This window comes from Flavobacterium sp. PL12 (assembly GCF_039123485.1).
Lineage (GTDB): Bacteria > Bacteroidota > Bacteroidia > Flavobacteriales > Flavobacteriaceae > Flavobacterium > Flavobacterium weaverense.
Genome location: NZ_JBANDI010000025.1, coordinates 1 through 57,671, shown reverse-complemented (window position 1 = coordinate 57,671; position 57,671 = coordinate 1). Strand labels below are relative to the sequence as shown.

Below are 57,671 nucleotides of genomic sequence, written 5' to 3'. Positions count from 1 at the left end.
TTCTCTTTACCAAATACTAAAAACAACAGTGATCTAAAACCGGAAAGTACTGTTAGTAAAGAAATAGGATTAGAAATGTCCTTTTTCAATAATAGATTAGGCTTTGATGCATCGTATTATCACACGAATACTGTTGATCAAATTATTCCTGTAGCTACCTCAACTGCAATAGGATATTCAAGCAAATTTATAAATGCTGGTGATATCGAAAACAAAGGTGTTGAGTTATCATTATTTGCTACGCCAATAAAATTAGATAATTTTTCGTGGAATGTGAATTTAAACTTCACTAGAAATAGAAATAAAGTAATATCACTTTACAACGATAGTAAAAACCTTCAATTAGGAACTTTTCAAGGTGGAGTTAGTTTGAATGCTTCGATTGGTAAGCCTTATGGAGAGTTACAATCTGTAACGTATGAAATGTTAAATGGCGAAAGATTAATCAATGCAAACGGATTATATGCTTTTACATCGACAACTTCTAACGTTATCGGAAACGTAAATCCTGATTGGATAGGCGGTTTAAGTAATAGTTTCAAGTACAAAAATCTTACTTTAAGTTTCTTGATAGATGTTAAAAAAGGTGGTCAATTATTTTCTTTAGATACGTACTACGGAACAACTTCTGGTATTTTACCTGAGACAGTTGGATTAAACGATCTTGGAAATCCAAAACGTGATCCAGTTGCAAGTGGTGGTGGAATTATCTTGGCAGGAGTTACAGCAGATGGAAAACCTAATACTAAAAGAGTAACAATTGTATCAGGTACAAGTCAATATCGTCCACAGTCTGCTTTTGTTTATGATGCAAGTTTTGTAAAACTTAGAGAGTTGTCAATTTCTTATTCTCTGCCTAAAACTTTAGTTGCAAAAATGAAATCTATCAATGATATCGAATTTTCATTAACGGGTAGAAACCTATGGTTGATTCATAAAAATGTGCCTTATGCTGATCCAGAAGAAAATTTATCCTCAGGAAATATTTCAGGATATCAAAGTGGTTCGTACCCTACTGTACGTACTATTGGCTTAAATGTTAAAATCAAATTATAAACCAAGAATCATGAAAAAAAGATCCATAATTATAGTTCTTATAGGTATTCTAACAATAAGTGCCTGTACAGATGATATTACTCGTTTTAATGAGGAGACAAAACTTGCTAGCAATGTTCCCGCCGGAAGTTTATTTTCAAATGCTGTCAAATCATTATCAGACGGCTTAGCTTCGGCAAGTGTGAATGTAAATATTTTTAGACATTTCGTGAATCATTGGGCGCAAGCCGTTATTCAAGAAGAAGCTAATTTCAATTACATCACGCGATCTATTAACGATGCCTGGTGGACTCGCTTGTACCGAGATGTTCTAAATGACTTAAAAGAAAGTTCGAGAATTATAAATGCTGACGCCGCATTGAATGTAGCGCAAAAGGCAAATCAGTTAGCAATAATTGACATTATGCAGGTTTATACTTTTAATATTTTAGTAAATACCTACGGTGATGTTCCTTATACGCAATCGCTGGATGACCAACAGTTATTTCCAGTATATGATGATGCAAAAACAATCAACGCAGATTTAATGCAAAGATTAGACGCTGACATTGCTAAATTAAGCACTGCTGCACCTGGATTTAGTGCAACAGAAGACATCCTTTTTCAAGGCTCTATTGCTAAGTGGATTTCTTTTGCAAACTCTCTTCAAGTGCGTATGGCAATGACTATAGCTGATACTGACCTTGCAAAAGCTAAAGCTGCTTTTGAAAAAGCGGAGCCAAACGCTATTAACTCAACAGCTAATGACGCATTTATTAAATACTACAGCGCTACGCCTAATAATAATCCTTTATACGATCAATTGGTGTTAGCAAATCGTACTGATTACATTGCTGCAAAAGATTTAATGGATGTTCTTAACACTTTTTCAGATCCTAGAAAGCCTGGATTTTTTGGTGTAAATAATGTGGGAATGTACGTGGGTGGAATTATGGGTGCACCAAGTGATTACCCAAAAATGTCCAAACCAAGTGCACGCATAGCGGCGCCTAGCGCACCAAATACATTAATTGATTATGTAGAAATGGAGTTTTATAGAGCGGAAGCTAAAGAGCGTGGTTTTACAGTATCAGGAACTGCTGAGTTGCATTACAACAACGCCATTAAAACATCAGTAATTTATTGGGGTGGTACAAGTGTAGAGGCAGATACTTATTTGGCTAGAACTGATGTAGCTTATACTACTGCAACTGGCGGATGGAAGCAAAAAATAGGTTTTCAAAAATGGATTGCTTTATACAATCGCCCTTTTGAAGGTTGGTTAGAAGTGCGTAGATTAGATTTCCCTAAACTAACACTTCCTGTAAATCCTATTTCTGGATTTCCTAACCGATTGAAATATCCGTCAAATGAGCAACAACTAAATGGTTTAAATTACACTAGTGCTTCATCTAAAATTGGTGGAGACAAGAGTGAAACTAAATTATTCTGGGACATCTTTTAAAGAAAATTAATCTGTTAAGTCTATTTAATTTATAATAATTAGACTTAACAGATTTATTAAATAAAAAAACTATGAGAAAGTCGATACTTACATTATTCTTACTATCAACTACACTTTTGATTGCTCAAGACCGTTTAACAGGCAGAAATTTTGCTACACGATCTGAAGTAATTGGTCAACACGGTATGGTGGCATCCAGTCAACCACTAGCAACTCAAATAGGAATAGATATTCTAAAAAAGGGAGGTTCAGCAGTTGATGCAGCGATCGCTGTTAACGCTGCGTTAGGTTTAATGGAACCAACAGGTAGCGGAATAGGTGGTGATTTATTTGCAATTGTTTGGGATGCAAAAACTAAAAAACTGTACGGATTAAATGCTAGTGGACGTTCTCCAAAAGCACTTACCTTAGATTATTTCACTAAAAATAATATCACACACATTCCAGCTAGCGGACCTTTACCGGTATCGGTTCCAGGATGCGTTGACGGGTGGTTTGAATTGCATAAAAAATTTGGCAAAATTGCCATGAAGGATATTTTAAGTCCAACTATAAAATATGCAGAAGAAGGTTTTCCCACTACGGAGCTAATCGCTTATTATTTACAAGGTTCTATCAAAAGATATATGGGAATGTATCCAAATGTTAAGGAAACTTACACCGTTGATGGAAAGTTACCTCGAAAGGGAGATATAATTAAAAACCCATTTCTAGCCAATACTTATAAAAAAATTGCAGCAGGTGGAAGAGATGCATTTTATAAAGGAGACATCGCTAGAGAGAGTGCAAAGTTTATCCAAGAACAAGGTGGTTTTTTAGCTTATGAAGATTTTGCGGCTCATAAATCAGATTGGATTGAACCGGTTTCAACAAATTATAGAGGATATGATGTTTGGGAATTACCACCAAATGGTCAAGGGATAGCAACTTTGCAAATGTTGAATATTATTGAAGGATATGATTTTAGCAAAATTTCTTTCGGTAGTGCTGAACATTTACATATTGTAAATGAAGCTAAGAAACTAGTTTTTGAAGACAGAGCAAAATATTATGCAGATGCTGATTTCATGAAAGTTTCGGTCGCTGATTTATTATCAAAAGAGTACGCAAAAGAAAGAAGAGCTTTAATAAATCCAGATAAAGCTGGTGTATTCAAAGCTGGAAAAGAAAGTGATGGTGGTACCGTTTATTTAACCGTAGCGGATAAAGACGGCAATATGGTCTCTTTAATTCAAAGTAATTATAGAGGAATGGGATCTGGAATGGTTCCTCCTAAATTAGGATACATGTTGCAAAATAGAGGAGAGTGTTTTAACCTGACTACAGGGAATCCAAATTCTTACGCACCACAAAAAAGACCATTCCATACTATTATTCCAGGATTTGTTACAAAACAAGGAGTTCCATTTATGAGTTTTGGTGTGATGGGTGGTGATTTTCAACCACAAGGTCATCTGCAAGTATTGATGAATGTAATTGATTTTGGAATGAACCTTCAAGAAGCTGGAGATGCTCCTCGATTTGAACATGTCGGTTCCACTGACTTCACTGGCGAATTAGCTTTAGGAAAAGGAGAGATTTTAATTGAAAGTGGCTTTGATTTCGAATCTATAAAAACCTTGATTGGAAAAGGTCATAAAGTTGGATTTGGAGGATATTACGGAGGTTACCAAGCAATTATGTACGATCCTGTAAGGAAAGTATTTTTTGGAGCTTCGGAAAGTAGAAAGGATGGAGCTGCAGCTGGATATTAATTATCTGCATCATAATCATAGCAATACATGAAAGATTAAAACTCAAATAATATAAATGATGACCGATAAAAATATAGTAAAAGTACTCCTTTTCTTTTTTCTTGTTTTTGCTAGTAGCAACGCGCAAGAAAAATATCCTACACCAAAAGAAGGAGACTATAGAATTCAAAATTTCGAATTTAAAAGCGGAGAAAAAATGGAGAATTTAAAACTCCATTACACAACCTTAGGCAGTCCCACTAAAGACAAGAAAGGAAAGATAAATAATGCGGTATTAATCATGCACGGTACAACTGGAAGCGGAGCTAATTTTTTAAGTGATCAATTTGGAGGAAATTTATTTGGTAACGGCCAACTTCTTGATGCCACTAAATATTTTATTATCCTTACTGATGATATTGGTCATGGTAAGTCATCTAAACCGAGTGATGGTTTGAAAATGAAATTTCCAAAATACAATTACGATGATATGGTACTAGCTAATTATAAGCTGTTAACAGAACATTTAAAAGTAGACCACCTTCGATTAGTAATGGGAACATCTATGGGCGGAATGCACAGCTGGGTTTGGGGGTATACGTACCCAGATTTCATGGATGCAATAATGCCTTTAGCTAGTCTACCTGTTGAAATAGCTGGGAGAAATCGAATCCAGAGAAAAATGGCCATAAAGCTGATTGAAATGGATCCAGAATGGAAAGATGGTAATTATTTAGAACAACCTAAACAAGGTATGTCTGGCGCTATTCTCTCTCTAATGTTTATGACTAGTAGTCCATTGCAATGGCAAAAAAATGCTCCTACGCGAGAAACTGCAGAAGCAATGATGGAGAAAACATTAAATAGATACGCATCGATGCTTGATGCAAATGATTTAATTTATGCGTTCGATTCTTCTAGAGATTACAATCCGCAACCTCATCTATCGAAGATTAAAGCACCATTAGTTGCGATAAATTCAGCTGACGATCAAGTAAATCCACCAGAATTAGGATTGATGGAAAGAGAAATTAAAAATGTTAAGAATGGTACTTTTATATTATTACCTATCACAGACAAAACCTCTGGACATGGAACGCACTCTAATCCAAAAATTTGGGGAGCTTATTTAGAGCAGTTGCTTCAAGAATCAAAATAGTGAAGATCCTTTCTTTATTAAATATCAGAGTTTAGAAATTAAACTAAGAGGAACTTACTTTTCATGACTTTAAAGAGTTTTGAATTAGTAAAAAAAATACTGCAAAGTCAAAAAATGCAATAAAGTAAAGCCTTTCGCTTATTGACTTAACTCATGATTTTTTATTGAGGGAACTTTTACTAAAAGACTATCAGAAATGATAGTCTTTTTTTTTGCAGCAAAGGATTAGAAATCTGATTGCAACTCATCCTTATGTTATTTCAATAAACACAATTCTTTATTAATGGTTTATTCTAAAAAGACGTAAAGTAATTTTTACGTAATCTAAATTCTAAAAAGCTGAAGAAAAACCTAATACGCTAGCTCTCAAATAAATTTAGTTTTATTAATGGGTTTCGCCATAATTTCATTTACCTTAATTTAACTTCTTAACTGTAGCATCACCTCTACTTAACAAAATGGTCACAATTTGAATAATCTCCTTTAACTTGCTTACCATTTCTTCACTGTTTCTTTGTCAAAATAATTAAAAACAAGAAGCATGAAAATTAACTACCTGAAACAACTCGGAATTTTATCTATCGCTAGTTTAGCTGTTGTAAGTTGTCAAAATGATAACGACGAGAAAAAATCCAACTCTTTAATTGATTTTAACACCTCATCAATGCCCGCTTTAGTAGTTGCTAAAGAAGGGTTTGAAAATCTAAAAATAAGTTCATTAATTAGTAGTACAGATGTATTGTCTGAATCTCCTTCTTTCGTGTACGGAGCACAACCTGATGGCGCTGGATTTATGAAAGATCCTAATGGAGATGGATACATGATGATTACTAATCACGAAATACTGAAATCTGTTTCCAGAGTTTATTTCGATAAAACTTTAAAACCAATAAAAGGAGATTATATCGTTGATGGAATTGGTGGAATGACCAGATTATGTTCGGCTACTTTAGCTACTCCAGCAATCCACGGATTTGGACCTATATTTTTAACTGCAGGAGAAAGCGGTGAGGAAAGCATGGTTCATGGAATCGACCCTTTTAGCTTAAGCAGTCAAAAAAGTAGAAAGGACCGTGTTTTACCTGCTTTAGGAAAAGCTAGTATGGAAAATGCTGTACCGCTAACTAAAGCAGCTTACGCTGGAAAAACAGTAATTATTATTGGCGAAGACCAAGGATATTCGACAGGACACAATAGTGCTGGACAAGTAATAATGTATGTAAGTGAAGTTGTAGGAGATCTTAATAATGGAAAATTGTATGCATTAAAAAGAAATGACGGTGTACAAACCGAAACTACAATGACGGTAGGAAATTCATTTGATGTTTCTTTTGTGGAGATTCCAAATGCTAAAAACTTAACTGGAGCAGCAATAAATACAACAGTAAATAATTTAGGAGCGATTCGTTTTTCAAGAGTGGAAGATGTCGATTATAGAAAAGGTTCTGCTAAAAATAACCGTGAAATCTATTTCACAGCTACTGGTCAATCTAGCGGAAACAATCCTGTAGCAGGTTATACTATGTGGGGAAGAGTGTATAGATTAGTTCTAGACGACAAAAATCCTTTAATAGGAAAAATAGAATTAGTTGTTGAAGGCGATTCTACGCCAGGAACTGGTATCATAAACCCAGATAACATTTGTGTAACTGAGAATTATGTTTACATACAAGAAGATGGTGATTCTTACTATGCAGATGCAAAACACGATTCGTACATCTGGCAATATAACATTGCTACAAAAGCAAACAAACCTTGGATGACAATGAATCATAAAAGAGATGATGCTGTCTGGAACGCAACTTACAATCAATCTGGCACAACTAAATTAGGTAGTTGGGAATATGGTGCAATGGAAGATATCTCTGATGTGATAGGTGTTCCAAATACATTTATCTTAAACATTCACCCACATACTTGGCAAAAAGATGCTTTTAAAAATCCTGATGGAAGCGGTGTCAACACTAACAAAGAAGGTGGACAAACCGTACTTATTAGAAATGTTCAAAAATAATTTTAGAATTAATTTATTCCAAAGCAACCTACTACAGGTTGTTTTGGTTTATATAATAGCCTCATAATGAAATCTCTGTGTAACCACACCAAAAACATAATTCTTACTATTCTACTTGCTCTTGCTGTAACTATAGTAGGTTGTAAAAAAGAATATAAATCATTGACTGTACAACAATCATTGCTAACTGATGTTGAAAAATTAGAGCAAAAAATAAATGATTTTCAGGCAGTTGCAGAGCAAGAAACAGAACAAGAAAAACTACATCAAGCTTTTACTAATGCTCGAATGGCCTACAAAAAAATGGAATGGGCTGTAGAATATTTCTGTCCAGATCCCGCTCGCTTTATAAACGGACCAGCGCTTGACGAACTAGAAGTAGCTGAAAATAAATTTCTTCCTCCTAATGGATTCCAAGTAATTGAAGAACTGATTTATCCAAAATATGATCTACAAAACAAAGCTGATTTAGTTAGGGAAATAAAGATGATAAAGGCGAATCTGAATCAAGTGAGACAAACTTTTACCGTCATCACCATTTCTGATGATTATGTTTTAGATGCTTTAAAAATGCAAGTCAATAGAATACTGGCACTTGGAATTACTGGTTTTGATTCTCCTATTGCATTACAATCCATTCCAGAAACGGAGACGAGCTTAATTGCTTTAGGTAATTCAATTAGCATTTTGGAATACAAAGATGAAGTAAGTAAAAAATTAGTTGAATTATGTTCTGAAGCGGCGAAATACTGCCGAAGCAACTATGATTTTAATGCTTTTGAAAGAGTTCACTTTATCAAGAATTTTCTAAATCCTATTAGCAGTAATTTAATTGCTTTTCAACAAAAAAACAAAATTAAAGCTATTGATAAAAACAGCGTGGTCAATCCAAATGTTATAACAATTTTCGAAAAAGATGCTTTTGATGTCAATGCTTTTACTCCTTCAAAAGAATATAAATATACTCCCGAAAAAGTAGCTTTAGGTAAACAACTTTTTAATGATAATTCCTTTTCGAAAGAAAAGAGTAGAAGTTGCGCTTCCTGCCACAATCCAGAAATGGCATTTACAGATAATCTAAAAACAAACACCTCTTTAAAAGGTGGGAACTTGTCTCGCAACACACCAACTTTGACTTACGCATCTTTACAAAATGCTCAATTTTGGGATATGCGACAACTGGATTTAGAAAAACAAAGTAGCGATGTAATCCAGAATAAAGAAGAAATGCATGGCAATCTCTCTAGTATCGCTGCATTTTTAAGCAAAGACGAAGCGTACAACAAGTTATTTATGAACGCATTTCCAAAATCAAAAAAAGTTGAAGAGTGGCACGTGCAAAATGCTCTTGCAAGTTACGTTCGATCTTTAAACGCTTTCGATAGTAAATTTGATACTTACATGCGTGGCGAATCGAATGATTTTACAACTCAAGAAAAACTAGGTTTTAATGTTTTTGCAGGTAAAGGAAAATGCGCAACCTGTCATTTCATTCCGCTTTTTAATGGTACAGTTCCGCCAAAATTTAATAAAACAGAACATGAGATTATTGGAACTCCAGAGCATAAAAACAATTTAAAAATAAGTTCTGATATGGGAAGGTATGTACAACATGAAATGCCGCAGCTCAAAAACGCTTTCAAAACACCAACTCTAAGAAATGTAGCGTTAACAGCGCCTTACATGCACAATGGAGTTTTTTCTACCTTAGAGGAAGTTATTGATTTTTACAACAAAGGTGGAGGAGTTGGATCTGGAATAACCGTTGAAAACCAAACTTTACCATCAGATGAATTGAATCTTTCTCAAAAAGAGATAAAAGCACTTATTGCCTTTATGAATACCTTAACGGATCAGAAATACCTTGATTAATATATAAGTGAAATTTTTTGTTTTGATTAGTGGTTGCTTCTCTTATTCATTTGAGAAGTTTTTTTAGAGACTGTCCAAAATGGATAGTCTCTTTTTTTTGTATAAAAAGCTTAATTTTCACCTTAACTTTTTAAATTCTATCACATAAAGTTTTAAAAAAATCTTTACTCAATCCAATTCGTTAATTCGAACTAAAAATTGCAAGAGAATCTTCTTTTTAATTTGTCTTTTACTATCTTTAAAACTGTTTTATATTCTAAATATTAGTAAAAGCACCATTATGAAAAAAATTATAATCCCTTACCTTTTTCTTTTTTCTGCACTTTCTATAAGTTGTGAAGCACAGGTAAAACAAAATGATGTACCATTAAAAGAAGATTCAAAAAACTACAAATTAGAAACCGTAGCTGGGTCAGGAGATATTTCAATTCCTTGGGGAATGGTGTGGTTACCGGACGGAACAATGGTGGTAACTGAAAAAAGTGGAGCACTTTACCATATTAAAAACGGAACAAAATTAGAGATTAAAAACGTCCCAAAAGTCTATACTCGTGGTCAAGGCGGATTATTAGACATTGCTTTACATCCCAATTATAATAAAAATGGCTGGATTTATATGACTTTTGCTTCTGATGAAGGAGAAGGCACAGGTGGACATACAAAACTCATTCGCGCAAAATTATTGGACGGAAGTCTAACTCAAGTGGAATCTCTTTATAAAGCAACGCCCAATACTACTAAGGGACAACATTTTGGATCCCGAATCGTATTTGACAACGATGGATATCTGTATTTTTCAGTGGGAGAAAGAGGCGACCACTTTGTAAATCCACAAGATATTAAACGCGATGGTGGAAAGATATACCGATTAAATGATGACGGAACAATCCCGAAAGACAATCCTTTTGTAGGTCAAGCTGGAGCGAAGGAAGCTGTTTTTACTTATGGAAATAGAAACCCACAAGGAATGGCGAAAAATCCATTAACAGGAGCAATTTGGGCACACGAGCACGGTCCAAAAGGTGGTGACGAAATCAATATTATAAAAAAAGGAGCTAATTATGGCTGGCCAATAGTTACCTACGGAATTGATTATGATGGAACAACGATTAGTGAAGAAAATGAAAAACCAGGAATTGAAAAACCTATTTATTACTGGCTCCCTTCTATCGCGCCAAGTGGAATGGCATTTGTAACTAGCGATAAATATCCAGACTGGAACGGACATTTACTGGTAGGTTCCTTAAAATTTGAATATCTCGAATTAGTAAAACTAAAAGGAAATGAAGTCATTGGTAGACAAAAAATAGCTGCTGGAGTTGGCCGTGTTAGAAACGTTGCTCAAGGTCCAGACGGATACATTTATATAGGAGTAGAAGGAAAAGGAATTTTAAAAATTATACCAAATTAAATTATGCTTGCAACACAATTATTATTAGGATTTGGAATATTATTGTTAGGAAATCTGAGTTTAGAAAATGCTCGCTTGCAGGATAATTATATAGCTTTCAATTCAGAAACAGCAGTTATTACAGCACTTCAAAACCCTGGAAAAGAGATTTACGCTGATTTTTGCATTCAGTGTCATGGTGCTAATGGAAAAGGAGATGTTGCTGGAAATCCTCCCCTAGCTGGCTCTGACTGGCTGACTACTAAAAGAAATGAAAGTATTGCAGCAGTTAAATTTGGATTAAGTGGAGCAATCACTGTTAATAAGACAAAGTATGACAAAAACATGCCTGCCATGGGGCTTTCTAATGAAGAAGTCGCTGATGTACTGAATTATGCGATGACTTCTTGGGGAAATAAACAAACCAAAGTTGTAAGCCTAAAAGAAGTGGAAGCTATTGCAAAAAAATAATTTTGAAGCGATTTAAAATAGGTAGGTTATAGAAAATCCTCCGTAGTAATTTACTGGATTTCCAGGATAAAAATACCTTGGCAAAGCAGTACCAAAACCAACAGCATTAGGTAAAATATTGGCAGCATATTTAGCGTTCAAGACATTATTAACGCCTGCGTTTATTTCCGTTTTGAGAATCTTTAGAATTGTAAAAGCATAAGTGGTTTTGATGTTAAGCAATGAATACCCTTTGCCGTATTTAGTATTAGAATCATTCAAAGGAATTTTATCCATAATTAAGTAAGAAGTGTTTAAGCTAAAACCATTACTTGTGTTAACATCTAATCCAAAATTAAATTGGTTTTCAGGCACGCCCGTCAATTGATTTCCTGAATAATCTACATCGTTATCTTTAAATTCCTTGAATTTAAAATTATTCACTGCTCCACAAATGTAAGGTGTGATTTGGAAATACTTACCATTCAAAAATTTATAATTTAGCGAAAATTCCATTCCACTATGCGAACTACTTCCTGCATTAATACCCACGTATTGATCATTAGCGGTGCGTCTTGCTACTAACAGATTTGTAATTTGGGTACTATAAAAAGTCAATTCAGTGTATAACTTATTTTGAAGCCAATTTCCCTTGAAACCTATTTCGTAGTTTACTCCCACTTCTGGTTTCAAATCCGTGTTTATCTGACCTTCGGGAGTTAGCGTTTCTGAAACTGCAGGAACCGAAAATCCTTTACTAATTGAGGTAAATATATTTTTTCCATTACTGACTTTGTATGACAATCCAACTCTTGGCGACCATACATTTCCAAAAGTAAAAGGTGCATTTTTAACTTCAATGTTTATATCGAAAGTGTCTCTTAAAGAATATTTGGTTTTGTTAAACGCTAAACCTGTTTCTAGATGAAGTTTTTCGGTGAGCCAAATTTCCATTTGTAAAAAGTAGTTACTATACTTTCGATCTTGCTCAATTGCACTAAACTCCTCCCCTTTTATACTTCCTTTCCCCGGCTGTGATTGATACAAGTTTTTAAAGAGAGAAAATTCGTAATTCTCTTTGAGCAATTCTGTTCCAAAGCTTAGTTCGAAAGGTAGAGAGAATAATTGCGTTGCATAATTCACATTTGAACGAAATCCTATTGTACTTGTATTATCTTCTAAAATATCAAATGGTCTTGGTTCATAAGCCTCTTTAAAATTAGAAAAAACACTAGTTTGTAAGGACCATTTATCTGAAAATCGATGATCATATCCCAGTCCTATCATCACTTTATCGTAGGATTCAAATCCTTGAGCAGCTTGCCACGTACTGGCGGCTTTCTCTGGATTATTATTTAAATCTGTTTCATTAATAGAGCTTGGAATAAAAGCTTTCAAGCGTGTAAAAGTTCCTAAAAATGATAGATTACCGTTTACATTTATTTTTTGTTTGCCGTGAAGAGTAAAAGATTTCCTTTTGTAGGCGCTATTGGTTCTAAATCCATCACTCTCTAAATCATTGTAACTCGCATATAAATTAGTTTTGGTATCACTAAACCCTGCAGAGAGCCTTTGTTGCAATAATCCAAAACTTCCAAATGTAGTTGTTGCCTTTCCAAAAGATTCTGACAAAGCTGTCTCTTTAGAAAACAAATGAATTACTCCTCCTAATCCAGAACCAAAACTAGTGGCATTTGGGCCCTTTATAATTTCTATTTTTTCGATAGATGCTACTTCAATATCTTCAATAGTAGTCTCGCCTTCGCCCGAAGTGAGTGGAATTCCATCAAAATAAGCTTTTATCTTATTTGTACCATATTGAGAACGCGCGCCAATTCCACGAATCGTAATCCTATTAGTATTTAAAGCTCCTTGTTGCATTGTAACGCCCGGGATTTTATTAAAAATGGGAGTTAACACAATTCCGTCGCTTTTATTAATATCGGCAGTTGTGATGACAGCTATCGAAGAAGCTGCATTTTGAAGTTGTTGCTTAATAGGTGACCCTTTTAAAGTGATTGCTTCAAGCGCTATGGTATCTTTTTTTACCTGTCCATAAACAGAACTAATACTGATAAAAAAGGCTAGATTGACAAAAATAATTTTAAACAAGCTTTCGAATATTTGAAGTGAAAAAAATAACTATAAAGTTAGCTTTTTCTTTCCATTTTAAAAGTAAACTATAGCTTTGAATACTTTAAAATCATGAGTTACTACGATTATATGTCGCATCGGAAATAAGGTTTCTATTTTTAAAATAATAATGTCTTTTATTAATCCTTAAATTATATAAAAAATAGTACTTTGAGACATAATTTTATTAGATTAGTCGCGCTGTAAAAAACATATCTTTGCTCTGTGATTCAGAATAAAAAGTATCTTTAAAACTGTAATTCCTTTTCCAATTAATAGAACATTTAACTACTATGAAAAAATCAACAATTGCGTTCATTGCACTTCCTTTATTGCTGTTAGGCACCATCGCTTGTAATCGCAGCAAAGCGGCAGATACGGATAACAGTACAGTTAAATCAGAGGCCGTAAAAAAGGATTCAATTGAGGAGAAAAAAGTACTTACGATAGATACGCTCGACTACAATAAAAGAATGGTAGCAATGAGTAACAGCGATACAACAGGAAGATGGCCAGTAAAAGCGCCATATCCTTTGCCGGGCGCTATATTGCCTTACAACAGAATTATTGCGTATTACGGTAATTTATATTCTACAAGAATGGGCATTTTAGGTGAAATTCCTAGAAAAGAAATGCTTGAAAAACTACAAGGTGAAGTGGCTAAATGGCAAGCTGCAGAACCCACTGTTAAAGCGATTCCTGCTCTACATTATATTGCTGTAACCGCTCAAGGTGCTCCAGGGAAAGATAATATGCACCGCATGAGAATGCCTTTTAAACAAATTGATACCATTATTAAATGGGCTAAACCAATTGACGCCTTAGTTTTTGTTGATATTCAGGTAGGACACAGCAGCGTGAAAGCAGAAGTAAACCAATTAGTAGATTATCTTTCTATGCCTAACGTACACTTGGGAATTGATCCTGAATTTTCTATGAAAGGTGGTGAACGTCCAGGAACTAAAATTGGACATTTTACAGCAGCAGATATTAATGATGCTATTGATATTCTTGCGGACATCGTTCGAAAAAATAACTTAACTCCCAAAATACTTGTTGTACATCGTTTTACACAAGGAATGGTAAAAAACTATAAAGACATAAAAATTGTTCCTGAAGTTCAGGTCGTAATGGATATGGATGGTTTTGGTAGCAAAGTACTTAAGAAATCTACCTATTTGCGCTACATATATAGGGAACCAGTACACTTCACTGGCTTTAAATTATTTTATAAAAATGATAATAAGAACGATTGGTCGATGTACACTCCAGAGGAATTAGTCAAATTCACCCCGAAACCAATGTACATCCAATATCAATAATTAAATATTTGCATTATGAAAAATAGTATTATTGTAGTTTTCTTAGGGCTCTTCTTATTAGTGGGATGTCAGTCAGAAACTCGTAAAACAAAAACCGAAACCGAAACAGCAATTGACGGCGATACGATTACTGTTAAGAAAGTAGAAGCTAAAAACGTAATGGCAGATGCCGCAAAAATTCTTTCCAAAAAAGAAGTGCCTATTTTATGTTACCATAATATTAGAGAATTTAGCAATACTGCAAGCGCTGTTATGAAAACAAATACGGTGAAACCAGCTGCTTTTGCTGCGCAAATGAAAGCGCTAGCTGATGCTGGTTATCAGACGATTTTGCCAGAGCAACTTTATGATTATTTAGTTTACGATGGCCCCATTCCTGCAAAACCTATAATGATCACATTTGACGACACTAGAATAGATCAATTTACTATTGGTGAAGTCGAAATGAAAAAGTACGGTTTCAAGGGAGTGTTTTTTATAATGACAGTTGCTATAAATCGTCCCGGTTACATGAGTAAAGAGCAAATAAAAACGCTTTCTGATGACGGTCATGTTATCGCTTCACATACTTGGGATCACCACATGGTTACTAAATATGCTGGCGAAGATTGGAATACACAATTTGTTAAACCTAAAGCAAAACTAGAGGAGATCATTGGAAAACCAGTAACAGACTTTGCTTACCCTTTCGGATTGTGGAATACAACAGCAATTCCTGAATTAAAAAAGAGCGGGCATAAAATGGCGTATATTTTGTCGACTAAAAGGGATTCAATTGATCCTCTTCATACTATTAGACGTATTATAATATCAGGAACATCATCACCTGAAGGAATGATAAAATCTATAGAATCATCGTTTAAGTAAACACATCTCTTCTGCGGCTTCCAAATTACAAAATTACTTAGAGAAAATTTTCAAATACTGCTTCGCTAATATTATAATATATTGATTAAAGCGTCATCAAAAAAGAATTTGTACATTAAGCCTTGAATTACGCATAACTTTTTAATAACATTAAGTTAACATGCAAACAGAATTCTTAAAGGACTTTTGTACAAAATTAAACTTTGATTTAAATGGAGCAGATTTATGTAATAATGTTGCTAGTTTTGGGCGTCTTAGCCGTTATAGATTTGGTCGTAGGAGTCAGTAATGACGCAGTAAACTTCTTAAATTCTGCGGTAGGTTCAAAAGCTGTTTCATTCAAAACTACCATGATTGTAGCAAGTCTTGGAGTGCTCGTTGGAGCAATGTTTTCAAGCGGAATGATGGAGATTGCTAGAAGCGGAATTTTTGTTCCTAGCATGTTTAGTTTCAACGATGTTATGATTATCTTCTTGGCAGTAATGATATCTGACATTCTATTACTGGATGTTTTTAACTCTTTAGGATTACCAACATCAACTACAGTTTCTATTATTTTTGAATTATTAGGAGCAGCAGTCTGTTTAGCTTTATATAAAATCTACACTTCTGATGAGACTTTAGACCATTTAGGAATGTATATCAATACTAAAAAAGCATCCACAATTGTTTACAGTATTTTACTCTCTGTGATATTATCTTTCTCACTAGGTAGTTTTATTCAATACATTTCAAGACTTATTTTCACGTTCCATTACGAGAAAAAATTAAAATACTTTGGTGCAATTTTCGGAGGAGTAGCAATTTCAGCAATTTCGTTCTTTATATTAATAAAAGGTTTAAAAGGTGTTTCATTTATTTCTGCAACACAATTTGATTGGATTGATAAACATCAGTTTTTAATTTTAGGAATTCTTTTTGTTTTCTTCCTTGTGCTTTCGCAAATATTAATAAGCTTTTTCAAAGTCAATATTTTACGTGTTATTATCCTTATTGGAACTTTTGCATTAGCATTAGCATTCGCAGGAAATGATTTAGTAAACTTTATTGGAGTTCCAATTGCTGCCTTTAATTCGTATCAAATTTTTCAAGGAAGTGGCGTTTCTGGTGACGAGTTTATGATGGGTGCTTTAGCAAATGATGATATTGTCGCTCCATTTTATTTCTTGATGTTTGCTGGTGTTGTAATGGTAGTTACTTTATGGACTTCGAAAAAGGCAAAAAGTGTTATTGAAACTGGCGTAAATTTATCGAGACAAGGTGATGGAGACGAAAAATTCACACCTAATACTGCTTCTAGAGTTATCGTTCGAATGGGAGTTTATGTAGGTCAAGCCATTAATATTTTTTTACCAAAAAAATTACAAATTAAAATCGACAGCCGATTTATCAATGTAGAGAAATCAAAGAAAAAGTCTGAAGATGAACCTGCTTTTGATATGGTAAGAGCATCTGTGAATTTAATGGTTGCTAGTATTTTAATTTCAATTGGTACCTCTCTTAAATTACCACTTTCTACAACTTATGTTACGTTCATGGTTGCAATGGGAACGTCGTTTGCTGATAGAGCTTGGGATAGAGAAAGTGCTGTTTACAGAATAGCAGGTGTTTTTAAAGTGATTGGTGGATGGTTTTTTACAGCAATAATTGCTTTTGTACTAGCTTTTATAATGGCTTATATTTTAAAAGTAGGCGAAATTTTTGCTTTCGTAGGATTGTTGCTTTTACTAGGAATCATACTATATAAAAGTTCTAGAAAACACAAGCAAAAGATCAAAATTGAGGAGGAAATTAAAAGCCTACGTAAAGAAGATATTGCTACTGTACACGAAATGATAACGGAGAGCTCTGCTCAAATTTCAAAAGTTTTCCGTAAAACTAGTGCATTGTACTCTAATGTCATAGACAACTTAAGTTTGCAAGATTTAGCAAAATTAAAAGACAATAAAAAAGACCAAAAGAAGCTGGAAAAAGAGATTGACGAATTAAAAAGCAATGTTTTTTATCTAATAAAAAATCTTGATGATACATCAGTAGATGCAAGTAAATTCTATATATTAATTTTAGGCTATTTGCAAGATATGGTTCAGTCTATTGATTTTATAACCTCTACAAGTTATTCACACGTTAATAATAACCACAAGCATTTAAAGTTTAACCAAATTAGAGATTTAAAAACAATTGATAGACAACTTCAAAATTTATTACAACTATTAGAAGATAGTTTTAAAACTGAAGATTTCTATAAAATTGATCTTATTCTAAATGACAAACAAATATTGCTTGATACCGTTTCTGAATTAATTACAAAGCAAATTAAGAGAATTCGAACAACTGAAACGAGCGCAAAGAATAGTAAGTTATACTTTGCTTTATTACTTGAAACAAATGATCTAGTGAAGTCGCTGATGGGACTATTAGAGTTGTTTAAAGAGTTCAACAAGCTCAACAAATAAAAGATTAAGTATCGAGTGATAAAGGAGCTGTAATAAGTACGTATTATCTTCTACAAAACTTTTAGGTTAATTATTCAGCATGATGTTCAATGAATTTAATGGTTGTGAAAATGCAGCTCTTTTTTGATTGGGTTTGTTGTTTTAAATCGAATCAAATTGTCAATTAAAATCATGCGGTTGAGATTGTTCCTGAGTAACAATAATGGATTAAATTTAGCTTTCATTCTAGAGTTTGTTATCTGTCACTCTTACTTTGGAAGCGTTTATAACGTGATTGATATAGCAGTTCTTTGATAGGATAACTTATTAGACTAAAAAACACTAAATAAAAAAAAGCACTATTGAATTCCTCAGAATTCGATAGTGCTTTTTCATTTAAAATAAGAGTGGATTTATCTTCTAGATAACCAACCTTCAGGATCGTTATAACTTGTGTTTTGAAGAATTAAAAACTTAATAATTGTTTTTCCTGTCTCCCCATTAGTTCGAACAGTTCCTATACTTTGTTTGATTCCTACTTTATCTCCTTTACTTACACTCACAGAACTCAAGTTTTGATATACTGTAAAGTAATCTCCGTGCTGAATCATTACTGCTTTATTCACCGGCGATAGAATGATAACGCTAGTTACTTCACCACCAAATACGGCTCTTGCAGTTGCTCCCTTATCAGTTGTAATTTCGACACCACTGTTGTGTACCGTAATCGTATTGAATAATGGATGCGTTTGGTTTCCATATCCTAATGAAACATATCCCTTTTCTACTGGATAAGGTAATCTTCCTTTATTTGATCTAAAATTATCCGCAATAATTTTTGCCTCTGGAGTCAATTCAATTTTAGAAGAAGACACAGCCGCTTTTGAAACCGGAGCGCTAGGATTAGCTTTTGCTTTTTCTAATGCCGCTTTTCTGTTGGCTGCAGCAATAGCTTCCCGAATTAATTTATTAATTTGTCTATCGATGGTGCGATATTCTTGTTGCTTTTTACCAATTTCTCGAGAGATTTTAGTTTTATCTTTCTTAAGAACATTTACTAATTTTTGCTGCTCTTGTTTTTCTTTTTCTAATGAAATACGTTCTTTTTGATTCTCAGCAATTAATTTTTGTTTTGCCGTTTTTTGAACATCTAACTTTGCATTAAAGTCAGTTAGTTTGTTAGATTTTGTTTTAATCTCCTCCCCTTGCATCTTTCTATAACCAGTATACTGCTTCATATACTGCGCTCTTTTATACGCTTGTAAAAAACTTTCAGAAGACAGTAAAAACATTGCTCTACTTTGCTCAGATCTACTCTTGTATGATTTTACGATCATTTTTGAATAATCCTCTTTCAGTTCCGCTAGTTCCTTTTTAAGTTTATTGATTTGAACTTGATTAATATACATATCATTACTCAGCAATTTTGTTTGCTTTTCTGTCGTGTTAATTAAATTTTCTTTTAGCTTAATTTTCGTGCTTTGAATGACAACTATATTAACAGCTGATTTTTCTTTTTGCTTTACACTTTGCAATAATTTTTCATTTTCACGAATTTCTTTTTGGATTTGAGCTTTGCGTTGTTCTAATTTTTCTTGCTGAGAATCTTGACTCCATAGTAATGAAGTCATACAAATAAAAATTAGGCTTAGGAGAAATTTTGGCATATTGAAAAAATATTTTTGCAAATTTACTTAATTATAATTCTTTTGTACCCTTTTGGAACACTATAAGGAAAAGAAAGTTCTTCATTAAACGATACTGAGTTGTATTCTAGATTAATTTCAGTATTTCCTTTCTTCTGTATTGTATTGATTAAAATTTTTGACGGTAAAACTGCTTGATCATAAACCTTACTATCTGCGTAAGCGACTTTTATCATGCGCTCCTCTGCAGTTTGAGTTATTTCTTGTTTCTCTACTAAAAATCTATTAGCATCTAAAAAGAATGACTTTTTCGTGTTTTTATTAGAAGCATCATCTAACTTATACGTTTGCTCTAGCAATGATTCTAAGTATTTACCTTTAGTCAAATCATCGATAGCCTCTCCTAGTAACATATTTTGAATCTTTCCATAATCTAAATCAGTTCCTAACCACTGGCTCAAACTACTAAAATCTCCTTCAAAATATTTACCACCTATCTTCTCGTAATAATTTACTGCTGTAGGGGTAATCAATGCTTTAGCCATCGTTATTCCTAAAAAACGAATACTCACTAAAATTTGCTCGTCTTTTTTTATTTTTATTTCTGCAGTTACATTTTGTGTTTGCTTATCATCTGCATAACGTGCATTAGACTTAATATATAATGTCGAAAACTGAATTTTATTGTCGTAATGCTTTTCTATTATTTTTTTGGCTGACATGTAATTAGCCTGCTTCACAGGCTCATTACTTGCTGAAACTGCAATCGCTTTTGTTTTACACGACATAAAAGTCAGTGAAGTTGCTATACAAAGAACTAGTACTCTAACTGTTCCTTTTATTACTTTATTTTTAATCATTTTTTTTCTTTTAATAATTGATTGGCTTTAGAGAAGAACTCATCTTTTTTCTTAAAATCTCCTAACCCATTATAGGCTTCTCCTAATTGAATATTGAAATTTATTTCCAATTCCTTATTCTCTACTACATAATCCATGCCCATTTCCAATAGATCTTTGGCTTTTTTATATTCCCTTAATTGATTTTTAGCCAATCCAGCATAATAGTAAAACTGCGGTTGTGTTGGGAAAGTCTCCAACATTTCCTCAGATTTTTTTGCTAACACACTAAACTCTTTCATCTCAGTGTACGCCTGCAGCAAAAGCAAATTAGTTTCAACCGCTTCATCCGATCTCGTATTTAACGACTTTTCATAATATTTTACGGCCTTTTCAAATTGCTTCTTAGCATGAAAAAACTTCCCTAACTCTTTTGCTACATTAACTGACTTATCATTGTCAAAGTAGCTAACAGCTTTCTCTAAATCTGTTGCATATTGAGGGTTTTTATCTGAAAAAATTAAAAACTCATTCAAGATTCGGTGTTTTATCTTAGAATCAATTTTCGAACTAGCGAGAACAATGTTCATCGCATTGATTGCTTTAGGACCGTCATTAACATCTATATAACTTTTAAACAAACTAACTTGTGCCCACTCTGAATTCGGAATTGCTTTTTCTAATTTTTTAACGACTTCAAATGCTTTTGATTCTTCGTTATTTTTAGAATACAAGAATATGAGATTGAGATAATTTGACTCTTCAGTAGGATATTTATCAATCTGTGAAATCAAGTTTATCACTTCAATATTTTGAAATTTTCCTTGAGACAGAATTTGGTTTTTATATATTTCTCTTCGATCTGTTTTACCAATTGTTTCCTCTAGTTCTTGTATTAACACTAATGCTTTTTCAAATTGGTTTGTTGCCATATAAAGTGAAGTTAAATCCTCCTTATACTTTGCATCAAATTCAATCAATTTATTAATTACAATAATTCCTTGATTATAATTTTTTGTCTCATAAGTCACATCGTACATCCCAATCCAAAACCACTTATTCTTTGGATCAATTTTAGCAGACGTTTCAAATGAAGAATAAGCGTTTTTATACTCTTTTAATGCTAAATAATTTTTTCCTAGTTCGAAATATACTGTTGCATCATTGGGTTTGATTTTTTTTGCTTTATCCAACGCAGCAATTGCTTTATCGTAATTCTCAATTCCTTTTTGAAGCAATGATTCATAAAAAAGTTCCTGAAATTGATCCGTGTCTAACTTTATTTCTTCTGGCTCTGTTTGTGCCCACAGCAAAGCTGAGTTGCTTTGCAAAACCAAAAATAAAATTAATATAAAGGATCGTTTTTTCATTAGTACTTTTCCAATTCTTCAGTTAAAGGTTTTATTATCCTTATTCTAAAACAGAATAATCTCCAATGCTTACTGCGGTGAAATTACCGTCAAAAGCAGCATGATTTCCAATCATTGCATTATCTAAAGAAGCATTTTTTATATGGGAATGCGTTTGAACTAAACTATTTTTAATGGTACTATTTTGTACATGGCAACCATCACCTAATGAAACATTGGGTCCAACCGTAGCATTAATTAAAATCACATTTTTACCAATATAACAAGGTGCAATAATTGTTGAATTTTCAGTTTTTACATCATAATCAACAAGATGTTCACCGTCATTATGCAAGAATCCTAACATTCTAGAATTAGTTTCTACAGTTACGTTTTTATTACCGCAATCCATCCATTCCGCTACTTTTCCCGGGACAAATTTCATTCCTTTGGCCATCATTTGCTTGATACCATCGTTGATTTGGTATTCACCACCGTGAATAATATTGTTGTCAAGCACTAACTGCAATTCATTCTTTAACACAGCAATGTCCTTGAAATAATAAATTCCTATCACAGCAAGATCAGAAACGAATTCAGTTGGTTTTTCAACTAATTCTACGATCTCATTTGCTTCATTTAATTTCACTACACCAAAAGCTTCTGGCTGATCCACTTGTTTCACCCAAATAACACTATCTGCATCTTTATCTAAATCAAAGTCAGCTCTAATTAGCGTATCTGCGTAAGCGATAACTGCTGGTCCGCTCAAAGAATCTTTAGCACACATAATAGCGTGACCGGTTCCTAAAGCTTCATTTTGATAATAAATAGTTCCTTTAGCACCTAATTTAGTGGCAATAGCGATTAATTCCTCCTCTACTTTTTTGCCAAAACTTTCGTGAATAATAAAAGCTACTTCCTCTATGTCTTGTTGTAAAACACCAGCGATGTCTTCGACTAAACGGTGTACGATTGGTTTTCCTGCAATAGGAATTAATGGTTTAGGAATGGTTAAAGTATGTGGACGAAGGCGTGATCCACGACCCGCCATAGGAACGATTATTTTCATGTTATTTTTTTATTAAACGCAAAATTCACGAAGGTTTTTCGCAAATTTAACGAAGGTTTTTATTATTATTTTTAGCCACAAATTAAACTAATTTCCGTGGATTTTTATTTTATTGCGAGGAGTTGCAAGGCACAAAGCAATGCAATCTCATACTTAAGTTGATACTTTTCTTTTTTATAATACTTCGACTGAATACTATATACTGAACACTGATCACTACTTCACTCCCGTACTACCAAAACCGCCTTCTCCTCTCGAAGTTTCTGTTAGTTCTTGTACTTCAATCCAGTTGGCGCGTTCGTGTTTAGCAATAATCATTTGTGCGATGCGTTCTCCGTTTTGAATTACGAAATCATCATTTGATAAATTTACTAAAATCACTCCAATTTCGCCACGGTAATCCGCATCTATTGTTCCTGGTGAATTGAGCACCGTAATTCCGTTTTTTGCAGCAAGTCCACTTCTAGGACGTACTTGTGCTTCATAACCTATAGGTAAAGCTATAAAAAGACCTGTTTTTATAATTGCTCTTCCTAACGGCTTTAAGGTTACGGACTCGGTAATATTAGCTCTTAAATCCATTCCTGCTGAAGCTATAGTTTCATAGTTAGGCAAAGCGTGAGCCGATTTGTTTATAATGTCTATTGTCATTTTATATTTTTTATCAAAATTGAAGCGAAATTTTAAAAGTTATATGTTCTCTCAGATATAGATTCTAGCCGTGATGGAAGTGGAAAGCCTTTTTTTATAAAATTATATTTTTACTTGTGCAAAAAGAGCGACTGCAAGAAGCTCCTTTTTGCACTTAGAAAAAAATGATTTAAGGAAAAAGCTTGAAACATACAGCGCGATTAGCTCATAGAACTAAATATTTAACTTGGTTTTCTTTTCAAAATTTTAGTTAATAAATCTTTTTCGTTGTGGTAAATGAAATACATAAATAATAGTAATAGCGGGATTCCGACGAAATAATTTTCTCGAAAGCCATAAAATGAAATCACTGAGAATCCGATGGAAACTAGCATATAAATTGAAATTTTATTCATGTCGTAAGGAATAGGATAATATTTATTTCCAAAATAGTACGAAATTCCCATCATGCTTCCATACGCCGCGATAGTTGCAATAGCAGAACCGTAATAACTCATAGATGGGATCAGCAAATAATTTAGCGCTAATGTTATGATGGCTCCCACAATTGAAATATAAGCACCATAATGCGTTTTATCGATGAGTTTGTACCAAACGGAGAGATTGGTGTAAATTCCTAAGAAAAAATTAGCTAAAATTATCAGCGGAACAACCTTCATCGCTTCCCAATACGACTCGTCTTGAATCATTATTATTTTTAGAATATCAGCAAAAACAATAACTGAAAGTAAAATAAAGGATCCAAAAATGACAAAATATTTAGTAATTGTGGCGTAGGTTTGAGGTGCATTTTCATTTGAAGCATGACTAAAAAAGAAGGGTTCAATTCCTAATGTATACGCAGTACGGTACAAAACCATAAACAATCCAAGTTTATAACAGGCGGAATAAACGCCAACCTCTGAAACGGCAATGTCAGCTGGTAATAGATAGCCAAGTAAAATTTTATCAAATTGCTCGTTGATGGCAAATGCGATTCCGGCAATCATTATAGGCATTCCGTATTTTATCATTTGTTTCCAAAGCTTATAATCAAATTGCCATTTAAGCTTGAAATAATTAGGAGATAAGACTAGGAACGTAAGTAAACTTGCTACAATATTAGACACAAAAATATATCCTATTTGGAAATCTTCGAGGTATAAATTGCTCAGTAAATAATTTGGATTTGACTTTGATAAAGCGGGAAGCCAGATTAAGAAGAAAAGATTTAAAAATAAATTTACAGCTACGTTGCCTATTTTTACAACCGCATATCTTATGGGCTGCTGGTTGACTCTTAACTTAGAGAAAGGCACAATTACTAATGCGTCTAAAACCAAAATCCAAATCGTGTATGTGATGAACTGCACATCAATTCCAGACCATTTTGCTATAGTATTTTGCGATAGCAAGGACAAAATTAAAAATATGAAAGAGGTCCAAAAAATAGAAACTGAAGTAGTTTCAACAACGGCATTTTTATTGCTTTCCTTATTGTAAAATCTAAAAAAGGCAGTCTCCATTCCATAAGCAAGTATGACATTAAAAAAAATCATTCCAGCAAATATGATAGAGATTTTTCCGTACTCCTCTTTTGGAAGTTCGTTTGTATATAATGGCACCAATAAAAAACTGAACATCCGCGGAATCACAGTAGCTAATCCATAGATCGCGGTTTGTTTAAATAGATTTTTATATAATCCCAAAATGGTATGTTAATTAAATTAAAGGAACAAAAATAACCAATTCTTTCATTTAATCATCTGAAGTACCAAATTGTTTTAGAACTGTTGAATTGTGGAATAAAATAAAAAACTATCGGACTAGTCTTTCATTTACGTTTGTAATTTTGAAGTAATATTTTCGGTTTTTTTTCGAATATTGTACTACTGCTTCATTTGATTTTAAAACAAATTTTGACTTTTTTACTGAAGGAGCTTTATTTCCATACTCTTTACTAGCATTACCATCTAAAATCAAATCGGTGTTTTTACTTTTATTATTAAACTGTGCTCGAAATGTATTTTTCGAAATCGATTCAAAGACTGCCGTCTTATCATTGAAATGTACTTCTTCTAATTGCAGTTTGCTATTGAGCTGCTCTTTTAAATCTATAAAAAAATAAGTTTTACCATCTTCTTTATTTGTTTGATAATAAGCGGCTATTATTTCTTGTGGAAATTCCGACTGGAATTCTTGTTTACTAGCGCAAAAAGTAACGCTCAATGCGATTATAAGGATCGAAATAATTCTAATAACTGTTTTCATAATAAATGATTTAACTTAATCCGTCTTCGTTTAAAATCTTGAGAAAATGGAATCCCTTTGGTACATATCCTTGATTATAATAAAATCGATGTGCTGTGAAATTTCCTGTAAAAGCATCAAGTACAATCATCGTGCAATCTGTTTCTTTGGCTTTCTTATCGATATAGTCTGTCATCATCTTACCAATTCCTTTCATTCTGTGATCTGGATGGACAATAAAATTATCGATTTCTAAGTACTTACCGGACCAAAGTTTTGTTCCAGACCATAATCCTGAAATTCCAACACATATATCACCTTCAAAGACAACTACTTGAGTGTAATTATGCGGAATCATCTCGCTTAAATAGGATTTATATTTCTCTAGAGTAAACTTAATATAGAGATGTTGCATCACTTCAAATTGCGCGATCATCTCGTCCATAGTGCTCAGTTCTCTTATTTCTAATCTCATTTTTTGCTTGTTAATTGCTTTTGTAAAAATAAACAAATCAATAGTAATACCAGTTTTATCAAAAACAATAATCTACTAAAATAATGGATATTTAAATAATTGTAATATAAATTCTGAATAGAATAAAAAATGAAGCCATCTTAGCATAAATGCTGAGATGGCTTCTTCAATTTAAAAAGAAAAGTATTTTATCTTTTTATAATTTTAAAACTTTCACTTGTTCCATTTTCAAAATCAATCCTTACATAATAAATGCCGCTATTCAAATTTGTAGGAGCTACTTTTACTTTGGAATCTACAATGGATTTAGCCTCTTGCTGCCAAACTTGTCTTCCAGTTGATTCGTAAATAGTGATAATTACATTATTAGTGTTTAAACTATTTAATTGAATAGTAAAGTCAGTTACGAATGGATTTGGATAAGCAATAAATGATTTACTATCGGCTAGTTGAGTATCTCCTATTCCTAGATTAGGATCGTATGTACCTGCTTCATTATTGTTTTTGTCTAAGGAAGTAACTACAATAAATTTGTTGTCAACTTGATCTTGTGTTAATACAAACTGGTTTGCAGCTGTTATCTCAATAATTTTTGAGCCGTCATCTTTATTAGTGACTGCTTCAGCAGCGTTATCAAATGCATATATCACATATTTTGCAGGTAAATCGCCATCTGCGGCAGCAACTGGGGTGTCCCAACTCAAAACTGTTCCTGTTTTTATAATATTAACCGGTGGATTTGGACAAATAGCGTCTTTTCCAAAAATTGGTGGGGCAAAAGATTTATACTTGTATTCCGCAGAGAGAATATTAGTATTGATAGATTTTGAATTCGCTTTAATTGAAGCGTAACTGTAAGCTATTTGACCAAATGTAGCGTCCATCGTTGCTGATCTGTTGTGAATAATTTGGTTCTGAAACTCTACAGAAGTATAATTATTAAAATCATCCATTTTATAGTATGCCTGACTTAGATACACTTGCTTATTTCTACTTTTAACCTGGTCATTCCACCATTGTGATAGTTTTACGTAATCCTGACCACCACCAATTTTCCAATATAATTGAGGGGCTAGATAATCTACCTTTCCAGCGTCTAGCCAAGCAAGAGGATCGTAAAATAGATCATTGAAATGAGAACCACCAGTTATTCCTGTTGGCACTCCACTCTTCCAAATTCCAGAGGGGCTTACACCGAAAACTATATTCTTGTTTAAATTAGTATTGATTACTTGAATTGCATCATATACCATACCTATCATAAGTTTGCCATTCTCCCTTCTCCAGTTTGCTAGAGATAAATTAGTAGGATTATAATCGATAAAGGATTGACTATCTTGATTATTTGGCGTTGCTGTCATAAACCCGCTCGGATAAAAGTAGTCATCAAAATGGATTCCGTCGACATTATAACGTGTTCCGATATCCTCAATAATGGATACAATATAATCACGCACTGCGGGTATTCCCGGATTAAGTATTTTTAAATTAGCGTTCGTTGCAGCAGTTAACACCCATGAAGGATTAGTATTTGATGGGTGATTAGCAGCGTTTGTATAGCTACCATTCTTTGATCGATAGGGATTAATCCAAGCATGTAAATCAAGTCCACGGCTATGAGCTTCAGTGATTGCGAATGCTAATGGATCCCATAGTGGACTAGGCGCAACTCCTTCAGTTCCGGTTAAATAAATAGACCAAGGTTCTATAGCAGATTGATAAAGAGCGTCACCTGAAGGGCGAACTTGAAGAAAAACTGTATTGTATCCATAGAATTTTAGGTTATCTAAAATCGTCAGTAATTCTGCTTGTTGCACCGCGGGTGTTGCGAGCTTGTTAGTTGGCCAATTCAAATTAAAAACAGAAGCGAGAAAAACTCCTCTTAAATCTCTCTTCGGTGTGGTTTTACTAAACTCATTGTCTTGCGGGCATTGCGCTGCAGCCAGAGACAAGAATAAAAATAGACCGCCTGAAAATGCGATCTTGAGATGCTTTAAAGTAATGTTCTTCATAATAAAATGGTTAATTGGTTAGTTTTCAATCAATTTGCTAAGGAATTAAGAGGCTAAATATAGACAAAATTTAAATCGAAATAATTTATTATGCATCTTATTTACCTAAAAGAATGAATAATGCATTAAAACGCATTAAATTAATCTGTTTTTCGAAGATTACAGGCAAAATAACAAGTTTAGAAATAGTGAGAAATTACTCAGATTACAAAAAAGGATTTATTATATAGGACAAAAAAAAACGACTGAATTTACATTCAGTCGTTTTTTTAAATTTATTTAGAAGATAATTTTTATAAAAATTAAAAATTTTTCTTATCCATTCAAAGCTTCGCAATTTTAAGATTTGAAAAATTAAAAATTTTTCTTATCCATTCAAAGCTTCCGCTCCACCAACGATTTCTAAAATCTCGTTCGTAATAGCTGCTTGACGTGCTTTGTTGTACGTTAATTTCAATTGGTCTCTCAATTCAGTTGCGTTATCAGTAGCTTTATGCATTGCGGTCATACGTGCTCCGTGCTCTGATGCAAATGAATCACGAATTCCTTTATACAATTGTGTTTTCAAAGATTTAGGAATCAATGTCAATACAATCTCTTCTTTCGAAGGTTCGAAGATATAATCACTCGGAGTAACGTTTAGATCTGATTTAATCGGTGCTAGCGGCAAAAACTGTTCTGTTTGAACAATCTGTGTAGCAGCATTTTTAAATTGGTTGTAAATCAACTCAATTTTATCATATTCACCAGAAACGAATTTCTCAGTTAATACATCAGCAATTTTAGCAACATTATCAAAAGATAAAGCATCAAAAACAGGACTTTCATTAGCAACAACGTTAAGCGTTTTACCTAAAACGTCATTTCCTTTTTTACCTATTGCAAAAATATCAACTTGCTTCCCTGCATAATAAACCGCACGGCTTTTAGCTTCTTTAATTGCATTAGTATTGAAAGCACCCGCTAAACCTCTATTAGAAGTAACTACAACAAGTAAAACTTTTTTGATTTCACGTTGTTCTGTAAACTCACCACCAGCACCACCTTCAAGAGTGTCAGAAAGATTTTGCAATAACTCCGTTAATTTTTCGGCATAAGGGCGCATCGCTGTGATTGCATCTTGTGCTTTCTTTAGCTTTGCTGCAGAAACCATTTTCATTGCCGATGTAATTTGCATCGTTGATGAAACGGAAGTAATTCTATTACGGATTTCCTTTAAATTTGCCATTTGTATTTTTAGTAATTAGTAAATAGTGATTAGTAACTAGCTCTTCACTACTTACTAATCACTAATCACTTGTATTAGTTATATTTTGCTGATAATTCTTTTGCTACTGACTCGATTACATCTGTAATTTCGTCTGTTAATTTTCCTGCTTTCAAAGCGTCAAGAGTTGCTCTGTGTTTGTTGTTTAAGAATTCTAAGAAATCTTTCTCAAATTCTCTTACTTTGTTCACAGGAACATTTCTTAACAAGTTTTTTGAACCAGCATAGATAATTGCAACTTGGTCTTCAACAGTATAAGGATCATTCAAACCTTGTTTCAAGATTTCAACGTTTCTTTTTCCTTTTTCAATTACGTTCAATGTAACTGCATCAAGGTCAGAACCAAATTTAGCAAACGCTTCCAATTCACGGAATTGTGCTTGATCTAGTTTTAAAGTACCTGCTACTTTTTTCATTGATTTAATTTGTGCATTTCCTCCAACACGTGATACCGAAATACCTACGTTGATCGCTGGTCGAACTCCTGAGTTAAACAAATCTCCATCAAGGAAAATTTGACCATCAGTAATCGAAATTACGTTTGTTGGGATATATGCAGAAACGTCACCAGCTTGAGTCTCAATAATTGGCAAAGCAGTCAATGAACCACCTCCTTTAACAATTGATTTCAATGAATCTGGTAAATCATTCATGTTTCTAGCAATTCCATCATCAGCAATTACTTTACAAGCACGCTCTAATAAACGACTGTGTAAGTAAAAAACGTCTCCAGGATATGCCTCACGTCCCGGTGGTCTTCTTAATAAAAGAGAAACCTCACGGTAAGCAACAGCTTGTTTAGATAAATCATCATAAACAATTAAAGCTGGACGACCTGAATCTCTAAAATACTCACCAATTGCAGCACCTGCCATAGGAGCATATACTTGCATTGGAGCTGGATCAGAAGCATTAGCAGCAACAATAATGGTGTAAGCCATTGCTCCTTTTTCTTCTAACATTTTAGCAATTCCTGCTACAGTTGATGCTTTTTGCCCAATTGCAACATATATACAAAACACTGGTTTTCCAGCGTCGTAAAATTCTTTTTGATTTAAGATGGTATCAAGACAAACAGTTGATTTACCTGTTTGACGGTCACCAATAACTAGCTCACGTTGACCTCTACCTACTGGGATCATAGCATCTACTGCTTTAATACCTGTTTGTAATGGCTCAGTAACTGGTTGACGGAAGATAACTCCAGGAGCTTTTCTTTCTAATGGCATTTCGTATAAGTCTCCACCTATTGGTCCTTTTCCATCAATAGGAAAACCAAGAGTGTTAACTACACGTCCTACCATTTGTTCTCCTACTTTAAGAGAAGCGATACGTTGTGTTCTTTTTGCAGTTGATCCTTCTTTGATACCTGTTGATGGTCCTAAAAGTACCACACCAACGTTATCCTCTTCAAGATTCAAAACAATAGCCTCAAGCCCATTTTCGAATTCTACTAATTCACCGTATTGAACATTTGAAAGCCCGTAAATACGAGCAATACCATCTCCAACTTGAAGTACTGTTCCTACTTCCTCTAGCGTAGCGCCAGATTCAAAACCTTCTACTTGCTTTCTTAATATTGCTGATATTTCAGCAGGTTTGATTTCCGCCATCTTAATTTATAATTTAGACACTCTAAAGTGCGATAAAACTAGTTACTTAACTCTCTTTTTAATACTTGTAATCTATTAGCAATAGAAGCATTATACTCCTTGTCACCAATTCTTAAAATAAAACCTCCTATGATAGCAGGATCTATAGTATTTACTATTGTAATTTTCTTATTTGAAAATTCTTTTATTTTTTCAGAAACTTTCGCTTCTAATGCAGAATCCATTGCTATTGCTGTAGTTACTTTTACTACTTCAAAGCCATTCATCTCATCTGATAAAAGAACGTATTGAGAAACGATATCTTCTAAAATTTCAAATCTTTTGTTTTCGAATAACAAATGGAAAAGACTTTTAGTCAATTTAGTTGTACTTGCGAAAACTTCAGTCAAAGCACTTTCTTTAACACCAACAGAGATAGTAGGGTTTTGAATAAAGCTATTCAATTCCTCATTTCCAGTTATTGTTGAAGAAATCAAAGCCATATCTTTATAGACTTCTTGCTCATTTCCTGCAGAAATAGCTAAATCTATGAATGCTTTTGCATAACGAATTGCTGCTCTAGTTCCTGACATAATTTTAGTTTAATTTTACGTCACCTAACATATTCTCAATCAATTTAGCTTGAGCTTCTTTATTAGATAATTCGTCTTTCAATAATTTTTCTGCGATACTCAATGATAACGTTGAAACTTGAGATTTCAATTCAGCCATAGCTGCATTCTTCTCTGCTTCAATAGCAATTTTTGCTTGTGAAATCATTCTTTCTCCTTGAATTTGTGCTTCTTTCTTAGAATCAGCAACCATCTTCTCTTTCATTTCACGCGCCTCTTTAAGCATGTTGTCACGCTCCATTCTAGCTTCTTGTAAAATGCGTTCATTGTCTGCAGTTAAATTCTGCATTTCTCTACGAGCTGATTCGGCTGAAGCCAAAGCATTGTTAATAGATTCTTCACGACCTTTTACGGCTCCCAAAATTGGTTTCCAAGCAAATTTTCTCAAAAGTAGAAAGAAAACAAAGAAAATGATCGTTGTCCAAAAAATTAAACTCTCCGGTGCTGTAAAATTCATATGTATATATTTAAAATAATTTTTTTGTTTTAGAAATAAAAACTTCCTGCAGCCAACCGCTACAGGAAATTTTAATTTTTAATTACTTTGCAATTAAAGCAACAACTACTGCGAAAAGCGCAACACCTTCAATAAGTGCAGCAGCGATAATCATAGCAGTTTGGATTTTTCCAGCAGCTTCTGGCTGACGAGCAATTGCATCCATAGCAGATCCACCAATTTTTCCAATTCCAAGACCTGCTCCAATTACTGCTAATCCAGCTCCGATTCCAGCTAATACCATAATAATAAATTTATATAGTTAATAATTAATAAAACTCTAATTAATGATGATCATGCTCTGCAACGGCCTGACCAATAAACAATGCTGATAACAACGTAAAAACATAAGCTTGTAATGCTGCAACTAACATTTCTAATACACTCATAAATAAAACAAACGCTCCAGAAATAGGAGAAACCGCTACTGTTTCAAATATAAAGATTAATGAAACTAAACTTAAAATAATGATATGTCCTGCTGTAATGTTAGCAAATAAACGAATCATCAACGCGAAAGGTTTTGTTAACATTCCGATTAATTCTACAGGAATCATAATTGGTGCTAACCAAAAAGGAACTCCAGGCGTATTGAAAATGTGTCCCCAATAATCTTTATTTCCACTCAATGTTGTAATGATAAACGTAATCAACGCCATTACAAAAGTAAAGTATATATTTCCAGTCAAGTTTGAACTAAATGGGAAAAAAGGAATCAAACCGATAAGGTTGTTAATCCAGATGAAGAAAAAGATAGTTAATAAATACGGCATGTATTTTTCGTATTTTTTCTCTCCAATATTTGGTCTAGCAATGTCATCTCTAACAAATGTTACTAAAGGCTCAAGGAACCCAGCTATACCTTTTGGTGCTAATTGATTTTTCTTGTACGATCTTGCTACAGCTAAAAACAATAAAAACATTATGATAGCTGACATGAACATTGAGAAAACATTCTTAGTGATCGAAAAGTTTAACGGTCTTGCATCAAATTCAAATGCTCCATTTTTTCTTTCCTCTACAGTCAATTTGTCAAATTTGTCTGCGTAATAAATAACTTCATTTGAACGAACTAATTTGTGACCATTAACGTCAATCGCATGTTTTGCTTCATTGTCATGGTGAAATCTCTCCGAAGAGAAAATTTCTAAACCAGTATTGGTCCACAAAATTACGGGTAGATAAAATGAAACTGGATGTCCGCCCCAGTCTGCAATATGAAATTCATGAGAATCACCAATATGAGAATTAATTAATTCCGTTGCATCAAATGGTTTCTTTACGGGAGCTGCCTCTGCTTGATGCTCAACAACTGCTTCATTTGCAATAGAAAGACTATCAACCACAGGATTTGCAAATCCAAAATAAGGAATACTGGCTACTAGGGCAACTAATAAGAACTGAACATGTTTATTTGAAAATACCATTATTAAATTGTGTGTCTAATTTTACGTTTCAAAATTTTTTGCAAAGGTACATAATTTATTTACAACTGAAAATATATCATTTTGTTTTTACCCATTATATTCTAATTAATTCTGCTTATAACACATACTCCTTATTGTTTATTTATTAAACGAACCGCAAAAAGGGTTTCGAAGAATAAGAATAGAAAATAAGGAATAAAAAATGCACTAACATCAGGAATTTGGCTTGTAAGGTCTGATTGAATCAAAGGAATAAGAAAAACTATTGACGCCATCATTTTAATTAGGCTAAATCCCATAAACGCAAAACCCGTTTTATCAGCAAATGTTTTATTAACAAAAAGAAGAAAACTATAGCTTAATAGAGTAATAATAAGATGGAAAAGGTAAATACTCCATGTCGAATAAAAAAAAGTAATATTTTCAAAAAATGAGCTAATTACGTAATATTGTATGAAAAATAATACAATAGAAAAAGGAATAATTATCGTTAAGAATTTATAAAATTGTCGCATTAATCGTCTTTATTTAAATTTTTTACCTGCCTTATTACATTGTATAATCCAATAAAAACAGCTAATAATGATAGTATTATAGTAAACACTGAAGAGCTTGTATATTTTTCATCAAGCCACATTCCTAAATAGGTAAAACAAAAAATGATTACTCCCATTTGAAAAGGAATATTCATCATCACTAACCATTTATTTGATTGTTTCGGATTGCTATTTTTCTGCATCAGGAAGCGTCTGTTTCTTTATAATATTATTCATTACACAAGAAGCACTAAAATCAGCTCCTGGTTCTACAGAAAGCTTTCCTACGCTTACTTCTCCGTGTATGCTAGCTTTTGATTTTACATTTAAAACTTCAGTGATTTGCATCTTACCGCTAAATTTACCTTCAATATCAGCATTTTTACAAGTAATATCTCCTGTTACACTTCCAGCAGGACCAATAACTATCTTTCCGCGCGATTGAAAATTACCAATCAAATTACCATCTAATCTAAAATCAGCTTCTGAAATAATATCACCCGTTATCGTTGTACCTTCTACAATTCTATTCGTTTTTCCTAAAAGTTCCGTGTATGATTTTGGCTTTTTATCAAACATAGTTATTGTTTTTCTGCTACTAAATACGTTTCAAGATTTTTCTTAATTTGGATAACTTTATAGTTTTCGCCTGAAACTACAATCGCAGGATCGGTGACTTTATATTTCGAATTATCTTTCAAAACTACAGTAATATCATCTGCATAAATCCTTGACTTTATACCGTGTATGGTAATAAAGTTTTCCTTATTCGTATAAATATCATACGAATAATATAATTTTTGCAGATTTTCGCTTACTATAAATTTTTTGATTTTATCTTCTAAGTCTTTTGTGTTTTTATCTTCACGCAATCCTACGCGATATAAAATTTTCCAACTATTTGAATCGGTTTTTACAAAATCCATTTTTTCTAAAAGTGGAATCTGATCATTAATGATGCTTTGTGCACTTTTACCCTCTTCACTATTTGGATAGTTATCAGCAACCGTTTGTAAAGCATTTTTATAAGCTGTCAATCCTTTTAGCTTACCAATGGTATTAGCTTTTAATAATTCAAATTTACTAACCATTTCATCTCCAGAAAACTGAGTGATTAACTGATCAGAGTTATCCAAAACTAGCGCAAATTGCTCTTGCTGATACAGCTTAAACCATTTATTATAAATACTTTCTGCTGACTCAAAGTTTGAAGCCGCAGTACTATTAGAGTTACTAATAATTTCTGCGTAACGAGAGTTTGGATACTGAACTGCGATCTTGTTTTTCATCGCTATCGCTTTACTAGTATCTGTGATTTCATATAACTTATATAAATTATACATTGTAGGCAGCACTAATTTTTCGTCAGGATTACTATTTAATAGTTGCTCAAGTTTTGCAATCGCTAAACGATTTTCCTTAAATTTCTCTTTATAAATAATTCCTAATTGATAATTAGCAAAATTACGTTCTTTACTTATGCTGTCAATTTCAACAGTTGCAGTTGGAATTTGCTTCAAATAAAAGTCGGTAGTGTATTGTTCCAAAACTTCATTTGAAGTAATATCCTTGTCAGTAGAATTAATTTGATTATTCAAATCCTTAGTAGCGATATTATTTGCAACAGATGATGAAATTCTCCAATAACCATCTAAAGCTCGATCTCCCCATATTTTTTTAAATTCTAATTTTCCAAAAGCTAAGGTAGTTGGGTTATAGAAATAAAATGTACTTGCACCTGTAGGAGCAGCAGGAGCGCCCATGGATGGTGGTGCCATTGCCAGTTTTCTAGCTGGCCTTGTAGGATCAGTGGCTGTAATAGGATCAATTCCAGTTGAAGAACTATTACGTGCTATATTATCTTGTATTGCTTTGTTCTTTTCTTCTTGTAGTCGCTTCGCTTCATCTTGTTTTTGAAGTATACTAATATAATTTTCAAAATAAGCTGTTCGGTCAGATGGGCTTAATGCTACGACATTCAAAATACTATCGTTCCTTTTTGCAAGACCTTCATATAAAATAACCTCATCAAGATTATTTCTAATTTTTTGAATTTTAAGAAATTCTCTCGATTTATTATTAAGCTTTACTAATGTACTATCATAATATTTAGCCGCTTCAGGATAAGCCGCATCTCTAAAGTACATATTACCCAGATTTCTATAATTTGATGCAACCAAATACGAATTTGTTGAATTTGTTTTTAAAGAAGAATTATAAAAATCGATTGCATCTTTCTGATTATTTTGCTTATCATAAAAAACGCCATACTGATGAAATATTAAATCTTTGTACGGACGATTTTCTCTATCCTTTATCAGTTTGTCAAATGTGTTTTCAAATGAAGCAAAATCACCATTTTGATAATCGAATAATTCTGCTTTTTTAACGTAAGCTTGAATTACAAATTTTCGTTCCGCTTTTCTATTCATTTTGATCACGGATTCGTACGATGCAACTGCACTGTCTTTGTATCCTAATTCTTGATATAACTGGCCAAGAATAAATCGATAGCGTGCTTTGTCTTGATTTATTTTAGTGAAATCAATTGCTAATTTTAATTTTGCAACAGCGCTATCTTTTTGTTCTAAATTTAAAAAAGAAGCAGTTAGAAGTGCGTTAGCATCAGCAAAAACTTGATTTGTAACCTTTTGATCTTCTAATAATTTAGTTATATTTTTTATTACTAATGCGTCATTACCTAAACGCATATTCGTTTTTTCTCGCCATATTTTAGCTTCGTAAATTTTACTACTATTAGGATATTTGTATAAAATGTAATTAAACGCATCTAAAGCAGGAACAAAACGCTGATCAAAATACCTTGCTTTTCCAAGCATAAGATAAGCTTCGTCGATTTGGCTATTTTTTTCTCTGCCGCCAATGTTCATTGAGTGCTTTTGAATGGCTTTGGTCGCTTTGGCTTCAGCCAATTCAAACTCTGCGTTACTTGCTTTGTTATTGCTGACTAATTCATCTTTAATTAGCATTTTTTCTGGAGGTAGAAGTTCCCAGAAATCATCATCAGTACTAGAATTAATATTTTGAACTCCTTTTTCGAGTCCTACTCCACCGTTATATAAAATATTATATTTTGTGCTAAGTGCGTGTGAACTTCTTGCCATAAAAGTATCTTTTTTAGTAGAACAGGCTACGAAAAAAGTGAAAGACAAAGAGAAAAGTAACGGCTTAATTATATTGATTTTCAATGGAAAACGTTTTTATCAATTAACTATTAAATATACCATTTAGTATATGCAGTGGTAAAAATACATTTCTTTTTGACATCGTGAAAATTATAGTAATTTAATTGCAAAACAAGCGCTTGAAATCAAAGTACTATTAATTTCATGTTTTATTCCACTACTGACTTAAAAATAGGATTAGTTTTTAAAAAAATGTTTCAGTAAAAAATCGCAAATCTAATCTCTTCTTTCAAAAAAATTCTAGCTGAAGTTTAAATTATTTTAAATTGCAAAGAAGGATTCTAGTTCTTTTAATGTTTCTGCAGAAGTTTGGATATCTTTTACTACTTCGCCTTTATGCATCGCGACAATTCTGTTACTGACTTCAACAGTATGCATCAAGTCATGACTAGAAACTAAAACGGTAATTTCTGGATTGTCAGCTAGATCTTTAATGATTTTTTTTAATCTAAATTGAGTCGTTGGATCTAAATTAGCAAAAGGCTCATCAAGAATAATTACCTCTGGATTTCCAATTAATGTAGCAATGATTCCCACTTTCTTCTGATTCCCTTTTGACAAGTCACGTAAGTATTTTTTGTTTTTAAGAATTTCTCCATTAAAAAATTCCTCATGCTTTGCTAGTAAAGCATCAACATCCGCTTTGTTTTGTCCGCGTAAATCGCCTATGAAATAAAAATATTCCTCTGGGGTTAAATATCCTATTAAGAAACTCTCGTCTAGAAAAGAAGCCGTAAAAGGTTTCCAAGCTTCACTAGTATTTACCTCAACTCCGTTGTTTATTACATGACCTGTTGAAGGTTGGATTAAATCCAATAAAAGGCTAAAAAAAGTAGTTTTTCCTGCTCCATTATTTCCCACAAGACCAAAGCTTTCGCCTTTTTTAATTTCTAAAGAATCTATTTTAAGTACGGTTGTTCCGTTATATGTTTTTGAAAGATTGTTTACTTGTATCATTTTGTAAAAAATTAATTTGATGAATCGTTTGATGAATAATTCCGTTATCCTTTTTGTTTATAAGCGGCGATAGTTGCGTATTTCTCAGATTTATACACTCTTTCAATTAGAGAGAAAGCTTTGTTTTTTAATGCAAAACCAATTAATCCTGCACCAGCCACTAAAGCTAATGCTACGTTAGGATTGGCATATTTTAAACCTAACCAATAGAGTAAAACAGGCAAACCTAATTGTGGAACAGAGATTAGCATGGTTTTGATATTAAATGCTTTTTTATCTCCAAAAGCGCCTTTTCCAGAACTCAGATCAATTGGTGTTTTAGTATATGCTCCACCTAATAAAACTAAATGTGAATTAACGCCAATGTTGTAAATAGCACCTACAATAATGACTAAATACGTTTCCCAACCAAAATAAAGATAAAATGACGCAACAATAGTGGTTAGTATAGTTGCAATAACCATCAACCACCATTTAGAACTTAAATATTCTTTATACGGAATATTTTGTGTCATCATTAATTGGTAATAGGCACTATCCCAACTTGGTACAAATTGTCCAAAAGTGATTAGAAAGCCTCCAGAAACAAAGATTCCGCCAAAAATGTGCATTACAGGTCCATAAAAAGAAGTTGTAGAGAAAAACAGAAGTCCATAAAAAAGAAACATAACACTTAACCCTACGGTAGTCTTCGATCTTTTGTTCCTTTTTATTAATTTGATGTCATTTTTCAAGAATGTTCCTATGGTTCCAAATTGGTTCAACCAATTTAAATTTTCTGTTTTAGCAACATCATGCTTATTTGTAAGTCCTGCATCTAGATATAAATTATTTTTAAAATAGATAAATGTGAAGTAATACAAAACTATTAAAGCGATAACTGGAATTGCAAAAGCCCAATACGTGTTGAAAATAGCATCAAATAGAGGCGCTATATAATCCGTAATATTAAATAATCCATAATACTGTAAACCCGCTAATACAGTTGTGATTGCTAAGAAAATTCCAAATAAATTATCTTTATTACTTAGTATAATATTAATAAAGTTGTTGATGTATAGCAAAGAGTAAATACCAGTAAACCATAACAGTACATGTACAACATCATATCCTTCGATCATTAAAACAATACTGAATGGAAGTAAGAAAAAAGCATGAACTAAGTTAAAAAATGATAAAATTGTTTTTCCTAAAGAAAAATGAACAATCGTAGATTTTTTTATAGGGAAAATTAGCATGGGACGAATGTTCATTACTGGAATTTTCTGCACCAATATTCGAACGAGTAAATCCATTACTACATAATAAATCATGAATTTATTCACTGTTGTGATTGGATCCATGTTCATTTTCTTTAAGAAATAGAAAACCCCAATACCCATTCCTAAAAATAGTAAGATAAAATAGGCGGCAAGAAAACCAATTAGGATTTTCAGCGCTAAGTTGGTCGCAAAGGAAGCCGATCTAAAAAAAGCTTTCCATTCGAGATAAAGGAATTTTTGAATCATAGTTTGGTTATTTTGGTTGTGTAGTATGTAGTTAAATTCGAAAAATGTTACAGTTTTTAGAATTTATATTCAGGATGTGTCGCTTCTAAATAGGTACAAATTTTAGACGGAATAATGTTAAATACGATAAAAAGTACCAAACTAAATAATACAAAAAGAAAACTAATTCCTAATATCCAATAATCGTTAGTTAAGAAGTTATCGCCATGATTGATTAATTGAACTAACAAATTGATAGGCAGTATTATTCTTGCAGAAAAAGTGCCGTACTGATTGATAATCTCTTCGAACAGCCACTTTTTCTCATTTAATTTCTTTCTTTCCTTTCTCGTTTTTCTCTTTCTAAACATTTCATAAAATGTAAAGCCTAATAAGAGGATATAAAAACCAACTAGAATCCATTCTTTATATAAACTTAATTTTATAAAAGTAAAAAGCAATAAAGTCATTGCTATTGTCAAGATAATTTTTGGGATACCAAAAAAATCTTTAAAATGTTGCCAAACCAAACCGTTGTATTTTTTTCCAAGTGCTACTTGTCTTTTTTCCACAACATCCATAAAACCAAAAACGCCAAACTTCTTGAATTCAATATTCAAAGCTTCATCAAAAGAACGGTTGGGATTTTCCTGCCATTGCGTTTCTATCGCATTGGCTAGATGATCCACTAGTTCTGATTGCAAATCATAATACTCGACATAATGTTGTCGAGTAAAAGTGAAAAGTTGATTTATTTGTGAAGTGGTTAGTTTCATTTTTTAAATTAATTTGTATTTTTTTATTATTCTGAAATGCTCTGCTGCAAGTCCAATTAAATAGACACTTATAAAAAAGAAAAAACTAGTAATAGACCACTCTAAAAAATTGCTAAACAAACTGCCTCTCTGATAATGGCGGTGATGTCCATTTAAAAATGTGTAAATCATATAAAAATGGAAAGGTAGCATTCTAGAACTTTTTAGAAAAAAGTAGCCATAAACCGTTTTGGATTTTAATTTCCAAACAAAAAACATAATGTTTAGTATTGCCGTACACGTTAAAATATATACTGACGTTAAGAAGGATTTCAAAATAGTATAAACCTGTTCTTGAGGATACATTATTGTGATCGTTGTCATCAAAATGCTAAAAAAAAGAGTTGAAAATAAACTCGATTTAAAAATTTTTGATGCCGCAGCAACATATCTGTCGACAATTATTTTTGGACCAATAATTCCCCATCCAACACTTTTTGTTTGTTTCAACAGTAACTCCCACTTTGTAAAACTCTTTGCAAAGGCTTCTTCAAAAGTAGATTCTTGTTCTAATTCAATCTCTGAAGCAATATGATCAATCAATTCTAATTTTACATCTTCATAAATGACATCCTTTGAAATTAAGGATTCATTTATTAATTGGATTTGGTCTTTGGTTAATTTCATTTTGTAAAATCTGAATTAAGTAATATCATTTTTTAGTTTTTTTAAAGTATTCTTCTGAACTTACATTTAAGTAAATAGAATTATATACGTTATTTGTCATGCTGAGGAACGAAGCATCTCTACCCTATTATTCAAACAAGTCATTAAGAAAATTCAAGTCAGGGTTAATTGTTTTTATTAGTGTGATTTTCTTGTCTTTTTTCCATCCTTTAATTTCTTTTTCTTTAGCAATTGCTATTTGTATCCATGTAAACTTTTCGAAATACAATAAGTAATGAACGTTATATTTAGCAGTAAATGAATTCGGATTTAAGGAGTCTTTGTGTTGCTGTAGTCTAATTTTTAAATTATTTGTAACGCCAGTGTACAAAACTGTTTTTGCTTTATTGGTCAGAATATAAACGTAATAAGTATGGTACCCTTCCTGAAATTCTATCATGTTTTTTGCTTTAAAGATGATTTCATAGTTTGTGGAGATGGTTCGTTCCTCAGCATGACAAAGTATTTGGTTTGACTAATAAAATTCTATCATGATTTTTACTTTAAACATCAATTCATAATTATTGTGATGTTTAGTGCCTCGGCATGACAAAGTATCGAGATAATAATTTGTATTCATCACTAACTTTCATTTCATAAAAATTTAAAATTCTAATTTTGGACTAGGGTTTACTAAACTCTGCATGTTTCTAATAAAATCTTCTAGTTCTGAAAGTCGGTTTACGGTTTCAGTAGTTCCTTTTTCAGTAAGTTTATAATATTTGCGCATTCTATTGTCTACTTTTTCGATTTCTACATCGAGGATACCTTCGGCTTCGAGTTTGTGTAGTGCAGGATATAAGGCTCCTTCGGTAATATTAAGTTCACCTGATGTAATCGCTTTTACTTTTTGAGTGATCTCATAACCATACATTTTACCGTTTTCCTCCAGCAATTTCATGATGATCGTATTTAAACTTCCCTTATATAATTGTGAATTCTTCATGTTTTTTATCATTACGAGATGCAAAGCAATCTCTTTTCAAAAACAAATATACATAAGATTCCTATACATAATAATGTTAGGTACGTTAATTTTAAAGTAAACATACTATTTTACTAAAAAATTAACTACATGTAAAACATTTTAACACAAAATGAAAATTTTCATAAGTTTACTAATTTTTCACAGTAGAAAATTAATTGGGTTTTTTGAATATTAAGTATTCGCGGATTTTCCTTTAACTCGTGGCAAAAAAGATCCTTATTTCAACTGCTTTAAAATTTTCAAACACTTTGATTTAAGAAACCTAATCTGTTTATTATCTTTGTCAAAAAATAATCACATGTCATCCTTTTTAAAACTAATTATAAAAGAAGTAAAGCGCGAAACTAAAGATGCCGTTTCTATACTTTTTAACGTACCGGAAGAACTAAAATCAAATTATAAATTCATTGCGGGTCAATACCTAAATTTGAAATTAACGCTTGACGGTGAGGAAATACGTCGTGCGTATTCAATTTGTTCTTCGCCAGAAAGTGGAGAACTTCGCATTGCTGTAAAAGCTGTAAAAGGAGGTGCTTTTTCTCAGTTTGCTAATACAAAACTGAAAGCTGGAGATGTAATTGAAGTTGGAACTCCTGAAGGTAAATTTACATTTGAACCTCAAGCAGACCGACAAAAAAATTATGTTGCTTTTGCAGCAGGAAGCGGAATCACGCCCATACTTTCAATACTAAAATCAGTATTGAAAGACGAACCAAAAAGTTCATTCGTGCTAGTTTATGGAAATAAAACGCCTGAAGAAACCATCTTTCATCAAGAATTACACGAATTACAATTGAAATATGTAGGTCGTCTTTTTGTACATTATGTTTTCAGTCAAGCCAAAGCAGACAATGCTTTATTTGGAAGAATTGAAAAAGCAGCGGTAAATTTTGTTTTGAAAAATAAGCATAAGGAACTTGAATTTGATAAGTTCTATTTATGTGGTCCAGAAGAAATGATAAACATAGTTTCTGATGTTTTAAAGGAACATAATGTAAAGGAATCTAATATAAAATTCGAACTGTTTGCCTCCTCTACTGCCGAAAATAAAATTGAAAAATCATTAAGCGGACACTCGAAAATCACCATTATGGTTGATGATGAGGAAACGACATTTGAAATGTCTCAGAAACAAACCGTCCTTGATGCAGCCTTAAAGCAAGGGATAGATGCTCCATATTCTTGTCAAGGTGGAATTTGCAGTAGCTGTCTGGCACGAGTAACATCAGGAACTGCTGAAATGAGTAAAAACTCAATCCTTACTGATAAAGAAATAGCAAGTGGACTAATACTTACGTGTCAAGCACATCCAACATCAGAAAGTATTTATATCGATTACGACGATGTTTAAAAAATAATCACCGAATAAATAAAATTCCAAACTCCAAATTAAACAGTGGACTTTGGAATTTTTTATTTTAACTAAATGAGGAACTTTTATTAGTAAGAAAACGAATCTTATAGAAGAAACCAAAAAAAAAATTAAAATTCTTTGAAAAATTACAAGGTGAATTGGTTGTTTTAAATTTAAGTAAAATGACAAAAAGCAATTGCTAATGCTACAAATATCTTCAAGAGATTTTAAAATACAGTTAGATAGACAGCAAATAGAATCGGTACTTTTTGAAGAGGAAGCTCTTTATTTTGAAAAATCAATTTTTACTTCAGGAAGGCGATTATAAATTAAAAGATAGATAAAATGGTATTTGGCTTAGAGCCAAGTTAAAAATCTACACTATAGACTGAATATACGCCACAACTTTGTCTGGTTCAATCGATCGCATGACGTCATCATAACCTTCTACTATTTTATTTCCATAAACTGATGTTGGCAGTAAAGGATACTTTTCTCGATCAGAAATTAAAGCGTTTTCTAACGGTTGATTAAAAGGTGAAAATCCAGCAAATGGATGCGTTGCACCCCATAATGTAACCACTTTTACACCAAGCATGGCAGCAATATGCGCGTTGCCAGAATCCATGGAAAGCATAACATCAAGATTACTTATTACTTGTAATTCCTGTTGAAATTTAATTTTTCCAGCCATGTTAATGACGTTTCCTTTATCTTTTGCAAGTGATTCTAATACTTCAATTTCTTTTTTTCCACCTCCAAAAAGTAAAATTGTATATGAACTATTTTTAGCTAATTGTTCAATTACTTTTTGCATTAAATCTACAGGATATACTTTAGAATCATATTGTGCAAAAGGAGCAATCCCTATTAATTTTTTATAATCGTTACCAATAATTGCTTGAATCTCTTTATCTAAAATTCCTTTTTCTGGAAAATCAGGATTGGATAAATTTATAGGAAATCCAAGTTTTTCAAAAACTGTAGCATGCCGTTGGAACATAGTAGGTAACTGTTTGAATACTTTATCCTCTGTGCGAGTTAATTCTTTTTTCCCTTGGCGACCTTTGTCTACCGACGCGATTTTTTTTCCGCTTAAAGCAAAAAGATTGCGAATGATTTGGGAACGAAGAACATTATGCAAATCAGCGAAAGCATCAATATTTAGTTTTTTTAAATCTTGAAACAAACGCAACAATCCTAGAAAACCTTTATGGCGTTCTTTTTCATCGAAAGCAAAAAAAGAAATATTTGGAATTCCGCTAAAGAAAGGTTTAAAAAAAGGACGAGAAATCACCGTCAACTGAACGGCTGGATATTGTTTTACAAAAGCTCGTAAAACAGGAACAGTCATTGCGACATCTCCCATCGCGGAAAGTCTCATGACAGCTATATGTTTAATGTTTTTTTGCAATTGTAATAATGATCGTGGGTTTTAGCCCAGATTAAAATGAAAATCCCGGAACAAAAAAGTAAAGTTTCTGGTTCTAAAAAAGCGACCAGCGGAAGCTCTTTTTAGAACCATAGAAACTATACTTTTTTTGTGAGGAATTGTAATGGAAAGCTGGAATAGCTTCAAAAACTATTTTTTATTTTGGTACAAAACAGGATTTAACTCATCGTCATTGTACATTTTCATTTGTTTGTACACTTTCATGAATTTATCGCCATGCTCGATATCACCTAATAAATCATCGATAGCTGTTGACAAATCAGTTCTTTGTTCTAATAAAATATTCAATTTCACTTGGCATTTATCTCTGTGATCTTGAGAAGCTTGCTCGCGAGTTGCCTCTTCATTCATGTGATAAATTTTAAGAGCTAAAATCGATAATCTATCAAAAGCCCATGCAGGACTTTCAGAGTTGATTTTTGCATTGTCTTTAATCACAACAGTACTGTATTTTTGAAGAAAATAACTATCAATATATTCAACCATATCAGTACGCTCCTGATTTGAAGCATCGATTCTTCTTTTTAAAGTTAGAGCCGCAACGGGATCAATATTAGGATCTCTAATAATATCCTCAAAATGCCATTGTACGGTATCAATCCAGTTCTTGTGATACAACAAATGTTCAAATTTATCTTTAGGATAAGGATTGTGGATCGGTTGATCTACATTATCAAACTCATGATAATCCTTAATACTTTTTTCGAATACGGAATAAGCTAGTTTTGAAAACATATTTTTATATTTTATAAATACAAAGATACTTTTTATACTTTTATGGTTTAACAAAAACTGTAGAAGTTTAAAAGCAAAATTAAAATCATGCAAATTCATAATTTATCAGAAAACAATAGCATTCTAAATCATTTTTTAGGCCAAATAAGAAATGTCGATGTTCATAAAGACAGCATGCGTTTTAGAAGAAATATTGAGCGAATAGGTGAAATAATGGCGTATGAACTTAGCAAAGAATTAGCTTATCAACACATCAATATTACGACGCCTCTAGGAACAAAAAGTACTACAGAAATTAAAGATCAAATCGTTTTATGTTCGATTCTGAGAGCTGGTTTACCAATGCATCAAGGATTTCTAAATTATTTTGACAGCGCTGAAAATGGCTTTATTTCAGCTTTTAGACATCACCCAAACAACGATGATTATTTTGAAATTAGAGTGGAATATCAAGCTGTTGCCGACATTAATAATAAAAATGTGCTGTTATTAGATCCAATGCTTGCTACTGGACAATCTATTGTTGCGGTTTTTAATAGATTATTAGAAAGAGGTAAACCAAAAGAAATTCATATTGCAGTTGTAATTGCAACACCAGAAGGAATTGCTCATCTCAAGGAACAACTTCCTGACAATTGCCATCTTTGGATAGGAACATTAGATGATGGCTTAGACGCTAAAAATTACATCGTTCCAGGTCTGGGTGATGCCGGTGATTTAGCTTACGGAGTTAAATTATAACTGACTAAAAAAAGCAAACATACTACAAATAATAAGCGCATAAAGCACTAACTCTTGATTCAGCCTGATTTGAGGCATTTCAATATGACTAGTAGCCATAATGGCTAAGGGTGCGAAAGTGAAAATTAAAAGATCATTACTTTTTACAGGTGAAACTACATAAATTAGTACTCCAATGAAAAAAGAAGCGATGATTTTTTTATAAGAAGTATGTAAAAGCTGCGGTCTTCCTGATAATGTACTAAACATGGATACAAGAAAAAACAAAGCTATTGTGGCATAGATTGATAAGGCACCGTTTTCGTAATTATTTTTAAAATAACTAATCTCAAAATTCGTGTGAACACTGTTTTGTAAATATTCAATACCGTCCAGATTAAAAACTAAAGCAAAAATAATATAGAAAATTACCACGATGAAAAAAGCGATAAAAGGTAATATCCAGTTTCTGTAATCCCTTGAAACATGGAAAATTATAGATATAAAAACTAAAACAATAAAGATTATACTCCAAAAATGAAATAATGCTGCTAAAAAAATCCATAATGAGGCATCAAATATTTTTTCTTTTGACGATTTTAATGATTGCAGCGAAATTAACCTTCGTAATGCTAATAGTATGAAAAAGTTAGATAGAATTAGATTCGTATTATTAAGTACCGAAGGAAAAAAAAGCAGAAACAAAAAATAGAAAAATATCGTAAAGGTGCTGTCCTTACTCAATCCATTTTTTTTAGTTACAAAATTTGCAATGAATATTGAAGCTATTAAAAGACAGAACATTCCTCCCTTTGTAAGTGCTAAAGGCAAGGAACTTAACCAAGATAAATCTTGCAATTGAAAAATTAAAAAGAAAAACAGCATCAAAATCCCGACAAGTAAAAAATTTAATGGCGTAGATTTTCTAAAAACACTTGTTATCATAAGGATATTTTATACTTTTGTGTTCGTAAATATAATACTTGTTTAAAAAGTAAACTCTGAAAGTTAGTAAAGATTGCCAAAAGCAATAGTTTTCATCTGTTAGAGTTCAAAAAACAACTACTAAAATTAATTTTATACATTATGAAAGCATTTTTCGAAGGAATAGAATACTTATTTGTGAATATTTTATTTGCTCCTCACGATTTTTTACGCTCTTTAGAGTTATCATCTTGGTTTGCTGCAAATACAATTAACTGGATTTTCATGATTATTTGTGCTGGTGCAATGGTATATTGGATCAAACAATTGAAAATTTTTGAAGATGCTGGTACTGAAAAACAAGATACTACCGCTCACTCTTTCTTTAAATAAGAATTAAGAAAAAAGTGAACGACAGTTAGAAACTATTTTAAGTCGTTTCCAATATCTTTTCTAAAATACATCTTATCAAAATTTAGTTTATCTATATTTTGGTAAGATTTTTTTATGGCCTCTTCGAAATCATTTCCGTATGAAGTTATGGCTAATACTCTACCTCCATTAGAAACAACATTTCCGTTGTCTAATTTAGTTCCTGCGTGGAAAACTATAGAATCTTCAATAGTTTCTAATCCTGTAATTACTTTACCTTTTTCAAAATCTTCAGGATAACCGCCAGATACAACCATTATAGTTGTAGCGCTTCTTTCATCAATTTCAAGTGTGATTTCATTGAGTTTTTCATTGGCTGTAGCCAAAAACAACTCCACTAAATCCGTTTTTAGTCTAGGAATAACTACTTCTGTTTCAGGATCACCCATTCTTACGTTATACTCAATAACGATAGGCTCATTATTCACATTGATCAATCCAATAAAAACAAAACCTTTGTACGGAATACCATCTTTTTGAAAACCGTCAATAGTTGGTTTTACGATGCGCGTTTCAATTTTTTCCATCAAAACAGCGTCGACATAAGGAACTGGAGAAACAGCGCCCATTCCGCCAGTATTCAGTCCTGTGTCGCCTTCTCCAATCCGTTTGTAATCTTTAGCAGTTGGCAGAATTTTATAATTTTTTCCATCCGTCAAAACAAAACAGCTCAGTTCGATTCCGTCAAGGAATTCCTCAATAACAACTTTAGAACTTGCAGCACCAAATTTTTGATGTACTAACATATTTCTAAGCTCTTCTTTGGCTTCTGCCAAGTCTTGAATAATCAAAACTCCTTTACCTGCTGCGAGTCCATCTGCTTTTAAAACATAAGGTGGCTGTAAAGTTTCAAGAAATTCACATCCCTTTTCTACAGTTTCAGCGGTAAAACTATCATAGGCTGCTGTTGGAATATTATGTTTAATTAAAAATTCTTTTGCAAATTCCTTGCTCCCTTCTAATTGCGCTCCTAATTTAGAAGGTCCAATAACTGGAATGTCTTTTAACTCTACATCATTTAGAAAGAAATCATAAATCCCTTTTACTAATGGATCTTCGGGACCTACAACAACCATTGTTACATTTTCTTTTATAACAAATGCTTTTATAGATTCAAAATCAGTTGGACTCAAAGCAACGTTAGTAGCTATTGCAGCAGTTCCTGCATTTCCAGGTGCTACAAAAAGTGTATCACAAAGCGTACTTTGAATCATTTTCCATGCAAAAGCATGTTCTCTTCCTCCTGAACCCAATAGTAAAATATTCATTTTGTGTGTAGTTTAGTTGTGTGTCTCCTTTTTTTAGGATGTTGCAAAAATAATTGCTTTTAAACTGAAAAAGTAATTAATTTTCAAAAATTTGTCACATGTTGTTCATTAGTTGTTAGTATATATTATTTTTGATAAAATATCATTTTAAAATGTTTCGAATTTTTGATTTATCGCTACTAATTAATGGCTTTCCACTTAAGAAAGCTCAGGCTGAATTGCGTAAAATTGTAACGTTGAGTAATGAGGAATATATTGAATTTATCGAAAATAAAAAACGAGAAATTGTTAATTATCATTTAAAAAACAATCCTTTTTATCAAGAATTAGTTGGTTCAAAATTATTTAATAATTGGAATGATTTACCTATTTTAAATAAAAAAAACTTACAAAAACCTTTATCAGAAAGATTATCAAAAGGATATTCTAAAAAAAATATTTATATTAATAAAACATCAGGATCGAGCGGAGAACCTTTTATTTTTGCAAAAGATAAATATTGTCATGCATTAACGTGGGCTTCGATAGTTCATCGTTTTGCCATGCATGGTATTAATTTTAATACTTCTTATCAAGCACGATTTTATGGTATTCCTTTGGATTTTATTGGAAATAAAAAAGAAAGATTTAAAGATTTTTTAAGTCGCCGCTATCGATTTCCAATTTTTGATTTGTCTGAGAAAGTTTTAGAAAAAATATTGATAAAATTTCAAAATAACCCGTTTGATTACATTAATGGTTATACAAGTTCCATCGTTTTGTTTGCTAAATATTTAGAAAAGAAAAATATTATTCTTAAAGATATTTGTCCAACTGTTAAAGTTTGCATCGTAACTTCTGAAATGCTTTTTGCGGATGACAAAAAATTGATGGAGAAGCAATTTGGAATTCCGATTGTCAACGAATACGGAGCATCAGAATTAGATTTAATAGCGTTCGAAAATCAAAATGGAGAATGGCAAGTAAACGCTGAGACCTTATTTGTAGAAATTTTGGATGAAAATAACAATCCTGTCCCAAATGGAATATCGGGTCGAATTGTGATAACATCATTATTCAATAAAGCGCATCCATTTATACGATACGAAATTGGTGATACTGGAGTGCTAGACGAAAAAAGCACTTTAAAGAAGCCTATTTTAAAGACATTAGTTGGTCGTACAAATGATATTACAGTTTTACCAAGTGGCAAAATAACTCCTGGACTAACTTTTTATTACATTACAAAAAGCATAATTGAAGATGATGGAAATGTTAAAGAATTCACTATCAAGCAAACTAAAATTGACTCGTTTGAAGTGGAATATGTTAGTGAGATGGAATTGAATGGAGAACAAATTCAAAAAATAAACGTAGCGATAGAATTATATTTAGAATCTAATTTAAAGTTCACATTTACAAGAAAGCTGACTTTAAACAGAAGCAATCGTGGCAAGTTAAAGCAATTTAAATCGATGGTTTAATGTAAGTCGGTTTAATCAATAATTGAGTGAATAAAAAACCCATCATATAAAATAAAGAAATTACTAAGTTGTAGCCATGGAATTTTCTGTAAACTGCAAAATTATGCTTTAGCAACTCAATTTTGGAAGCAGATATTGAGTTTTGCCTTACTCTATATAGCGCTAAACTTTCAGAAACAACCTTGGCCGACTTCATTTTTTTTAGAATTGTCAACCAAAGCATCCAGTCTTGGCGTTTTCGAATCGATGAAATACCTATTTTTCCAAAGTAATCAACATCGTAAATACCTGTTAAATTACCAATATAATTACAAAAGAATAGTCTTTTATAGGTAAGAATTAACGGTGCTTCCACTCTTTTATTTATCGTTTTGCCTTGCTCGTCAATACAATCATAAAAAGAAAACGTAAATGGTAAGTTGTTTTTTTGCATAAAAAGTATCTGCTTTTTAAGCTTCTCAGATTTCCACATATCGTCGGCATCTAAGAAAGAAATATATTTTCCCGAAGCGATGTCTAAAGCTTTATTTCGAGCCATTCCAGTTCCTAAATTTTTTTCTAATTTAAAAATTTTAATCCTGTTATCGTTAAGAGCAAACTGCTCAGCAATAAAAACTGTTTTGTCAATTGAAGCATCATCAACAATAATCATTTCCCAATTCTCATAAGATTGATTTTTTACCGACTGAATAGTTTCTAAAATAAATTTTTCAGAATTGTAACAAGGAGTAATTATAGATACTAAGGGATTTTCCATATTAATACGCTTTATCATCACCTTTCAAAGTGTTGAATATAGTTAAGAAAATGATCTTTATATCTAATAAAATAGACCAATTTTCAATATAAAAAATATCATATTTAACTCTGTTAATAATATCGTCATCCGTTTCCACTTCACCACGATATCCTTTTGTTTGAGCTAATCCGGTTATGCCAGGTTTGACTAAGTGACGAACCATGAACTTATCCACTTTAGCAGCATATAGATTAGTGACGCTTACCATGTGCGGTCGCGGTCCAACGACAGACATATCACCAAAAAATACATTAAAAAATTGCGGCAACTCATCTATACTTGTTTTGCGAATAAATTTGCCAATCTTAGTTATTCTAATATCATTTTTTGATGCTAATTCCATATCTGCAGTGTCGTTTAAGTCCATTGACCGGAACTTGTAGCAGTTGAAATTTTTGTAATTTAAACCATTCCTTTTTTGTACAAAAAACAAGGGTCCTTTGGACTCTAATTTAATAAGTATCGACATTATTGGCACTAGCCAAGACAATAAAAATACAATAATAACTGTCGAAAAAATAAGATCAAAAAGACGTTTGACAGTTTTATTAAAACGTTCTTCTTGTAAAATATTTCGCTGTGAAATAACTGGAATGTAATCGTAAAATTCGAATTTGATATTAGATGAAAGCATTTGCTTTTCGCTCGGAATAAACTTTAATGTTTTCAAATTATTATCAGCAAAGTCAATAATATCAATCACCTGATTGTCTGACAAATCGGCCATCGCGCAATAAATTTCATCAATTTTGTTCTCTAAGACGAAAGAAAGACATTGATTGATTTTTTCCTTTTTGTGTTCCTGTAATGAAAATACATTTTCTAAGAAATATCCATAATCTGGATTCTCAGTAAAAAAGTGTTTTAGCGGTTTGATATTTTCATCATTCCCTAACAGTACTACTTTTCTATAATTTCCCCCGTATAAAACGCGAAACCGTCTTAGAAAATAATATATAAATAGCTTCACCAATACTATTAAAATGGTAGCTGTAAAGACAAATAATACTATCTTTTTTTGATTTCCAAATTCAGAGTAAAATAGTTCTAAAGCGAGACAATACAAGCCAAATAAAACCGATTGTTTTACCGTTTTATTCAAAATACTAATAACCTTTGTATACCGATAGACTTCGTAAAATCCTAAATAAATGGCACTTACAAACCATCCACAAGTAATCAGTATTGAATATACCACTAAATTATTATGAAATGGAAGCATATAAATAGAGAGAGCATTGATGATACTTAAATCAATCAAATAAGAAAAAGGGCGAATATAGCCTGAATATCTTCCTGTTTTTGCAACCACTATTTTATATAGCTTGAAAAATCTTTGTGTTCCTCTTTTGAAAGTTCTTCTTTAGACAACGATTTAAAATAATCATACGTAATTTTCATTCCTTCAGCACGTCCTATTTTAGCCTCCCAACCTAATAACTCTTTAGCTTTAGAGATATCTGGCTGTCTTTGTAATGGATCATTTACAGGAAGTGGATGATAGACCACTTTTTGGTTTGTTCCTGTTAATTTAATTATTTCGTCAGCAAAATCCTTAATGGTGATTTCATCTGGATTACCAATATTTACTGGAAAAACATAATCAGAATGTAGTAATCTAAAAATTCCTTCTATTTGATCATCTACATAACAAAAAGAACGCGTTTGCATTCCGTCGCCAAAAATTGTTAAATCTTCTCCACGAATCGCTTGACCTATAAATGCTGGAATAACTCGTCCATCATTGAGACGCATTCGAGGTCCGTAAGTATTAAAAATGCGAACAATTCTGGTCTCCACGCCATGAAAAGTGTGATACGCCATAGTAATAGATTCTTGGAATCGCTTAGCTTCATCATAAACACCTCTTGGCCCTATCGTATTTACATTACCATAATATTCTTCGGTTTGTGGATGTACCAATGGATCTCCATACACTTCAGAAGTAGATGCAATAAGAATTCTAGCATTTTTAACTCTAGCTAAACCTAAAAGATTATGGGTTCCTAATGAACCTACTTTTAGGGTTTGAATTGGTATTTTCAGGTAATCAATTGGACTTGCTGGCGAAGCAAAATGAAGAATATAATCTAAATCTCCTGGAACATGAACAAATTTTGTAATGTCATGATGATAAAATTCAAAATGCTCTAATTTGAAAAGATGCTCTATGTTTTTTAAGTCTCCCGTAATAAGATTATCCATACCTATGACAGCATAACCTTCTTTTATAAATCGGTCACAAAGATGAGAGCCTAAAAATCCTGCTGCTCCAGTAATAAGTATTCTTTTCATATTATTTGTAATTGTTCAAAACCAATTATGATCTGATTTTATAATTTATTTTACGTTAAAAATTTGTTCTAAAATCTTAATCGTAATTAAATAAGTTGGTTTAACACCAGAAGTTCCTAATCCGCCAGAAGCTAATGTACTTCCAGTTTCTAATGGATTATCTGAGGCGTAATAAGCATATCTCACTTTCACATCATGAGGCACACTCTTTCTAATTTTTGATGCAGATTGAATCGCTTTTTGATAATAGGAACCTTCCATTTCCAGCCCAATAATTCCCCATGTTGACTCATGGAAAAATTTAAGTAAGTCTCTATTTTGTAATGATGTTCCTAAAACAGTAACCATTGGACCTGCAAAAACTGCAATATCATTTCCTTCAAACATTTCAGCTGTTAGTTGATTTTCGAAAAAATAATTATCAGCAGTTCCTTCATTTATATGTGCATTCGGAATCATAATATCTCCTTTTCCACCTTCTAGAATTCCTGCTTTTCCCATTATAGAAACCGACTCAACATTCATCAGGATATCTTTTTTATAGGGTTTCAGTAACTCATCGATTGTTTCATAAGCTTGTTCTCCAAAAGCGTAATCCATAACAATTAAAACCGGTTTTTTATCACCTAAATCTGCGGAAGCAAAAGATGTTTTTGACCAATTAATTTTAGCGGTATCGAATATTTGAATATCAATATTAGTCCCTGAAGTATCTGGCAACGAAATCATTCCGTACTTTAATGCGACAGCTGAAACTTCATCTCTTAAAACATCAGCTCCAGATTTACTTAATTCTTCATAGATAAAGAAATCTGATTTGTCTTTAAACTTAGTTTTTAAAACCTCAGTTGCAAAAATAGAATTCATTACAGAATGCATATTCGCACTGATAACATGAATCGGTCGATCTAAAAGCTGATTTTCTTCTAAAACTTTCTTAATGTTTGTAGCCCAAATTTCACCGTGAATGTGGTGACCTAAGCGCTCTCTTAAAATAGGACTAAAAGTTATCGTTCTCTTATTATCGTCAACAATTTCTTCGATAGCTAGTTTGCCCAACCAAAATATAACATGCAAAAAACGATCTGGTGCAGCAGCAGACCCAAAAGCATCATAAATATCTAATACCTCTTCAAATGTTCTACCTAAAATATTGGCTGCATGCGAAATCGCTTTCTCTTTTTCGACCAAAGTCAGTTTTTTCTTTTGAGAAACTGCCTGTTCCAGCTTAAACCAATCACGAGAAACTTCACCTGCGTCATCAAGTAAAACTCTATTTCTAATTTTGTGAGATTCTATAAAAATAAAAGTCAAATGTGTTAAAATATCATAAATGTCAGAACGACCTCTGGTAATTTCCACATTCATTTGCTCCTCATCAATCCTATAACAATTGCGTCGTCTTTTAGGAGGGACAATAGCTTGAAAATGAGATTTAGAATACCCTTCCTCAGAAGTTAAGTTTATAAATCTGCATTCTTCGATTCCCACTGGAAGACGCTCGATTACATATAAAAGTCCATTCAATTCTACTTTTTCTTCTCCTATATTTCCATAAATTTCTGGACGTAATGCCAGTAATGCTTCTCTTAACGTATCACCAGAAATTCCCATTGGTTTATAAAAACCTCTGTTGAATAAATGACGCATTGTAATGTACATTTTTTCAATTGCTGCTGATGATTCTTGTGCTCTAGAACGAGATATATTTTTTGTTTCTTTCATATTAAACTATTTATTTTTTATTCGAATATGGAATTTGCGTAAATCTCGAGTGTATATTTCATCGAAATTTCGGTACGCTCATTTCATTTTCTAATTTTTTTATAGCCTTCAAAGGTAAGGTATTTATTTACTTTTCAATAAATCAACAATCTTCCTATCGTTAGAAAGTCTTGGAATTTTATTTTGTCCTCCTAATTTGCCAATTGATTTCATATAATCTTGAAAACCATTTTTGATAACAGGAGTAACAACCAACTTTTGAAGCACTTTACCAACAATCAAATCGTCATAATACATGTTTTGTTTTCGCATCGCATTATCTATCGCTTCCGCAAAAGTAGCGCTGTTCTCTGGTTCGTTCTCAAATTCTACAAACCATTCATGGTAAGGTAAACCAGTTGCTGGCGAAATTTGAGGCGCAACAGTAAATTCGTTTATTCTAACAGCAGTTCCTTCAATGGCTTCTTGTAAAGCACTTTCCACTTCTTTCCCTATTACATGCTCTCCAAAAGCAGAAATATAATGTTTAATTCGACCTGAAACGATAATTCTATACGGTTTTAAACAAACAAATTGAACGGTATCACCAATGTTATATCCCCACAATCCTGCATTAGTTGAAATAATCAAAACATAATTGACATTTAATTCAACTTCGCCAATGGTATATCGTTTAGCATTTTCATTTTGAAATTCGTCGCTTTTTATAAATTCATAGAAAATTCCGCCGTTCAATAGTAACAACATTCCTTTTTCTTTCTGAGAATCCTGATAAGCAAAAAATCCTTCAGAAGCTGGAAATAACTCGATACTATCTACTTTTCGACCTATTAAATTTTCAAATTTAGCGCGATAGGGCTCATAATTGACACCGCCGTAAATAAACAAATTGAAATTTTTAAATATTTCGCCTACTGGTTTTCCTCCTTTTTCTTGTAATTTCTCAAAATACATTTGGACCCAAGAAGGAATCCCAGAAATCACAGACATATTTTCGCTAAAAGTTTCTTCGACTATAGCGTTCACTTTAGTTTCCCAATCCTCAATGCAATTAGTTTCTAATGATGGCATTCTATTTTTTTGAAGATATTTTGGAACAAAATGAGCTACAATACCAGACAAACGACCCAGTTTCACACCATTTTGTTCTTCGAGAATTGGGCTACCTTGTAGAAAAATCATTTTTCCATCGACAAAATCTGCATTTCCAGTTTCGTGAATATAATGCAAAATCGCATTTCTAGCAGCTTCAATATGATACGGCATCGATTCCTTAGTTAGTGGAATGTATTTTGCGCCAGATGTTGTACCAGAAGTTTTTGCAAAATATAAAGGTTTCCCTTTCCAAAGTACATTTTCAACGCCGTTTACAACCTTATCAACATAAGGTTTTAATCCTTCGTAATCTCTTACTGGAACATGTTTAGCAAAATCAGAAGTAGTTTTTATTTTTTCAAAATGATGATCGATACCAAATTGCGTATTCTTGGCTTCTCGTATCAATTTAAGAAAAACTTTTTTTTGAGTTTCAACCGGTGTATTAACCCACGCTTGGGTTTTATTATATATTTTCTTAGCAAATATTTTTGCTGCAATAGATTTTATTGACATAGTTGTTTTATTTTGTCATCAAGACACAAAGGCACTTTTTTAATTTTTAGATTTTTTAGTACTTCTCTTTTTAGGCGCTACATCTTTATTAGGTTGAGCATCTTTTTCCTCTTTTAAAACGTCATTACGTAATTCTAGTTCTTCCTCTGAAGCTTTTAATTTCTCAGGGCTAACTATCTCTTCAGTAGAGGAAAGTATCGAATCTTTATTAAACTTAGCATAATCTAATTGTCCTGTGAGAACTTTTCTTATTGACAAAATGTAAGCTTCATTTTTCTTTAAAGCAACAGTTAAAGAATCAGACTTTAGTGCTAACTCAGTAGCATCTTTTTTTAATTTTGTTGAAGAATACCCAGGAATAAATTCACGTAAAGGAGTAAAAGCAATTATAAAAGTAGTAATAGTTGTAATAATAATAGCTCCCAAGGTTGCTACTATAAATACGTTCATCAAAGTAAGTTTCAACGAAAAAGTTTCCTCAAATGTGTCTTCGTTTAAAATTATTAAACGTCTTTTATTGAATAAATTTTCTTTGATTTTGCGTCTTTTCAGTCTTTTTTTAGACATACCTTTTTATTATTAATGCGAATCAAGGGTTAAAAAATTAAATTTATAAAAGCAGATGCTATTTTTCCAAAAATATGGACTAGTAATCCCTTACTTGACCTTACTTTA

The 57,671-nt window shown here is 32.5% G+C and carries 51 protein-coding genes (1 of these 51 running past the window's edge); 16 read left to right on the top strand and 35 right to left on the bottom strand.

Annotated elements, in window-relative coordinates:
• From RCH19_RS12055 to RCH19_RS12020, 8 genes are all read left to right on the top strand, one after another.
• Positions 1-1,056: the 3' end of a SusC/RagA family TonB-linked outer membrane protein gene (locus RCH19_RS12055; protein ID WP_343023434.1), read on the top strand. Its footprint begins 2,511 nt before the window's first position; the window shows 1,056 of its 3,567 coding nt (coding positions 2,512-3,567); its start codon lies off the left edge, out of view; it ends in the stop codon at positions 1,054-1,056.
• Between the two features lie 10 nt (positions 1,057-1,066).
• On the top strand, positions 1,067-2,500 hold the full coding sequence (locus RCH19_RS12050) for a SusD/RagB family nutrient-binding outer membrane lipoprotein (protein WP_343023433.1): 1,434 nt from the start codon (positions 1,067-1,069) through the stop codon (positions 2,498-2,500).
• A gap of 71 nt (positions 2,501-2,571) precedes the next feature.
• A complete protein-coding gene (ggt, locus tag RCH19_RS12045; protein WP_343023432.1) occupies positions 2,572-4,254 on the top strand; it encodes a gamma-glutamyltransferase in 1,683 nt (560 codons plus the stop codon).
• Between the two features lie 55 nt (positions 4,255-4,309).
• The gene (locus tag RCH19_RS12040; protein WP_343023431.1) at positions 4,310-5,392 is read left to right on the top strand and encodes an alpha/beta fold hydrolase; all 1,083 of its coding nucleotides are present in this window, start codon (positions 4,310-4,312) and stop codon (positions 5,390-5,392) included.
• A gap of 541 nt (positions 5,393-5,933) precedes the next feature.
• Complete coding sequence (locus RCH19_RS12035; RefSeq protein ID WP_343023430.1) at positions 5,934-7,406, top strand: hypothetical protein; 1,473 nt, start codon at positions 5,934-5,936, stop codon at positions 7,404-7,406.
• A gap of 66 nt (positions 7,407-7,472) precedes the next feature.
• A complete protein-coding gene (locus tag RCH19_RS12030) occupies positions 7,473-9,278 on the top strand; it encodes a cytochrome c peroxidase (protein WP_343023429.1) in 1,806 nt (601 codons plus the stop codon).
• A 280-nt stretch (positions 9,279-9,558) separates the two neighbouring features.
• Positions 9,559-10,689, top strand: coding sequence for a PQQ-dependent sugar dehydrogenase (locus RCH19_RS12025; RefSeq protein WP_343023428.1), 1,131 nt, complete (start codon positions 9,559-9,561; stop codon positions 10,687-10,689).
• Between the two features lie 3 nt (positions 10,690-10,692).
• Complete coding sequence (locus RCH19_RS12020) at positions 10,693-11,139, top strand: cytochrome c (RefSeq protein ID WP_343023427.1); 447 nt, start codon at positions 10,693-10,695, stop codon at positions 11,137-11,139.
• Positions 11,140-11,151: 12 nt separating this feature from the next.
• On the opposite strand, the gene RCH19_RS12015 is transcribed toward RCH19_RS12020, so the two are convergent.
• On the bottom strand, positions 11,152-13,230 hold the full coding sequence (locus tag RCH19_RS12015; protein ID WP_343023426.1) for a TonB-dependent receptor: 2,079 nt from the start codon (positions 13,228-13,230) through the stop codon (positions 11,152-11,154).
• Positions 13,231-13,544: 314 nt separating this feature from the next.
• On the opposite strand from RCH19_RS12015, the gene RCH19_RS12010 reads away from it, so the two are divergent.
• From RCH19_RS12010 to RCH19_RS12000, 3 genes are all read left to right on the top strand, one after another.
• Positions 13,545-14,573: a hypothetical protein gene (locus RCH19_RS12010; RefSeq protein WP_343023425.1), complete on the top strand. Its 1,029-nt coding sequence runs from the start codon at positions 13,545-13,547 to the stop codon at positions 14,571-14,573.
• Positions 14,574-14,588: 15 nt separating this feature from the next.
• The gene (locus RCH19_RS12005; protein WP_343023424.1) at positions 14,589-15,440 is read left to right on the top strand and encodes a polysaccharide deacetylase family protein; all 852 of its coding nucleotides are present in this window, start codon (positions 14,589-14,591) and stop codon (positions 15,438-15,440) included.
• Between the two features lie 212 nt (positions 15,441-15,652).
• Positions 15,653-17,896 carry an inorganic phosphate transporter gene (locus RCH19_RS12000; RefSeq protein WP_343023423.1) on the top strand — a complete coding sequence of 748 codons (2,244 nt, stop codon included), beginning with the start codon at positions 15,653-15,655 and terminating at the stop codon, positions 17,894-17,896.
• 392 nt (positions 17,897-18,288) lie between these two features.
• Here RCH19_RS12000 and RCH19_RS11995 read toward each other — a convergent pair whose 3' ends face one another.
• The 24 genes from RCH19_RS11995 to RCH19_RS11880 all read right to left on the bottom strand — a co-directional run bounded on the left by RCH19_RS11995 (position 18,289) and on the right by RCH19_RS11880 (position 42,175).
• The gene (locus tag RCH19_RS11995) at positions 18,289-19,506 is read right to left on the bottom strand and encodes a peptidoglycan DD-metalloendopeptidase family protein (protein ID WP_343023422.1); all 1,218 of its coding nucleotides are present in this window, start codon (positions 19,504-19,506) and stop codon (positions 18,289-18,291) included.
• Positions 19,507-19,565: 59 nt separating this feature from the next.
• Entirely contained in the window at positions 19,566-20,381 is an 816-nt protein-coding gene (locus RCH19_RS11990) for a DUF4292 domain-containing protein (protein WP_343023421.1), read from the bottom strand.
• A complete protein-coding gene (locus RCH19_RS11985; protein ID WP_343023420.1) occupies positions 20,378-21,730 on the bottom strand; it encodes a cytochrome C biosynthesis protein in 1,353 nt (450 codons plus the stop codon). The genes RCH19_RS11990 and RCH19_RS11985 overlap by 4 nt, the downstream gene beginning before the upstream one ends.
• A gap of 40 nt (positions 21,731-21,770) precedes the next feature.
• Positions 21,771-22,781, bottom strand: a complete 1,011-nt coding sequence (locus RCH19_RS11980; RefSeq protein ID WP_343023419.1) for a sugar phosphate nucleotidyltransferase — start codon at positions 22,779-22,781, stop codon at positions 21,771-21,773.
• 216 nt (positions 22,782-22,997) lie between these two features.
• Positions 22,998-23,432: a dUTP diphosphatase gene (gene dut / locus RCH19_RS11975; RefSeq protein WP_343023418.1), complete on the bottom strand. Its 435-nt coding sequence runs from the start codon at positions 23,430-23,432 to the stop codon at positions 22,998-23,000.
• A 221-nt stretch (positions 23,433-23,653) separates the two neighbouring features.
• On the bottom strand, positions 23,654-25,120 hold the full coding sequence (locus RCH19_RS11970) for an oligosaccharide flippase family protein (RefSeq protein ID WP_343023417.1): 1,467 nt from the start codon (positions 25,118-25,120) through the stop codon (positions 23,654-23,656).
• A 109-nt stretch (positions 25,121-25,229) separates the two neighbouring features.
• On the bottom strand, positions 25,230-25,682 hold the full coding sequence (locus tag RCH19_RS11965; protein WP_343023416.1) for a hypothetical protein: 453 nt from the start codon (positions 25,680-25,682) through the stop codon (positions 25,230-25,232).
• Positions 25,683-25,692: 10 nt separating this feature from the next.
• Complete coding sequence (locus tag RCH19_RS11960; RefSeq protein WP_343023415.1) at positions 25,693-26,136, bottom strand: GNAT family N-acetyltransferase; 444 nt, start codon at positions 26,134-26,136, stop codon at positions 25,693-25,695.
• 188 nt (positions 26,137-26,324) lie between these two features.
• Positions 26,325-28,148, bottom strand: coding sequence for a family 10 glycosylhydrolase (locus RCH19_RS11955; RefSeq protein ID WP_343023414.1), 1,824 nt, complete (start codon positions 28,146-28,148; stop codon positions 26,325-26,327).
• A 367-nt stretch (positions 28,149-28,515) separates the two neighbouring features.
• Positions 28,516-29,376 carry an ATP synthase F1 subunit gamma gene (gene atpG / locus RCH19_RS11950; RefSeq protein ID WP_121924762.1) on the bottom strand — a complete coding sequence of 287 codons (861 nt, stop codon included), beginning with the start codon at positions 29,374-29,376 and terminating at the stop codon, positions 28,516-28,518.
• 74 nt (positions 29,377-29,450) lie between these two features.
• Entirely contained in the window at positions 29,451-31,028 is a 1,578-nt protein-coding gene (atpA, locus tag RCH19_RS11945; RefSeq protein ID WP_121924761.1) for a F0F1 ATP synthase subunit alpha, read from the bottom strand.
• A 38-nt stretch (positions 31,029-31,066) separates the two neighbouring features.
• Positions 31,067-31,600, bottom strand: a complete 534-nt coding sequence (gene atpH / locus RCH19_RS11940) for an ATP synthase F1 subunit delta (RefSeq protein WP_121924760.1) — start codon at positions 31,598-31,600, stop codon at positions 31,067-31,069.
• A gap of 4 nt (positions 31,601-31,604) precedes the next feature.
• On the bottom strand, positions 31,605-32,096 hold the full coding sequence (locus RCH19_RS11935; RefSeq protein ID WP_121924759.1) for a F0F1 ATP synthase subunit B: 492 nt from the start codon (positions 32,094-32,096) through the stop codon (positions 31,605-31,607).
• 82 nt (positions 32,097-32,178) lie between these two features.
• The gene (gene atpE / locus RCH19_RS11930; RefSeq protein WP_031453874.1) at positions 32,179-32,379 is read right to left on the bottom strand and encodes an ATP synthase F0 subunit C; all 201 of its coding nucleotides are present in this window, start codon (positions 32,377-32,379) and stop codon (positions 32,179-32,181) included.
• A gap of 40 nt (positions 32,380-32,419) precedes the next feature.
• Positions 32,420-33,562 carry a F0F1 ATP synthase subunit A gene (gene atpB, locus RCH19_RS11925; RefSeq protein ID WP_121924758.1) on the bottom strand — a complete coding sequence of 381 codons (1,143 nt, stop codon included), beginning with the start codon at positions 33,560-33,562 and terminating at the stop codon, positions 32,420-32,422.
• A 514-nt stretch (positions 33,563-34,076) separates the two neighbouring features.
• Positions 34,077-34,301 (bottom strand): AtpZ/AtpI family protein, encoded by a 225-nt coding sequence (locus RCH19_RS11920; RefSeq protein WP_121924756.1) that lies wholly within the window; start codon positions 34,299-34,301, stop codon positions 34,077-34,079.
• Positions 34,288-34,677, bottom strand: a complete 390-nt coding sequence (locus tag RCH19_RS11915; RefSeq protein WP_343023413.1) for a polymer-forming cytoskeletal protein — start codon at positions 34,675-34,677, stop codon at positions 34,288-34,290. Before RCH19_RS11915 ends, RCH19_RS11920 begins: the two co-directional genes overlap by 14 nt.
• A gap of 2 nt (positions 34,678-34,679) precedes the next feature.
• The gene (locus RCH19_RS11910) at positions 34,680-37,223 is read right to left on the bottom strand and encodes a tetratricopeptide repeat protein (RefSeq protein WP_343023412.1); all 2,544 of its coding nucleotides are present in this window, start codon (positions 37,221-37,223) and stop codon (positions 34,680-34,682) included.
• 342 nt (positions 37,224-37,565) lie between these two features.
• A complete protein-coding gene (locus RCH19_RS11905) occupies positions 37,566-38,261 on the bottom strand; it encodes an ABC transporter ATP-binding protein (RefSeq protein ID WP_343023411.1) in 696 nt (231 codons plus the stop codon).
• A 44-nt stretch (positions 38,262-38,305) separates the two neighbouring features.
• Entirely contained in the window at positions 38,306-39,769 is a 1,464-nt protein-coding gene (locus RCH19_RS11900; RefSeq protein WP_343023410.1) for a DUF5687 family protein, read from the bottom strand.
• A gap of 56 nt (positions 39,770-39,825) precedes the next feature.
• Complete coding sequence (locus RCH19_RS11895) at positions 39,826-40,524, bottom strand: hypothetical protein (protein ID WP_343023409.1); 699 nt, start codon at positions 40,522-40,524, stop codon at positions 39,826-39,828.
• Positions 40,525-40,527: 3 nt separating this feature from the next.
• On the bottom strand, positions 40,528-41,190 hold the full coding sequence (locus RCH19_RS11890) for a hypothetical protein (RefSeq protein ID WP_343023408.1): 663 nt from the start codon (positions 41,188-41,190) through the stop codon (positions 40,528-40,530).
• A 127-nt stretch (positions 41,191-41,317) separates the two neighbouring features.
• Positions 41,318-41,629: a GIY-YIG nuclease family protein gene (locus RCH19_RS11885; RefSeq protein WP_343023407.1), complete on the bottom strand. Its 312-nt coding sequence runs from the start codon at positions 41,627-41,629 to the stop codon at positions 41,318-41,320.
• Between the two features lie 204 nt (positions 41,630-41,833).
• Positions 41,834-42,175, bottom strand: a complete 342-nt coding sequence (locus tag RCH19_RS11880) for a helix-turn-helix transcriptional regulator (RefSeq protein WP_121924747.1) — start codon at positions 42,173-42,175, stop codon at positions 41,834-41,836.
• Between the two features lie 340 nt (positions 42,176-42,515).
• Between RCH19_RS11880 and RCH19_RS11875 the strand changes: the two genes are divergently transcribed.
• Both RCH19_RS11875 and RCH19_RS11870 read left to right on the top strand, forming a co-directional pair.
• The gene (locus RCH19_RS11875; RefSeq protein ID WP_343023406.1) at positions 42,516-43,568 is read left to right on the top strand and encodes a ferredoxin--NADP reductase; all 1,053 of its coding nucleotides are present in this window, start codon (positions 42,516-42,518) and stop codon (positions 43,566-43,568) included.
• A gap of 205 nt (positions 43,569-43,773) precedes the next feature.
• On the top strand, positions 43,774-43,899 hold the full coding sequence (locus RCH19_RS11870) for a hypothetical protein (RefSeq protein ID WP_343023405.1): 126 nt from the start codon (positions 43,774-43,776) through the stop codon (positions 43,897-43,899).
• Between the two features lie 48 nt (positions 43,900-43,947).
• Here RCH19_RS11870 and RCH19_RS11865 read toward each other — a convergent pair whose 3' ends face one another.
• Positions 43,948-44,955, bottom strand: a complete 1,008-nt coding sequence (locus RCH19_RS11865; protein WP_343023404.1) for a glycosyltransferase family 9 protein — start codon at positions 44,953-44,955, stop codon at positions 43,948-43,950.
• A gap of 198 nt (positions 44,956-45,153) precedes the next feature.
• Positions 45,154-45,759 carry a DUF4254 domain-containing protein gene (locus RCH19_RS11860; protein WP_343023403.1) on the bottom strand — a complete coding sequence of 202 codons (606 nt, stop codon included), beginning with the start codon at positions 45,757-45,759 and terminating at the stop codon, positions 45,154-45,156.
• Positions 45,760-45,846: 87 nt separating this feature from the next.
• On the opposite strand from RCH19_RS11860, the gene upp reads away from it, so the two are divergent.
• Complete coding sequence (gene upp, locus RCH19_RS11855; protein WP_343023402.1) at positions 45,847-46,500, top strand: uracil phosphoribosyltransferase; 654 nt, start codon at positions 45,847-45,849, stop codon at positions 46,498-46,500.
• Here upp and RCH19_RS11850 read toward each other — a convergent pair.
• Complete coding sequence (locus RCH19_RS11850; protein WP_343023401.1) at positions 46,495-47,424, bottom strand: DUF6427 family protein; 930 nt, start codon at positions 47,422-47,424, stop codon at positions 46,495-46,497. The two genes, upp and RCH19_RS11850, sit on opposite strands and share 6 nt — an antisense overlap.
• A gap of 141 nt (positions 47,425-47,565) precedes the next feature.
• Here RCH19_RS11850 and RCH19_RS11845 point away from each other — a divergent pair, with 141 nt between their 5' ends.
• Positions 47,566-47,796: a uracil phosphoribosyltransferase gene (locus tag RCH19_RS11845; protein ID WP_121924742.1), complete on the top strand. Its 231-nt coding sequence runs from the start codon at positions 47,566-47,568 to the stop codon at positions 47,794-47,796.
• A gap of 32 nt (positions 47,797-47,828) precedes the next feature.
• Here the strand turns inward: RCH19_RS11845 and purD are convergent, their stop codons facing one another.
• On the bottom strand, positions 47,829-49,103 hold the full coding sequence (purD, locus tag RCH19_RS11840) for a phosphoribosylamine--glycine ligase (RefSeq protein ID WP_343023400.1): 1,275 nt from the start codon (positions 49,101-49,103) through the stop codon (positions 47,829-47,831).
• A 152-nt stretch (positions 49,104-49,255) separates the two neighbouring features.
• Between purD and RCH19_RS11835 the strand changes: the two genes are divergently transcribed.
• Complete coding sequence (locus RCH19_RS11835; RefSeq protein WP_343023399.1) at positions 49,256-50,566, top strand: phenylacetate--CoA ligase family protein; 1,311 nt, start codon at positions 49,256-49,258, stop codon at positions 50,564-50,566.
• Here RCH19_RS11835 and RCH19_RS11830 read toward each other — a convergent pair.
• The 6 genes from RCH19_RS11830 to RCH19_RS11805 all read right to left on the bottom strand — a co-directional run bounded on the left by RCH19_RS11830 (position 50,550) and on the right by RCH19_RS11805 (position 57,563).
• On the bottom strand, positions 50,550-51,323 hold the full coding sequence (locus tag RCH19_RS11830) for a glycosyltransferase family 2 protein (RefSeq protein WP_343023398.1): 774 nt from the start codon (positions 51,321-51,323) through the stop codon (positions 50,550-50,552). The genes RCH19_RS11835 and RCH19_RS11830 overlap by 17 nt on opposite strands.
• Position 51,324: 1 nt before the next feature.
• Entirely contained in the window at positions 51,325-52,677 is a 1,353-nt protein-coding gene (locus RCH19_RS11825) for an exopolysaccharide biosynthesis polyprenyl glycosylphosphotransferase (RefSeq protein WP_343023397.1), read from the bottom strand.
• On the bottom strand, positions 52,677-53,660 hold the full coding sequence (locus RCH19_RS11820) for a UDP-glucuronic acid decarboxylase family protein (RefSeq protein WP_343023396.1): 984 nt from the start codon (positions 53,658-53,660) through the stop codon (positions 52,677-52,679). Before RCH19_RS11820 ends, RCH19_RS11825 begins: the two co-directional genes overlap by 1 nt.
• 45 nt (positions 53,661-53,705) lie before the next feature.
• Entirely contained in the window at positions 53,706-55,385 is a 1,680-nt protein-coding gene (locus RCH19_RS11815; protein WP_343023395.1) for a hypothetical protein, read from the bottom strand.
• A gap of 123 nt (positions 55,386-55,508) precedes the next feature.
• Entirely contained in the window at positions 55,509-56,996 is a 1,488-nt protein-coding gene (locus tag RCH19_RS11810; RefSeq protein WP_343023394.1) for a GH3 auxin-responsive promoter family protein, read from the bottom strand.
• 39 nt (positions 56,997-57,035) lie between these two features.
• Entirely contained in the window at positions 57,036-57,563 is a 528-nt protein-coding gene (locus tag RCH19_RS11805) for a peptidase (protein ID WP_343023393.1), read from the bottom strand.
• Between the last annotated feature and the right edge of the window lie 108 nt (positions 57,564-57,671).

What these genes read in the sequence shown, in the direction of transcription:
- RCH19_RS12050 (WP_343023433.1), top strand. Translation starts at nt 1,067, where the DNA reads ATGAAAAAAAGATCCATAATTATAGTTCTTATAGGTATTCTAACAATA.
- ggt (WP_343023432.1), top strand. Translation starts at nt 2,572, where the DNA reads ATGAGAAAGTCGATACTTACATTATTCTTACTATCAACTACACTTTTG.
- RCH19_RS12040 (WP_343023431.1), top strand. Translation starts at nt 4,310, where the DNA reads ATGATGACCGATAAAAATATAGTAAAAGTACTCCTTTTCTTTTTTCTT.
- RCH19_RS12035 (WP_343023430.1), top strand. Translation starts at nt 5,934, where the DNA reads ATGAAAATTAACTACCTGAAACAACTCGGAATTTTATCTATCGCTAGT.
- RCH19_RS12030 (WP_343023429.1), top strand. Translation starts at nt 7,473, where the DNA reads ATGAAATCTCTGTGTAACCACACCAAAAACATAATTCTTACTATTCTA.
- RCH19_RS12025 (WP_343023428.1), top strand. Translation starts at nt 9,559, where the DNA reads ATGAAAAAAATTATAATCCCTTACCTTTTTCTTTTTTCTGCACTTTCT.
- RCH19_RS12020 (WP_343023427.1), top strand. Translation starts at nt 10,693, where the DNA reads ATGCTTGCAACACAATTATTATTAGGATTTGGAATATTATTGTTAGGA.
- RCH19_RS12010 (WP_343023425.1), top strand. Translation starts at nt 13,545, where the DNA reads ATGAAAAAATCAACAATTGCGTTCATTGCACTTCCTTTATTGCTGTTA.
- RCH19_RS12005 (WP_343023424.1), top strand. Translation starts at nt 14,589, where the DNA reads ATGAAAAATAGTATTATTGTAGTTTTCTTAGGGCTCTTCTTATTAGTG.
- RCH19_RS12000 (WP_343023423.1), top strand. Translation starts at nt 15,653, where the DNA reads ATGGAGCAGATTTATGTAATAATGTTGCTAGTTTTGGGCGTCTTAGCC.
- RCH19_RS11995 (WP_343023422.1), bottom strand. Translation starts at nt 19,506, where the DNA reads ATGACTTCATTACTATGGAGTCAAGATTCTCAGCAAGAAAAATTAGAA.
- RCH19_RS11990 (WP_343023421.1), bottom strand. Translation starts at nt 20,381, where the DNA reads ATGATTAAAAATAAAGTAATAAAAGGAACAGTTAGAGTACTAGTTCTT.
- RCH19_RS11985 (WP_343023420.1), bottom strand. Translation starts at nt 21,730, where the DNA reads ATGAAAAAACGATCCTTTATATTAATTTTATTTTTGGTTTTGCAAAGC.
- RCH19_RS11980 (WP_343023419.1), bottom strand. Translation starts at nt 22,781, where the DNA reads ATGAAAATAATCGTTCCTATGGCGGGTCGTGGATCACGCCTTCGTCCA.
- dut (WP_343023418.1), bottom strand. Translation starts at nt 23,432, where the DNA reads ATGACAATAGACATTATAAACAAATCGGCTCACGCTTTGCCTAACTAT.
- RCH19_RS11965 (WP_343023416.1), bottom strand. Translation starts at nt 25,682, where the DNA reads ATGAAAACAGTTATTAGAATTATTTCGATCCTTATAATCGCATTGAGC.
- RCH19_RS11960 (WP_343023415.1), bottom strand. Translation starts at nt 26,136, where the DNA reads ATGAGATTAGAAATAAGAGAACTGAGCACTATGGACGAGATGATCGCG.
- RCH19_RS11955 (WP_343023414.1), bottom strand. Translation starts at nt 28,148, where the DNA reads ATGAAGAACATTACTTTAAAGCATCTCAAGATCGCATTTTCAGGCGGT.
- atpG (WP_121924762.1), bottom strand. Translation starts at nt 29,376, where the DNA reads ATGGCAAATTTAAAGGAAATCCGTAATAGAATTACTTCCGTTTCATCA.
- atpA (WP_121924761.1), bottom strand. Translation starts at nt 31,028, where the DNA reads ATGGCGGAAATCAAACCTGCTGAAATATCAGCAATATTAAGAAAGCAA.
- atpH (WP_121924760.1), bottom strand. Translation starts at nt 31,600, where the DNA reads ATGTCAGGAACTAGAGCAGCAATTCGTTATGCAAAAGCATTCATAGAT.
- RCH19_RS11935 (WP_121924759.1), bottom strand. Translation starts at nt 32,096, where the DNA reads ATGAATTTTACAGCACCGGAGAGTTTAATTTTTTGGACAACGATCATT.
- atpE (WP_031453874.1), bottom strand. Translation starts at nt 32,379, where the DNA reads ATGGTATTAGCTGGAATCGGAGCTGGATTAGCAGTAATTGGAGCAGGT.
- atpB (WP_121924758.1), bottom strand. Translation starts at nt 33,562, where the DNA reads ATGGTATTTTCAAATAAACATGTTCAGTTCTTATTAGTTGCCCTAGTA.
- RCH19_RS11920 (WP_121924756.1), bottom strand. Translation starts at nt 34,301, where the DNA reads ATGCAGAAAAATAGCAATCCGAAACAATCAAATAAATGGTTAGTGATG.
- RCH19_RS11915 (WP_343023413.1), bottom strand. Translation starts at nt 34,677, where the DNA reads ATGTTTGATAAAAAGCCAAAATCATACACGGAACTTTTAGGAAAAACG.
- RCH19_RS11910 (WP_343023412.1), bottom strand. Translation starts at nt 37,223, where the DNA reads ATGGCAAGAAGTTCACACGCACTTAGCACAAAATATAATATTTTATAT.
- RCH19_RS11905 (WP_343023411.1), bottom strand. Translation starts at nt 38,261, where the DNA reads ATGATACAAGTAAACAATCTTTCAAAAACATATAACGGAACAACCGTA.
- RCH19_RS11900 (WP_343023410.1), bottom strand. Translation starts at nt 39,769, where the DNA reads ATGATTCAAAAATTCCTTTATCTCGAATGGAAAGCTTTTTTTAGATCG.
- RCH19_RS11895 (WP_343023409.1), bottom strand. Translation starts at nt 40,524, where the DNA reads ATGAAACTAACCACTTCACAAATAAATCAACTTTTCACTTTTACTCGA.
- RCH19_RS11890 (WP_343023408.1), bottom strand. Translation starts at nt 41,190, where the DNA reads ATGAAATTAACCAAAGACCAAATCCAATTAATAAATGAATCCTTAATT.
- RCH19_RS11885 (WP_343023407.1), bottom strand. Translation starts at nt 41,629, where the DNA reads ATGATAGAATTTCAGGAAGGGTACCATACTTATTACGTTTATATTCTG.
- RCH19_RS11880 (WP_121924747.1), bottom strand. Translation starts at nt 42,175, where the DNA reads ATGAAGAATTCACAATTATATAAGGGAAGTTTAAATACGATCATCATG.
- RCH19_RS11875 (WP_343023406.1), top strand. Translation starts at nt 42,516, where the DNA reads ATGTCATCCTTTTTAAAACTAATTATAAAAGAAGTAAAGCGCGAAACT.
- RCH19_RS11870 (WP_343023405.1), top strand. Translation starts at nt 43,774, where the DNA reads ATGCTACAAATATCTTCAAGAGATTTTAAAATACAGTTAGATAGACAG.
- RCH19_RS11865 (WP_343023404.1), bottom strand. Translation starts at nt 44,955, where the DNA reads ATGAGACTTTCCGCGATGGGAGATGTCGCAATGACTGTTCCTGTTTTA.
- RCH19_RS11860 (WP_343023403.1), bottom strand. Translation starts at nt 45,759, where the DNA reads ATGTTTTCAAAACTAGCTTATTCCGTATTCGAAAAAAGTATTAAGGAT.
- upp (WP_343023402.1), top strand. Translation starts at nt 45,847, where the DNA reads ATGCAAATTCATAATTTATCAGAAAACAATAGCATTCTAAATCATTTT.
- RCH19_RS11850 (WP_343023401.1), bottom strand. Translation starts at nt 47,424, where the DNA reads ATGATAACAAGTGTTTTTAGAAAATCTACGCCATTAAATTTTTTACTT.
- RCH19_RS11845 (WP_121924742.1), top strand. Translation starts at nt 47,566, where the DNA reads ATGAAAGCATTTTTCGAAGGAATAGAATACTTATTTGTGAATATTTTA.
- purD (WP_343023400.1), bottom strand. Translation starts at nt 49,103, where the DNA reads ATGAATATTTTACTATTGGGTTCAGGAGGAAGAGAACATGCTTTTGCA.
- RCH19_RS11835 (WP_343023399.1), top strand. Translation starts at nt 49,256, where the DNA reads ATGTTTCGAATTTTTGATTTATCGCTACTAATTAATGGCTTTCCACTT.
- RCH19_RS11830 (WP_343023398.1), bottom strand. Translation starts at nt 51,323, where the DNA reads ATGGAAAATCCCTTAGTATCTATAATTACTCCTTGTTACAATTCTGAA.
- RCH19_RS11820 (WP_343023396.1), bottom strand. Translation starts at nt 53,660, where the DNA reads ATGAAAAGAATACTTATTACTGGAGCAGCAGGATTTTTAGGCTCTCAT.
- RCH19_RS11815 (WP_343023395.1), bottom strand. Translation starts at nt 55,385, where the DNA reads ATGAAAGAAACAAAAAATATATCTCGTTCTAGAGCACAAGAATCATCA.
- RCH19_RS11810 (WP_343023394.1), bottom strand. Translation starts at nt 56,996, where the DNA reads ATGTCAATAAAATCTATTGCAGCAAAAATATTTGCTAAGAAAATATAT.
- RCH19_RS11805 (WP_343023393.1), bottom strand. Translation starts at nt 57,563, where the DNA reads ATGTCTAAAAAAAGACTGAAAAGACGCAAAATCAAAGAAAATTTATTC.